Raw genomic sequence first — 57349 nt, 5'->3', positions numbered from 1 at the left:
TTAAGGTGAATGACCCCATCACTGATGAGGAAATGGATCCCGATGAAAGGTTGATGCGTTCCATCGAGGAACAGATCGGAATTTCTGAAAATGCTAAAAAGACATTTCGGGAAGAAATTCTCATCCGCTTGTCTGCCTATGCCCGCAAAGACAAAAAATTTGAATACAGTTCCCATGAGCGCCTTCGGGAAGCCATTGAAAAGAAAATGTTTGCCGACCTGAAGGATGTGGTAAAAATTACTACCTCTGCAAAGAATCCTGATCCGGAACAGCTGAAAAGGATTAACGATGTTGTCGCCCGTTTGATCAGTCATCATGGTTATTGCCCGGTCTGTGCCAATGAAACTCTGAAATACATCGGCAGCCTATTAAATCGCTAAGTGTGGTGAGCAAAATGAAAGATCAATCGATTATTTCCCGAGATAATTGGTCCCTGCACAGAAAGGGGGAATTGGATCAGCAGCGCCATAATGAAAAAGTCAAGGAAGCAATCAAAAATAATCTTTCAGAGATTATCAGTGAAGAAAGCGTGATTATGTCCGACGGGAAAAAAATCACCAAGCTGCCTATTCGCACTTTGGATGAATACCGATTTCGTTTTAATTACAATAAACAAAAGCATGCCGGTCAGGGAAGCGGCGGCAGTCAACCGGGAGATGTGATTGGAACGGAACCTGGCGATGGCAGCGGCAGGGGGCCGGGGGCAGGGGATGAGCCGGGTACTGACTACTACGAGGCAGACGTGAGCTTTGAGGAATTGTCAGAGATGGTTTTTGCTGATTTGGTACTGCCGCGTCTAAAGGAAAAACAAAAGGAGAATTTGAAGGCCGTTTCTACCCGTTTTAACGATGTGCGTAAAGCAGGAATTTTTAGTAATATTGACAAGAAACGTACGATTATCGAAGCCATCAAGCGCAATGCCCGTCAAGACTCGGGAAAACATAATATCATTCGGGATGATCTGCGCTTTAAAACCTGGGAAAAGGTTTACAGTGCAGAATCCAATGCCGTAGTTTTAGCAATGATGGATACATCCGGTTCCATGGGGAATTTTGAAAAGTATATCGCCAGAACCTTTTTCTTCTGGATGGTGCGGTTTTTGCGTACCAAATATCAAAATGTGGAAATCGTCTTTTTAGCCCACCATACCCAAGCCAAAGAGGTTTCAGAAACAGAATTTTTTAATAAAGGGGAAAGCGGCGGCACAAAATGCTCCTCCGTATACCGGCTGGCCCTGGAACTGATTCATGAAAGATATTCCCCGGATCGGTATAATATCTATCCTTTTCATTTTTCCGATGGGGATAATCTTCCCTCGGATAACGAAACTTGTGCTGCTCTGATTAAAGAAATATTGCCCTTGTGCAATCTTTTTGGCTACGGAGAGATTACCAGCCCATATTATCGGAACAGCACCTTGATTTCCGTATTTCAAGGTATTAATGAGGATAATTTGACCGTAGTAACGATAAAAAATAAGAAGGAGATTTATCCTGCCTTAAAAAAATTCTTTTCTGAGAAAGGAGAATCCGGTGGACACTGAGCTGTATCAATTGGAATTGGCGATTGATCAAATTGGAAATAAAGCGGCAGAGTTTGGTCTGGACTTCTTTCCCATGCGCTTTGAGCTTTGCCCTGCGGATGTTCTCTATACCATTGGAGCATATGGCATGCCTACCCGATTTACCCATTGGAGTTTCGGGAAAAATTACTTTCGTTTGAAAACTATGTATGATTATAATTTAAGCCGGATCTATGAATTGGTGGTAAATTCCAACCCCTGTTATGCTTTTCTTTTAGAGGGAAACACCTTGATCCAGAACAAGCTGGTCATCGCCCATGTTTTTGCTCATTGTGATTTTTTTAAAAATAATGCCTGGTTTGCCAAAACGAATCGGGATATGATTGAAACCATGTCTGTCAATGCTGAGCAGATCAGGGAATATGAGTTTTTGCATGGTCAGAGGGAGGTAGAAAAAATCCTGGACAGTGCTTTGGCGATTCAGGAGCATATCGATTTTTATCAAATAGTAAAAGAAAAGGAGGAGCCGGAGTATCAAAAAAAATGTCAACGGGAAAATCCTTATGAGGATATCTGGTCCATCGGGGAAGGAGAAAAAGAGGAGGTATCCCCGGAAGAAAAAAGGTTTCCCCTTGCACCGGAAAAGGATATCATGGGCTTTGTCATGACCAATAGCCATAGTTTAAAAGATTGGCAGAGGGATCTCCTGGCCATGTTACGGGAGGAAATGTTTTACTTCTGGCCTCAGGTAGAAACAAAGATCATGAATGAAGGCTGGGCGGCCTATTGGCATGCGCGCATTTTACGAGCTATGGATTTAAGTGATGAGGAAACCCTGGAATTTGCCCGTCTCCATGCCAGTGTGCTGCAAACCAGCCGTAGTCAGCTTAATCCTTATTTTCTGGGCATGAAAATATTTGAAGATATCGAAAAACGTTGGGATAAACCTTCTCCAGAGGATCAGTTGAAATATGACCGCCGGGGGGGAGAGGGTCGGGATAAGATTTTTGAAGTACGGCAGATGGAAAATGATCAATCCTTCCTACGTAATTATCTTACCCAGGATTTGGTACGGGATTTGGATCTCTATCTTTTCAAAAAACAGGGTTCCCAGTGGAAAGTAAGTGATACGGAATGGGAAGCAGTGCGTGATGGAATTGTGGGCAATTTGGTCAATGGGGGCCATCCTTATTTGACGGTGGAGGATGGAAACTTTCGGGGGAACGGCAATCTTTACATTTTGCATCACCATGAAGGGGTGGATTTAGATACTTATTATCTAGAAAGGACCCTGCCTTACGTTTATGATCTCTGGGGAAAGACCGTACATTTGGAAACGATCCTGGAGGAGCGGTCCGTGCTTTTCAGCTTTGATGGGAAAAAGCATACCAGAACCAGTAGCTAAAAGTAAGAGCCTGATCAATGAAATTAGGAGCTCACAGTGTTGAAACTGTGAGCTTTACTTTGTACATAAAAAACACTTTTTATTGAACTGGGTTACATATTTATGCTATTATGCAGGAAGGACAAACAATTTAACCTTAAGGAGAAGTTATTTACAAGGGAGGTATTATTAATATAGTGAAAAAAGGTTTTTTTATTGAGTTGTTTTGTATTTTTAATGGTGGCTTCAATTAGTAGCATGGTTGTTGGGGCAGATAAGCAAAAGATTAATCTGAATATTCACTACCTGCTCTGAAGGGGACAAAGGAACTGAACTGGGCTTCTTCTCAACTTGCTAAGTTATCATTATTTATGATAAAATAAACTTAGCTATAAATGAATATATAAGTAATGATAGAGATAAGTAGGTTAATGATACTTTTTCAGGGAGGAAATGCCGGAGACTGAGAGCATTTCAAAGTTTAGTTAACTGAAATTCACTCTGGAACTGCGTGGTGAACCTTGGGGCGTTATTCCGAGCTGTAGCCATCGCCGGGCATTCCCGTTAGCGAAGACAGGTATCGGATTTATTTCCTTGTATTTTTCCTTTAAGGTGGTAGAGCTTTTGTCCTTAGTCAAAAAGCTTTTTTATTCCTTTTCTTAAGGAGAGGGCATCTATTCCGGACTTAGATAAGTGGGTTTTTACCTATTTGGGTGGTACCGCGGTGCACTTTCCGTCCCATAAGACGAGAAGTGCTTTTTTATTTTGGAAAATGGATATATGAGGTGATGAGATGTATTGGAACGAGATTTATGAGTGTATGCCCCGAGAGGGATTAGAGCAGCTGCAGCTGGAGCGCTTGCAGCAAACTGTAACCAGGGTCTATCATAATGTACCCCATTATCGCAGAGCTTTTCAGGAGAAAGGGTTGGAACCCGGGGATATTAAGTCTTTAAAGGATCTTCAAAAACTTCCCTTTACCGTAAAAACTGATTTGAGGGATAATTATCCCTATGATCTTTTTGCCGTGCCCTTAAGTGAAATTGTACGTATTCATTCTTCATCCGGTACCACCGGCAAACCTATTGTTGTTGGATATACCCGGCAAGACCTGAATAGCTGGTCGGAAATTGCTGCCCGCTCATTACATTTTGCCGGGGTGTCGAAACAAGATGTAATCCAGATATCCTTTGGTTATGGTTTATTTACCGGCGGCTTAGGGATCCATGACGGAGCGGAAAGAGTAGGAGCTTCCGTGATTCCTACTTCCGGGGGAAATACGCAAAAACAAATTATGATCATGAAGGATTTCGGCAGTACGGCGTTGGCTTGTACTCCTTCCTATGCCCTGGTTTTGGCAGAAGCCATGGAGGAAATGGGCATTGACAAAGAGGAAATGAAACTTCGCGTAGGGATTTTTGGGGCGGAACCATGGACCCAGGGTATGCGTAGAGAAATTGAAAATAGATTGGGTATCGTAGCCTATGATATTTACGGCCTCAGCGAAGTGATGGGGCCTGGTGTTGCCATGGAATGTTCAGAAAAAATAGGTTTGCATATTTTTGAAGATCATTTTATCCCCGAGATTATTAATCCGGAAACAGAAGAAACCCTCCCCTATGGTGAGCCGGGAGAATTGGTTTTTACCAGCATCACCAAAGAAGGATTTCCTGTACTGCGTTACCGAACCCGGGATCTGTCTTGTCTCCATTTGGAGGAATGTCCCTGTGGCCGTACTCATGTGAGAATGGATCGAATTATGGGCCGTTGTGATGATATGTTAATTATTCGAGGTGTAAATGTTTTTCCTTCTCAGGTGGAAAGTGTGCTTATGGAAAATGGAAATGCCAGCCCTCATTACCATTTAGTTGTGGATCGGGTGAACAACTTGGATGTCTTGGAGGTACAAATTGAGGTTTCCGAGGACATGTTTTCCGACCAAGTACGCCGCTTGGAGGAATTGGAAAGGATCATTAAGCAAAAATTAGACAGTGTACTAGGTATTTCGGTCATGGTAACTTTAGTTGAACCAAAAAAACTAGCCAGAAGTGAAGGGAAAGCAAAAAGGGTGACAGATAAACGTCAGCTAAAAGATTGACATATTCAGGATAGAAAGTAATATGAAAAGTAAGAGAAAATCATTCTGTAAGGAGGTTATACCATGAGGGTTAAGCAGATTTCAATTTTTCTGGAAAATAAGCGCGGACGTTTGGCTGCTGTGACGCGATTATTGGCGGATACCAAGATTAATATCCGCGCCCTATCCATTGCCGATACCACGGATTTTGGCGTTCTGAGGCTAATTGTAGATCAACCTGATCTTGCTTATCAAGTATTAAAGAAAAATGATTTTACCGTCAGCGAAACAGAGGTGATTGCTGTGGAGATGCCGGATAAGCCTGGAGGACTGGCCAAAGTGTTGGAAATTCTGGATCAGCATAATATTAATTTAGAATATCTTTATGCTTTTTACGGTCAATCAGGTCATGAAGCTTTAAATATTTTCCGGGTGGAGCAAATCGATGAGGCCATACAGGTGTTGGGTGAACATCATATCAAATTATTACCTGGTGATGCAGTATATGCTCTGTAAATTCATCTAAAAAACTTGTACTAAAATTCTCCCCTTCTTTATACATATTAGTAATCCCATTTAATAAATTAAGGAAATAGTATGAGGAGGGGAAAGGAAAATGAAACGTTGGCAGGGTAATGGAGGTATTTTGCTTATTGGATTCCTGGTCTTGTTGCTTCTTTTGGGAACAGCAGTCAGCGGATGTGCCTTGGTGGACCGCCTCCAGGCATGGAAAACGGTGGAGGAGGAAGTGCCTTTATCAGACAACCATGCAGGAACGGAAGATCTTGAGTTAACGAATCAAGCATTAATTGGTGAAACGAAGGAAATTGCCTTATTCTTTAGTGATGCAGCGGGAGAAAATCTTGCATTGGAAATGAGAGATATTCCTAAGACAGAAGGAGTTGCCCGAGCGGTGATGCAGGAATTGATTGCAGGTCCAAGTGTGGAATCAGGCTTATTGCCTACGATTCCTGTGGGAACAGAATTGCTGGATATTAATGTTCGGCCGGATGGTGTCTGCATTGTAGACCTGAGCGGAGAATTGATTGTGAATCATCCGGGAGGTTCTTTGAATGAAGAAATGACCGTCTATTCCGTAGTCAATACCCTAACCCAATTTCCTTCCATTCGGGAAGTGCAAATCCTGGTGGATGGGCAAAATGTTGAGACTATTGCCGGCCATATGGACATATCAACAACCATGGCCCGTAATGAAGAGATGATAGGAGAACGATAAAGAAAAGGCGCTCGGCGCTTTTTCTTTTTCTTGACCCAGGACAGAGACTTTACCGGAAAATTTTTAGATGATATACTAAAATCCGTAAAAGCTTTATCGAGATGGAAGGAGACAAATGAATGCGGTTTGATGGAAGAAAGGCGGAAGAATTACGACCGGTGAAGATTAGCCGAGGATATATAAAGAATGCAGAAGGTTCTGTCTTTATCGAGATGGGGGATACCAAGGTAATTTGTACGGCAACAGTAGAAGAGAAAGTGCCTCCCTTTCTGAAAGGGAGTTCCCAGGGTTGGATCACGGCAGAGTATGCTATGCTGCCCAGAGCAACCCAAGTCAGAACGATTCGGGAATCGGCGAAAGGGAGAATCACCGGGCGTACCCACGAAATTCAAAGATTGATCGGTCGCTCATTACGCTCGGTGGTGGATTTATCCAAGATGGGGGAAAGAACGATTTATATCGACTGTGACGTCATTCAAGCCGATGGGGGAACCAGAACCACCTCCATTACAGGGAGTTTTATTGCTTTGGTTGATGCTTTAACCAAATTAAAGAAAGATCATAAGTGGAAGGAACTGCCCATTCTTGATTGGCTGGCCGCTACCAGTGTTGGCAAGGTGAATGGTGAATTGCTCCTGGATCTTTGCTATCAGGAAGATTCCCAGGCAGAGGTAGATATGAACGTTGTCATGACCGGATCAGGTAAATTTGTTGAGATTCAAGGCACAGCGGAGTCCGAGCCTTTTTCCCGGGAAGAGATGGCACAGATGCTGAAATTAGCCGAAAAAGGGATTGGCCAATTAGTCCGGACACAAAGGAAAATATTACTTTCAGATTTATGTTTGTCCGATAGCTAACTGCTAATAATACTAAGAACGCTGTTAATAAGGGGATCAGGAATGAAAAAAATAATCTTAGCTACGGGAAATCAAGGGAAATTACTGGAGTTTCGCAATTTAATCAGCGGATATCCCTGGTCGGTACTTTCTTTAAAAGATTTTCCTGAGTTGCCGGCGGTAGAAGAGACAGGTACTACCTTTCGGGAGAATGCCCGCCTAAAGGCAGTTGCAACTGCAGAAAAAACAGGATTCATTGTTTTGGCAGATGATTCCGGGCTGGAGGTGGATTATTTGAATGGCATGCCTGGTGTTTACTCTGCCCGCTTTGCCGGCGAGCCGGGAAATGACCTGAAAAATAATCAGAAACTGTTGAGCATGATGGAAGGGGTACCGGATCCCTTAAGAAGCGCAAGGTTTTGTTGTACCATTGCGGTGGCAACACCAGGGGGTCGGGTTGAATATTTTGAAGGGTTCTGTGAGGGACAGATTTTGAAGGAGCCTCGCGGCTGCAATGGTTTTGGCTATGATCCCCTGTTTTACTTGCCGGAAATGGGTAAAACAATGGCCCAGCTTACGGGAATGGAAAAGAACCGCATCAGTCATCGGGGTAAAGCTCTCCGAGGGATTCTTCCTGTGCTGGAAAAAATATTATCCCAGGATGGATAATTTTCTTAAAATGGGAAATAATCAAATAGGGTGATCAAAGAAAAAAGTTCGAAATATCGCGGAAGGAAGAGATATACAGAGTATTATTGATTATATTAAACAAGATGACTTAAAATAACCTCCCGTGCCTGGAAAATCGTTTTTGACCAATGGTGCTGTATAGGTTATACTAATCTTTGTCAGTTCGAAGGACTAACTGATTATGATGCGGGTGTAGCTCAATGGTAGAGCTCCAGCCTTCCAAGCTGGTCACGTGGGTTCGATTCCCATCACCCGCTCCAATTTATTTTAGGCTGACTTTTACGTGCGCCTGTAGCTCAGGTGGATAGAGCAACGGACTTCTAATCCGTGTGCCGGGAGTTCGAGTCTCTCCAGGCGCGCCAATAAACGAAAAAGCGCTGAAAAGCGCTTAACTTGACATCTCGGCCTACTTTTGATAATATTGTCTGTGCTAAAAGTAATATATGGTGGATGTGGCGAAGTGGTTAACGCACCGGATTGTGGCTCCGGCACTCGAGGGTTCAAGTCCCTTCATCCACCCCAAAATTATTGGGGCGTAGCCAAGCGGTAAGGCACCGGTCTTTGGATCCGGCATTTCGTAGGTTCAAATCCTGCCGCCCCAGCCATATTGGACCATTAGCTCAGTTGGTAGAGCACCTGACTCTTAATCAGGGTGTCCACGGTTCGAGCCCGTGATGGTCCACCAAGTACACGAAAATCCTGTATTTCAGGATTTTTTATTTATAATAATACTATGACAGACACTTGATGAATCATCAATTTAATGTGTGGTCGGCGGAGGTAATCTGATGAGAAAATTACATGAAAAACTATCTGAGATGAGCTGCGTTAAAATCCTTGATATTGCAACGCGGGACGGAGCATTTATCCATAGATTAAGCCAAGGTTTAAAAGGGTATGATGAGATGATTGGTATCGATATTTCAGAAAAAGGATTTGCCAAGGCAAAGGCGAAATTTGGAGAAAATGACCGGATAAGATTTCAGGTCATGGATGGCTGTCATACTGACTTTGAGGATCAGAGTTTTGATTTGGTCTGTTTATCAAATTCCTTGCATCACATCGAAGATATGACCGCTCTTTTCAATGAAATGCGCAGGCTCAAGAAAGATGACGGATGTATTTTAATTAGTGAAATGCCCGCCGACGGACAGACAGGGGCTTCATTAACTCATGCCCTGATTCACCGTTTGGATTGCTTAATAGATACCTATCAAGGAAACTATCACCACCTGACCTATACCCATGAGGAAATAAACGATATGGTTTCTAAGGCCGGGTTAGAAATAATTGATGCTTTTGATGATGCTGAGATAGATCTTCTCAATGACTCCCTAAAAAAACGGGCGGAAAAGGCCCTGGACAAAGCCAATGAATGCAGCAAAGCTGAAAATTTCACTGAGATGCATGATTTGGCACTAAAGATACAAGAAAATTTTCAATCGTTTGGAGTAAATTCGGCAGTGCAATATGTTATATTTGCCAGATAGAATTATTTTGATGACTGACTACGCGATAAAAATATAAATAAAAGGAGAGAATATGAAAATCACCATATGGCCGACAAGCGGTATGGGCTTCTGGTCCGCTTTTCTGAGTGTCATATTTTTTATTTTGTTTTATTTAGAGACCAGGAATATTATACTCATTCCCAGTATCGGCATCGCAGCTATAGGATTGGTGGGTTTTTTCAGGGGCACGATGTCAATCATTCAAGACAAGGAAAGATCAATTCTGGCATTTCTTTCAATTCCGGCTGGGGTCATTGTCATTTTTAGAATCTTGTCTGAAATTATTAACTCACAGTAAGAATCCTCACTATCATTCATTTGAACACTTCAGAAAAATCGTTTATTTTTATAAAGGCATTTTAAGCAAAACTTTTGGGGTTTTTATCTCAAGGGTTTTTTTATTGTTTGTGGTCAAGGAGAATCCTCCACTTGAGAGGCTTGGGATTATTAAATATTAATAAGAGGATTATTATCAATAACAAATAAAAACAATAGTTTACTTATCACCCTGGTGCTGGTAGAATGGAAAAAAAAGAAAGGTGATGAGTTCCCTATGATCAATCAAAAAATCATCCCGGGATTATTATTCTCTTCTTTATTGGCTTTCCTATCTATACTGGTACCTAAAATGAGTATCTTCAGCCAACTCCATGTTAATTCATTGATAATTGCCATTGTGATTGGAATGATTATAAAGAACTTTTTACATGTCCCAGCTTCTTTTGAACCAGGAATTCAATATGCCTTTAAGAGAGTTTTGCGTTTTGCCGTGATTTTATTAGGCTTTAAATTAAGCATTGGTGATATCGGTCAAATTGGCGGGAGGGGACTCCTGTTAGTGGCTTTGGTTACGGGAGGAACTTTATTATTTGCCGGTTGGCTGGGCAAAAGAATGGATATCGATCGGGGCTTGACTCTGCTTATTGGTGCAGGATCCTCCATCTGTGGAGCTTCTGCCATTGCTGCAGTGGCGCCGGTTATTGAAGCAAAAGATCAGGATATTACCTTTTCCGTCGCTACTGTGACTATATTTGGTACCTTGGCCATGTTTTTATATCCTGTGATTTATAACGTATTACAACTACCGGATATTTTCTACGCTGTCTGGGCGGGTTCTTCCATTCATGAGGTGGCTCAGGTGGTAGCGGCAGGTTTTGCTGCCGGGGATCAAGTTGGGGAATATGCGACGGTGGTAAAACTATCTCGGGTACTCTTAGTGATTCCAACGATTTTTATATTGGGGTTTCAGGACATGAAAAGAAAAAGTGACGGCAGCTTCTTTCATAAAGGAACCTTCCCTTGGTTTGTCTTCGGTTTTTGCGGTGTTGTGCTCATCAATTCTTTTTCTTTGATTCCTCAGGAAACGGTTGCATCCCTAATCTCCTTTGATAATTTTCTTTTAACCATTGCCATGGTAGGCTTAGGCTTAGGTTCTGATTTTAGTAAATTGAAAGATACAGGATTAAAACCTATTTTTGCCGGATTGTTCATTTCGATATTCATCTCCGTATTTAGTTTTGTATTAACCGGTATCTTATATTATGCTTAACGATCATATCTCATCCTTGCAGATTTCATAAAAAGCCTAGTCGTCAAACATAGTTTGATGGCCAGGCTTTTTATATTATTATTTTTTTGACATTTACCCTTGATAAATTCTCAAAAAAACCATTTATTTTCTTGACGAAGATAATGACTTATGTTATTATACACCTTGCGACAGTTGATTTTATGCGGGAGTGGCGGAATTGGCAGACGCACCAGACTTAGGATCTGGCGGGCAACCGTGGGGGTTCAAGTCCCTTCTCCCGCACCATTCAAACTTGTGCTTTCAGAATTTATAAGTATTGTTATGCGGGCGTAACTCAGTGGTAGAGTGCAACCTTGCCAAGGTTGAAGTCGAGGGTTCGAATCCCTTCGCCCGCTCCAAATATTTTGAAGACCCCCAAAATGGGGGCTTTTTACTATCCGTATTCATCTCTTTTATTACAATAAAAATTATTATTCTTATTGTATTTTAGGAGGAAAATAGTTGTAACTTGCAAATTGAAGAAGTAAAATAAGAAAAAGAAGATCTTTGTTTAAAATTAATAACCGATGGGAAATATTAAATGAAGATAGGTAGATAATAAGGAGGATCATATATGAAGGTTAATCAATCTGAGAAAATAGAAAAAAATACAATGAGCTTGGAAATTGAGGTCGATCAAGAAGAAGTGGCGAAAGCAATTCAGCAAGCTCATAAAAAATTAGTAAAAAAGGTTAATATTCCTGGATTTAGAAAAGGTAAAGCACCCCTATCTGTTTTAGAAAGATATGTTGGAAAAGGTGCTTTGCTGGAAGAAGCTGCAGAAATTATGATTTTCCCCAATTATGCTGCCGCCGTGCAGGAAACCGGGATTGAACCTATTGACAGGCCTAATGTTGAGATTGTAGAATTAGACGATAATAAGCCTTTTACCTTTAAGGTTAAGGTTGATGTTAAGCCGGAAGTGGAGTTAGGGGAATATAAAGGCATTAAAGTAGAAAAAGCCAGCTATCCCGTTACTGAGGATGATGTTAATAAAGAGCTGGAAAGATTGCAGCAAAGATATGCTAAACTATCGGAACTTGGGGAAGAAGATACAATCCAAAATGACGATATGGCCACTATTTCTTACCAGGGTTTTGTGGATGGCGTTCAATTTGAAGGGGGCACCTCAGAAAACCATAACTTGGGGATTGGGTCAGGTTCTTTTATTCCCGGCTTTGAGGAACAGTTGATTGGTGCTAAAATTAATGAAAGCCGTGATGTGAACGTAACCTTCCCGGAAGAGTATCATAGTGAAGAGTTGGCTGGTAAAGAAGCATTATTTAAAGTAGAGATTAAAGGTATTAAACGAAAAGAAGTAGCACCGATTGATGATGAATTCGCCAAAGATGTCAGCGAATTTGAAACCTTAGATGAACTTAAAAAAGACATTCAAACAAAAATGGAAGAAAGTGCAGCAAAGAGAGCAGAAGATGAGGCTAAGAATGAAATTTTAAACAAAGTTGTTGAAGCAGCCAGCGTAGAAATTCCCCCGGTGATGATTGATCAAAAGATTCAAAGCATGCTGAATGAATTAAATGAAAATCTTGGCAGACAAGGTTTGCAGCTAGAACAATATTGCCAGTTTACCAATACCAGCATTGAGCAATTGGGCGAACAATATCGTCCCCAGGCGGAAAGGGCGGTAAAGACCGATCTGGTTTTAGAACAAATTGCGAAACAGGATAACATTGAGGTTCTTGAAGAAGAATTGAATCAGGAATTGGATAAGTTTTCCAAACAGTATAATCAGCCCATTGATGCGATAAAATCAACCTTGGTTGCTACCGGACAAATGGATATGCTGAAGCTAGGTATGACCATGACGAAGACAGCTAATTATTTGGTTGAGCAGAATGAGATTGCATAAATTACTTTTATTGTGGGTATAAAAATCTATAAAAATCATATTGTTTAAAAGCAAGGAGAGGTGGAAAAAATGAGTACATTGGTGCCAATGGTTGTTGAACAGACCAATCGGGGAGAGCGAGCTTATGATATTTATTCCCGATTACTAAAAGACCGCATCATATTTTTAGGGAGTCAGGTCGATGATTATGTTGCAAACTTAATCATTGCCCAAATGTTATTTTTAGAAGCGGAAGATCCGGATAAAGACATTCATCTCTATATTAATAGCCCGGGTGGATCTATTACTGCCGGGATGGCTATCTATGATACCATGCATTTGGTGCGACCGGATGTTTCCACTATTTGCATCGGGATGGCAGCCAGTATGGGAGCTTTTCTCTTAGCCGCCGGTGCCAAGGGGAAGAGATTTGCCCTTCCTAACAGCGAAATTATGATCCATCAGCCCTTAGGAGGTACCCAAGGGCAGGCAGTTGATATTGAAATTCATGCCAAGAGGATCTTGCGCATTCGCGACGAATTAAATAAGATATTAGCAGAGAGAACCGGACAGCCTTTGGAAAAGATAACTAAGGATACAGACCGGGATTTCTTTATGAATCCCATCGAGGCCAAAGAGTATGGGCTGATTGATGAAGTGATTTCAAAAAGAGAGCCTGTAGGTAAGAAATAGGCATAGCGAGGTGGATTATGTATAAATATACGGATGAACGTGGACAACTGAAATGTTCTTTTTGTGGGAAGCTTCAGGACCAGGTTAAGAAATTAGTCGCAGGACCCGGCGTATACATCTGTGATGAATGTATCGAGTTATGTAATGAAATCATTGAAGAAGAACTGGGTGAAGATCTCAACATTGACATGGGGGAAATCCCCAAACCCCATGAAATTATGAATATTTTGGATCAATATGTTATTGGTCAGGAGAAGGCAAAGAAATCTTTATCTGTTGCTGTATATAATCATTATAAGCGCATCAATTTGGGCAATAAGATTGATGATGTGGAATTGCAGAAGAGTAATATCGTGATGTTGGGACCAACGGGAAGCGGAAAAACTCTATTGGCTCAAACCTTGGCACGGGTGCTTAATGTACCTTTTGCCATTGCTGATGCCACCTCTCTTACAGAAGCTGGATATGTAGGAGAAGATGTGGAAAATATCCTGTTAAAATTGATCCAGGCTGCTGACTACGATGTGGAAAAAGCTGAGAAGGGTATTGTCTATATTGATGAAATTGACAAGATTGCCCGCAAGTCAGAAAATCCTTCCATAACGCGAGACGTATCCGGGGAAGGGGTACAACAGGCTCTGCTGAAAATACTGGAAGGCACTGTTGCCAGTGTCCCCCCTCAAGGCGGGCGAAAGCATCCTCATCAGGAATTTATTCAATTGGATACCACAAATATTTTGTTTATTTGTGGAGGTGCTTTTGATGGCATTGATAAGATTATCCAGAACAGATCCGGTTCGAAAACCTTAGGTTTTGGTGCGGAAATCGAAGGCAAACAGGATAAAAAGATTGGTGAGATTCTGGCACAAATTTTACCTGAGGATCTTTTAAGATATGGCCTAATTCCCGAGTTCGTAGGGAGGATGCCTATTATCGTGACCTTGGATGCTTTGGATGAAACTGCTTTAATACGCATTTTGACCGAGCCGAAGAATGCTCTGGTCAAGCAATATCAAAAGCTTTTCGAGATGGATGGAGTTGAATTAGAGTTTAAGGAAGAAGCACTTAGTTTTATTGCCCAGGAAGCCATCAAGAGAAATACCGGTGCCCGGGGATTGCGCTCCATTATCGAGGATATGATGCTGGAAGTTATGTATGATATCCCTTCCAGAAAAGACGTGGTTAGATGCTTGATTACCAAAGAAGTGGCAGAGAAAAAAGAAAAACCACTTTTATTAACCAAAGAGGACGTGAAGCAAAAGGAAGCTTCTGCATAATAACAGAAATTAGTTAAAAAATACCCATGATCATGGGTATTTTTTCTTTCCCATGTCAATAATAAGCTAAGACATGGAAAAGGGGTGTTAATCTTGAATCAAATTCTGGGATTTGTGCAGATTTTTTTCATTATTGTAATCGGACTTTACTTTTGGAATCTGCTTAAAGGTCAGCAAGGAAACAAAGTGGCTCTGGAACAGGAATCAAGGAAGGAAATGGAGAAATTAAAAAAACTGCGGGGCATTTCTTTAACGATGCCCTTGACAGAAAAGACCCGACCGGCACACTTTACAGAAATCGTCGGTCAGGAGAATGGATTAAAAGCTCTGCGTGCTGCTTTATGCGGGCCTAATCCCCAACATATTATCATTTACGGACCCCCTGGGATTGGGAAAACAGCGGCTGCCCGGTTGGTTCTGGACGAAGCAAAAAAATGTGCCGATTCACCCTTTGCAGAGGATGCCAAGTTCGTGGAATTGGATGGGGCGACAGCTCGGTTTGATGAAAGAGGCATTGCTGATCCTTTAATCGGTTCCGTGCATGACCCTATTTATCAAGGGGCAGGAGCCATGGGCATGGCAGGGATTCCTCAGCCAAAACAAGGTGCGGTGACCAAAGCCCACGGGGGAATTCTATTTATTGATGAAATCGGGGAACTTCACTCCATGCAGATTAATAAACTATTAAAGGTACTTGAAGATCGTAAGGTGATGTTAGAGAGTGCTTATTATAGTTCGGAAGATAACCATATCCCATCTCACATTCATGATATCTTTCAAAATGGCTTACCGGCAGATTTTCGTCTGGTAGCTGCGACTACACGCATGCCTGAGGAAATCCCTCCTGCGATTCGCTCCCGATGTTTGGAAATTTTTTTTCGCCCGCTATTACCGGATGAGATTAGGATCATTACGGAAAATGCTGTGGGGAAAATTGGTTTGCAGATGGATGCATCAGCCGTCAGTGTGGTTGCCAAATATGCCGCTAATGGACGGGAGGCGGTGAATATTGTGCAGATTGCCGCAGGTTTTGCCCTTACCGAAGGGAGAAAAGATGTTACCAAGCAAGATATTGAATGGGTGGTCTATAACGGCCAGCATACGCCCCGACCGGAAACTAAAATACCCTTTAAACCTCTGGTAGGCTGTGTCAATGGTTTAGCTGTAGCCGGACCTAATCTGGGGATGCTCTTGGAGCTGGAAGCAACCGTTCATCCGGCGGAGCAAGGCCAAGGTCAAATTATCGTTACGGGGGTAGTAGATGAAGAAGAAGTAGGAAGCGGCGGCGGCAAGAAAATGCGCCGGAAAAGTTTAGTAAAAGGGTCAGTGGAAAATGTCCTGACCGTATTAAAAAACAACCTGCAAGTAGAACCGAAGAATTTTGACATTCATGTTAATTTCCCCGGGGGCATACCCATTGATGGGCCATCAGCAGGTGTTGCTATTGGAACGGCCATATACTCTGCTATCACAGGGATCCCGGTAAATAATGAAGTGGCCATGACAGGTGAGGTCTCTATTCGGGGATTCGTTAAACCCGTAGGAGGAGTTGTGGCCAAGGTGGAAGCTGCTCGCCAGGCGGGGGTCAAAAAAGTTTTGATCCCGAAAGATAACTGGCAGCAATCCTTTCAAAATGGGGGTAATTTTCAAGTCATTGCAGTGGAAAATATTGCTGAGATTTTAACTTTGGCTTTGGTGAAAAATAAAGGAGATAAAAAACGAGTTTCTTCGCCTGGAATAGAAGATTTAAATTCCGGGACTTTCAAACAATATTTGCAGGAAATCAGTTTATAGAGTAGAATATGGTAAATATTCTTTATGACTAATCATACGGGGGTGAACTTTTTTGGGAAATGAAACAGGATTAATTAGTGAAATGCCGATGCTGCCCTTACGGGGCGTCCTGGTTTTTCCATATATGATTGTTCATTTGGATGTGGGACGGGAGAAATCCATCAATGCCATCGATGAGGCAATGCTGGATAAAAGAGAAATATTTCTGGCGATGCAAAAAGAAGCCCATACAGATGAACCTGAAGAAAATGATATTCATGAGATCGGAACGGTAGCTGAAATTAAACAGCTGCTCAAACTACCCGGGGGGACAGTCCGTGTTTTGGTGGAAGGCCTTTACCGGGGAAAGGTGGAGAAATATCTTTCCCATGATCCTTATCTGAAGGTAGCGGTGAAAAAGGAAGAGGACGAATTGCTAAAAGGTGATCCGGAAGCGGAAGCCTTAATGCGCAATTTAGTGAATCAATTTGAACAATATGTGAAAATGAGCAAAAAGGTGACACCGGAAACGGTCATATCCGTGATCACTATTGAAGAACCGGGTCGATTGGCTGATGTTGTAGCCTCCCACTTAAATCTCAAGCTTTCCGATCGGCAAAGCATTTTAGAGGCAATTTCCGTTAAAAAAAGGTTGGAGGATTTAGGCACTATTTTGGCCAAAGAAATGGAAATCCTGGAACTGGAACGGAAGATCAATTTACGGGTTCGTAAACAGATGGAAAAGACCCAAAAAGAATATTATCTTCGTGAACAGCTTAAGGCAATTCAGAAGGAATTGGGCGAAAAAGAAGACCGGGTTGCCGAAGTAGATGAATTAAGAGAGCGCATCAAGAAGGCCAAATTCCCTAAGGAAATCAATGAAAGAGCCTTGCGTGAATTGGATCGGCTGGAGAAAATGCCGCCTATGGTTGCTGAAGCCATGGTGGTGCGCAACTACCTAGACTGGCTTTTAGACCTTCCCTGGAATAAAGAGACGAAGGATCGTTTGGATATTAATGTGGCAGAAGAAATCCTTAATGAAGATCATTATGGCTTGACGAAGGTAAAGGAAAGAATTATCGAATACCTTTCTATCCGTCAATTAGCCAAAAAAATGAAGGGACCTATTCTTTGCTTTGTAGGCCCTCCCGGCACAGGAAAAACATCCTTGGCCAAATCTATTGCCCGGGCATTGGAGCGAAAGTTTACCCGGATGTCTTTAGGAGGCGTACGGGACGAAGCGGAAATTCGCGGTCATCGCCGTACCTATGTGGGGTCCATGCCGGGCCGTATTATCCAGAATATAAAAATTGCCGGTTCCAACAACCCGGTTTTTTTGCTGGACGAAATTGATAAGATGGGCGCGGACTTTCGAGGTGATCCAACATCTGCCCTTCTGGAAGTATTGGATCCGGAGCAGAATGCCACCTTCAGTGATCACTATATCGAGGCTCCCTTTGATCTTTCCAAGGTGATGTTTATTACCACAGCCAACGTAGAATACAATATTCCCCGTCCTTTGCTGGACCGGATGGAAATTATCCGCATTTCCGGTTATACGGAAGAAGAAAAATTAAATATTGCGACAAAATATCTCTTGCCGAAGCAGATTAAAGAGCATGGTTTAAATGATAAACAAATCTCCGTTTCAGAAAATGCCATCCGCTCTATTATCCGGGAATATACCCGGGAGGCCGGCGTACGCAGCTTAGAGCGAACCGTTGCTACCCTATGCCGTAAGGTTGCTCGGGATATTGTGGCTAAAAAGACTGAGGAAGCGAAAATTACCGCCCAAAACATCAGTCAATATTTGGGCAGTCCTAAATACCGTTTTGGTTTGGCGGAAAAAGAAGATCAGATTGGCGTGGTCACCGGGCTTGCTTGGACAGAAGTCGGCGGTGAGGTCTTAACGGTGGAAGTGCAGTCTCATCCGGGGAAAGGCCGCCTTGCTCTGACGGGACAATTGGGGGATGTGATGAAGGAGTCGGCTCAAGCCGGGTATACCTATATTCGCTCCATTGCTAAGGAACTGGGTATTCCGGACGATTTTTATGAAAACACTGATGTTCATGTCCATGTTCCGGAAGGAGCGATCCCCAAGGATGGCCCTTCCGCAGGTGTGACCATGGCGACTGCCATCGCTTCGGAATTAAGCAAGCGTAAGGTTCGCCAGGACATTGCCATGACCGGAGAAATCACGTTGCGCGGACGCGTATTGCCTGTAGGAGGTATTAAAGAAAAGGTGCTGGCTGCCCATCGGGCCGGCTGCAAAACCATCATCTTGCCCCAAGATAATAAAAAGGATTTGGAAGATATCCCGGCCAATGTCAGCCGCAAGCTGAAATTTGTGCTGGTGGAAACGATGGAAGAGGTGCTGCCCATTGCCTTACTGGAACGGGAGGCTCCCTTGGCATCAAATCAAGAACAGGAAAATGATCCCGATGCTTAAGATCAAAAAATCTGAATATGTATTAAGTGCAGTGAAACCGGATCAATATCCTGAGGCAAACGTGCCGGAAATCGCCTTGGCAGGGAGGTCCAATGTGGGTAAATCCTCTCTGATTAATACTTTGATCAACCGGCGAAGTCTGGCACGAACCAGTTCCCAACCGGGAAAGACACAAACCATTAATTTTTATAAAATTAATGATGCTTGGTATTTTGTGGATTTGCCCGGTTATGGGTTTGCTCGGGTTTCCCATGATGCCCGAGAAGAGTGGGGCCGGATGATTAACACCTATTTGGAACAAAGAACCGTCTTGAAAGAAATCTGGCAGCTGGTGGATCTTAGGCATCCACCTTCGGAGCAGGATCAGCAGATGATGCAGTGGTTGAATTATAAAAATTATCCCTGCATTGTGGTGGCGACAAAAGCTGATAAGATCAGCAAAAATCAAAGGTCTAAAAATGTAAAGGTGATCAAGGAGACATTAGGTGTTACCGAGGAGGAGATCGTTATTTTTTCTGCTCAAACTGGGGAAGGAAAAGAAAAACTGCTCCAGAGAATTGAGCAATTACTTTAGAGGGACAAGGGGACAGGGGGGAAAGGCAAAATAGAGATTGTATACTATTGCTCAAAACCTGATTAGTATTCATTTTAAGCTGATTTCGCCGGACTAAAAAACTTGCTTCAAAGAGAAAATTAACGAAAATGTTGACAGTTGGTTTTTAATTAGGTAGTATAGTAACAAGTAAATATGGCAATCAGTTAAGAAGGGAAGGAGTACCGGTGTTCCTTTATTACCAGAGAGAAGAGTCCTTGGCTGCAAGACTTTTATTAAAGGGTTCCGGGAAGGTCGTCCCAGAATTGATAGATTGAATGGAATTTATTTTAGATCTGTCCGGGTGTGCCCGTTAAAGCAATGGAGAAGTAAACCGTCAAAATTCGGTTGACAAATTAAGGTGGTACCACGAAAGCAGCCCTTTCGTCCTTATGGATGAGAGGGTTTTTCTAATTAAAGGAGGCGGAAACTTAGTGCCGGAAATGAAAAATATTTCGACAACTTATGATCCCAAGCTGGTGGAAGATAAATGGTACCGGTTTTGGGAGGAAAATCATTTTTTTCATGATGAGGTAGATCATACCAAAAAGCCTTTTTCCATCGTGATGCCCCCGCCCAATGTGACCGGGCAGCTGCATATGGGTCATGCTTTGGATAATACCCTCCAGGATATTCTAACCCGTTGGAGGCGCATGCAAGGTTTTAGTACCTTGTGGCTTCCCGGTACCGATCATGCCGGAATTGCTACTCAGGCCAAGGTGGAGGAAAACCTGGCCAAAGATGGTGTGAGCAAATATGATTTGGGACGTGAAGCCTTTTTAGAAAAGGTTTGGGAGTGGAAAGACGAATACCATGATCGGATTACGAAACAATTACGCTTATTAGGATCTTCCTGTGATTGGGAACGGGAAAGGTTCACGATGGATGAAGGCTGCTCCCGGGCCGTCCAGGAGGTATTTGTTAAATTATACGAAAAAGGATTGATCTATCGGGGTAGTTATATCATTAATTGGTGTCCCAAGTGCCAGACCACAATTTCTGATATTGAGGTTGAGCACCGGGAAAAGGAAGGAAAACTCTATTATATCAATTATCCTATTAAGGATAGTGACTCTTTTATTCCTATCGCCACCACCCGGCCGGAAACCATGTTAGGGGATACGGCTGTAGCTGTCAATCCTGAGGATGAAAGATACCGGGACTTAGTGGGTCGCACAGTGATTCTGCCCCTTGTCAATCGGGAAATCCCCATCATTGCCGATGAGTATGTAGATCTTTCTTTTGGCACCGGGGCTGTTAAAATTACTCCCGCCCATGATCCCAATGACTTTGATATGGGCTTGCGTCATCATCTGCCTCAAATCACGGTCATTGACAAAGAAGCGAAAATGAGTATGGAAGCCGGCAGGTATCAAGGGATGGATCGTTATCAATGCCGAGAGGAGATTGTGGCAGACCTTGAGGAAGCCGGATTTCTTACAAAAATCGAGGAACACCCCCATGCTGTGGGCGAGTGTTATCGTTGTGATACGGTAATTGAACCTTTAATATCACCCCAATGGTTTGTAAAAATGAAACCTCTTGCGGAACCGGCCATTCAAGCAGTTATTGATGGAAAGATTCGCTTTGTTCCCGAAAGATTTACTAAAATCTATCTGGGCTGGTTGGAAAATATTCGGGATTGGTGTATTTCCCGCCAGCTTTGGTGGGGACATCGCATCCCTGTTTGGTATTGTCAGGATTGCGGCAAGGAAATCTGCGGGAAAGATCATCCTTCCTCTTGCCCCAAGTGTGGCAGCAGCAAATTGGAGCAGGATCCGGATGTGTTGGATACCTGGTTTAGTTCCGCTCTTTGGCCGTTCTCGACCTTGGGCTGGCCGGAAAAAACCGAGGATTTATCTTATTTTTACCCCACCAGTGTTTTGGTTACAGGCAGAGATATTATCTTTTTCTGGGTAGCGCGCATGATTTTTATGGGCTTGGAATTTATGAAAGAGGAGCCTTTTAAGGAGGTCTTTATCCATGGCTTGGTTCTTGATTCCTTAGGGCGCAAGATGAGTAAATCTCTGGGTAACGGGATCGATCCCTTGGGAATTATTGATCAATATGGGGCGGATACTTTGAGATTTATGTTGATTACCGGGAATACACCGGGTAACGATTTGCGTTTTCAAGAAGAGAGATTGGAAGCAGCGCGCAATTTTGCCAATAAGATTTGGAACGCCTCCCGTTTTGTTTTAATGAATTTGACGGATTATCAACCGGGAGCGGCAGCGGTTAATCTTAATCTGGCCGATAAATGGATTTTGGAACGATACCGCAGCACATCATTGGAGGTAACTCGCTATTTAGAAAAATATGAATTAGGTGAAGCTGCACGTACCTTGTATGATTTCATCTGGAATGAGTTTTGTGATTGGTATATTGAATTAGCTAAGTTGAGACTTTATAAAGAAATCGGTACGGAAAAGCATACTGCCCAGTCTGTTTTAACCCAGGTTTTGGGTGGCATCATGCAGCTCCTGCATCCCTTTATGCCCTTTATCACAGAAGAAATTTATCATCATCTTCCCGAAGGGGAAGGTTCTGTGATGCGATCATCTTGGCCCCAGGGGGATCAGATGGTTTCTTTCCCTGAAGAACGGGAAGAGATGGACCTGATTATGGATGTAGTCCGCTCCATTCGTAATATCAGGGCCGAGATGAATGTTCCTTTAGGCAAGAAAATTAATATGATCCTGCTGGCAGGAAAAAAGAGCGAGGACATTTTAAGAACCGGCCAGGATTATATTTTGGGCCTGTGTCAGGGGGAAAAGATCGAGTTTTTTGATCTGGATACAGAAAAACCGGAACAAGCTGCCACCTCTGTGGTGCAGGATGTCCAGATATTCCTTCCTCTTAAAGACTTAATTGATTTTGATAAAGAAATTGCCCGACTGGAGAAGGAAACAGCTAATATGGAAAAAGAGCTGGCCCGTTTGAACGGCAAGCTGAACAATCAAGGCTTTTTATCCAAGGCACCTGCTGAAGTGGTGGCTAAGGAAAAGGCAAAGGCAGATCAGTATCAATCAAAAAAACAAGCCCTGCTAGAGCGCTTAGCCCAGTTAAGGCGGTAAGCAACAGGATTGTTAGCAGCAGCTGCTTAAGGGGCAAAAAGGAAGGGAGCAAAGTATGGAATATCTGGAAGCAATGGATTACCTAAAGAATCTGACGACCTTTGGCATTAATTTGGGATTAGGCCGTATTCAGAATTTGCTCACGCGTTTAGGCAATCCGGAAAAAAAGGTAAGTTTTATTCATGTGGGAGGCACCAATGGAAAAGGGTCCACCTGCGCCATGTTAGCTTCTGTTTTACAGCAATCAGGGATGCGTGTGGGGTTATTTACCTCTCCCCACATCCATTCATATACAGAGAGAATCAGAATTAACGGAGTGGAAATCGGGGAAAAAGATATTGCCCGACTGATCACGGAATTGCGGGTTCATCTAGATCAGATGGTTCAGGAGGGATTGGAGCATCCGACAGAATTTGAAGTAAGTACGGCCTTGGCTCTGCTCCATTTTGCCCAAGAAGAAGTGGATATGGCGATTATGGAGGTGGGCTTAGGCGGCACGATCGATTCCACAAATGTGATTATGCCCAGCATCTCCATCATTACCAATGTAGCGATGGATCATATGGACTACTTGGGTAATACACTAGAAGAAATTTCCGCTGTAAAAGCCGGTATTATTAAGAAAGGTCGGGACGTAATTACAGCGGCGGATCACCCCGCTGTGCTCAGAATTATAAGAGAAAAGGCAGAGCTGGAACAAGCGCCCCTTTGGGAATATGGACAGGATTTTTCAGTGGAAGCCCTTTCCCATTCCGAAGAAGGTCAAGGCTTTCATTGTATGGTCCAAGGAAAAACTTACAGCAATTTGAAAATTACCCTGCGGGGAGTGCATCAGCTGAAAAATGCCTCCTTGGCGGTGGCGGCGGCAGTAAAGTTAGGAGTCGGTGAGCCTGCCATCCGAGAAGGCTTGGCTCGGGCAAGTTGGCCTTGCCGTTTGGAAACAGTACGGCAAAAACCATTGGTGGTTATTGATGCTGCCCATAATCATCATGGCATCAAAGTATTGGTTCAAGCGTTAAAAGAATATTGGCCGGAGAAAAAGAAGGTGTTGTTATTAGGAATGCTGGCAGATAAGGAAAGAGAAAAGGTGGTCTCGGAAATTGCTCCTCTGGCAGATAAAGTCGTCGTCACTAAACCTAATAATCCTCGGGCAGGATCTTGGAGGCAGGTAGCTGAATTCCTGAAGGATTATGTGGACAAGATAGAAGTGGAAGAAAATATCGGCCAAGCTGTGGATAAAGCTTTAGCTTTAACGGGTGAGGAGGAAATGCTTGTCATCACCGGATCGATTTATATGGTGTCGGAAGCCAGAGCGCATTTGCTTTTGCCAGATTTGGAAGTAAATTAAATTAGCATCTGAACAAATAAAATAGAGGAATTTTTCATTTCCTGTAGAAAAAAACATAGTTAGGCGAGTTTGGAATCAATATTTGAAAAATAAAGATCAATTTTTTATGAAGCCAGGAGGGTAACCTATTGAAAATTCAAAAGATTCCTGAAGCTTCGATTATGAGGTTATCTGTTTATTCCCGTCATTTAGCTCACTTGGATCAGATGGGCATTGTGACCACTTCTTCCGGGGAAATTGCGGAGGGAGTAGGCGTAAGTTCTGCGCAAGTCCGTAAGGATTTAGCTTACTTTGGGGAATTCGGTACCAGGGGAGTAGGCTATAATGTCAAGGATTTACATCATCATATCCTGAAGATCTTAGGATTGAATAATGAGTGGCCCATCATTTTAATTGGAGCGGGTAACTTAGGGACAGCCCTGTGTTTATATCGGGGCTTTAACGAACGGGGTTTCAGAATCGCAGGTGTTTTTGATAACGATATCAAGAAACAGGGGCAAATGGTGGGTGAAATTACCATCCTGCCCATGGAAAAATTAGAACAGGTAATCGAAGAATACGAAGTTAAAATGGGTATTGTTGCCGTTCCGAGCAGCTTTGCTCAAGAAATTGTCAACCTCATGGTTAAATACGGAATCAAAGCGATCCTTAATTTTGCGCCCCGGGCGCTCAGCGTGCCCGATGATGTGGAGTTAAGGAATGTTGATTTAGCCGTCAATCTGGAGGTTCTTACCTTTAAGTTGAGTATATAAGGTTGCCTGAGGAAAACGTCTTTGATTAATCGCAAAGGCGTTTTTCTATATAATTGTCAGTTTTATTGGAATATAAAAATATTCCCTAAAATAGGAGGATGATATGATATTCAGGAAAGATATTTTTCTCGCTTCTGCTTCCCCCCGACGTCTTCAGCTACTGGAACAGGTGGGGATTCATCCGAAAATTATTTTTAGTGAAATTGATGAAAGCCAAGAGGGAAATTTGTCGGCTAAAGCATTGGCTCAGCATTTGGCCCTAAGAAAAACACAGGCGGCGGCGAATAAAGTGTTAGATGGGGTTATTATTGGTGCTGATACCGTGGTAGCCCTGAACGAAAGAATTTATGGGAAACCGAAAGATTTTAACCAGGCTGTGGAGATGATTTCCTCTTTAAGCGGGCACACCCATCGTGTTATTACAGGCTTTGCTGTGCTGGAGCAGCCGGAGGGAATCTGGATTGCGGATGCTGAAGAAACCCATGTTACTTTTAGGGTTTTATCAAAGAATGAAGTGCGGTCTTATGTCAAATGGGGCGAATCCTTTGATAAAGCCGCAGGATATGGAATTCAAGGGAAGGGTGCCTTGCTGGTGGAAAAAATTGAAGGAGATTATTTTAATGTTGTCGGTTTGCCCTTACAAAGATTAAGCAAAGTTCTGGCGAAGTTTCAGATTAATTTATTATAATATCATTAAATAAGCATAATAGGATGTGAGATGAATGCTTTTTGCAAGAGATGTAGGAATAGATTTGGGAACTGCGAATACCTTAGTTCATGTAAAAGGTAAAGGGGTTATTCTAAATGAGCCATCTGTGGTAGCGATTCAAAGAGACAGTGGACAGGTATTGGCTGTAGGTGAGGAAGCAAAAAAGATGATTGGACGTACACCGGGAAATATCATTGCGATCCGTCCCATGCGGGATGGTGTCATTGCAAATTTTGATGTTACCCAGAGTATGCTGAAATATTTTATTTTAAAAGCATTGAAATCGAAAAGCCCGTTAATCCGCCCCCGGGTTGTCATATCTGTGCCTTCCGGCGTTACTGCAGTGGAAGAAAGAGCCGTGCGGGAAGCAGCCCTATCTGCCGGGGCCAAGGAGGCCTATTTAATTGAAGAACCGATGGCAGCGGCCATCGGCGCCGGTCTGCCTGTGTCTGAACCAACGGGAAGTATGATTGTAGATATTGGCGGGGGGACGACAGAGATTGCCATTATCTCTTTGGGCGGCATCGTCGCTGTTAAATCCATTCGGGTGGCAGGAGATGAAATGGATGAGGCGATCGTCCATCACGTTAAACGCAATTATAATTTAGCGATCGGCGAACGTACGGCCGAAGAAATAAAGATGGAAATTGGTTCTGCCTACTTGGAAGATGATCTCACCCGTGGTAAAATATTTGATGTGCGGGGCAGAGATTTAGTGAGCGGACTACCAAAGACAATCACGATTTCTGCCGGAGAGGTGCACAGTGCTTTGGCAGAACCGGTAGCCAGTATTCTTGATGCCATTAAAGTCTGTTTGGAACAGGCTCCTCCGGAATTAGCCGCAGACATTATGGATCGGGGCATTATGCTGGCTGGCGGAGGTTCTTTGCTCCATGGCCTGGATCGTTTGGTATCTTTGGAAACAGGGATGCCGGTGCATATCGCAGAAGAACCTCATTGGGCGGTTGTAATGGGCAGCGGCAAGGTTCTGGAAAATATTAACGTATTGCGCCGGGTATTGATTTCACCGAAGAATCGGAGATAAAGGACGTGATGGTTTTGCCCAAGATCTGGAAAAAGGGCAAATGGCTGGTTCTAATAATTGTGATAGCGATCCTATTGAGCTTTGCATATCATACGGGATTGGAGAGAGATAACCTAACTTTCGTGGAAGTTTGGCTGCGCGACATTTTAGCCCCGTTGGAAAGCGGGGCTACAACGGTTTTTAATAAGATTGGGGGGATAACCGGATATTTTACCGGATATGGTGCTTTGGTAAAGGAACGGGATGGTCTTCAAGAAGAAGTAGCTGCTTTAAGGCAGGAAAATGATCTCCTAAAAGATGAACAATTAGAGAATGTGCGCCTAAAGAAGCTTTTGGTAATGAAGGAAGGCATGGCACAGCAATGGCAGATGATTGCGGCTAATGTGATTGGACGTGATCTGAATAATTGGTATCATTCCATCCTTATTGATCGGGGAAGCGGCGATGGTTTGAAAAAAGATATGGTTGTCATTAATTATGATGGCTTGGTAGGGAGAATCATTGCTCTATCTCAAAATTCAGCAGAGGTACTGCTCCTGCCGGATCGAGAGGGTGCGGTAGGGGCCTTGGTGCAAATATCCAGGACCTCGGGCATTATTGAAGGAACGGGCTCAGAAGGATACTTGAGAATGGTTCATCTTCCCCATGATGCAGAGGTGCGGGAAAATCAGATTGTATTGACTTCCGGCTTGGGCGGGGTTTTCCCGGCCGGATTACGTATCGGGTTTATTACGGAAATCATGGTGGAGCCTAATGGCCTGATGAAGCAAGCTCAGGTCAAGCCCTTTGTTGATTTTGAGCATTTGGAGGAGGTTCTGGTTTTAACAAAACCGATAAATGGGGTAGATATACCGTGAGGGTTTTCGTTTTTATTATTGCGATTCTGGTGAGTATTGTGCTTCAAACTAGTTTAAACCTTTTTACCGGAGGAATCAAACCGGATCTGCTGTTAATCTTAGTACTGTTTGTGGCTTTGATGGAAGGGCCTAAGGCAGGGTTAAAGGCCGGCTTTGCGGTAGGTTTGGTAGAAGATCTGGTGACAGGAAAATATCTTGGTCTCTCTATCATTGTCAAAATGATCACGGGATTTTTGGTTGGTTTGCTGGAACCGAAGATTTTTAAGGAAAACTATTTGATTCCGGTGGTTACTTTGATTGTCGGGACCATCCTCCATGAACTTTTGTTTATTTTTTTTGGCAATATCATCGGCATGAATATTCCATGGGGAGAAAATATCTGGCATCGGATTTTCCCCTTGGCCGTATATCAGGGTATTATAGCCTTATTTGCCTATGTGCCTTTTTATAAGATTTATACAAGTAAACGGTTTAAGCAGAATCGTTCAAAGATCTGAGTGACTGTTTATTGGGTAAGGGAGGCAATCTTTTGAAGGATAGGGAAAACGTTAAAAAATTAAATATTTTCTTTGGTGTGATCGTGGTTATCTTCATTGTTTTAGGACTAAGACTTTTTCAATTACAAGTTGTCCAGGCCGATGCCTACGCTCATTTATCCGATAAAAATAAATTTCGTATTACCTCGATCGCGGCGCGGCGCGGCAATATATATGATCGTAATAAAGAGGTCCTGGCCACCAGTAAACCGGTATTTACCATTTCATTAACCGGTGGAGAAATTGAGGAGAAGGAATCTGTGGCAGCTTTGATGGCGGAAATTTTACAAGATCCGGAAATAACCCAGGAATCTATTCTCCAGTCCTTGGAAGATCAAAGCAGGCGGTATGAACCGGTGGTTATTAAACGGCTGCCATACGATGAAGGGATTCAAATGGTGTCCAGAATTGAAGAAAAACGGGAAGATCTGCCGGGAGTGGTCATCAGAGAAGAGCCCATGCGCTATTATCCTCAAGGTGAATTAGCAGGTCATATTATCGGAACGGTAGGTTTGATCAATCAGGAAGAATTAGAAACCCTGGAGGAATATAACTATGGCAGGAATGACTGGATAGGTAAGACCGGTCTGGAGAAAACATTTGAACGTTTTGAGCAAGGAAATAAAGAAATCGGTTTAAGGGGGAAGCATGGAGCGGATCAGGTGGAAGTGAATGCCAAACACCAGCCTGTGAGTACCTGGTCTCATAAGGACCCGATACCGGGAAATTCATTGATGCTCACCATCGATGCCAAGCTCCAGTCAGTGATGGAAACCTCAATAGAAGAAACCCTGCTTAGACTTCAGAAACAAAGGCCAAAAGCGAAAGCCGGGGCTGGGGTTTTAATCGATGTAAAAACCGGTGCCATCTTAGCCATGGCCAGTGCTCCTTATTTGAATCCTAATGATTTTGCCAATGGCTTATCTCCGGACAAGGTTTCCTATTATTGGGATGAAAAATTGAAGCCTACTTTTAACCGGGCCATCGCCGGCACCTATCCTCCGGGATCCACTTTTAAGCCGATGACCGGACTGGCTGCTTTAGCTTCCGGTAAGATTTCCCCTTTGGATACTGTCTATTGCGGACCATCCAACTGGGCAAAGCCTCGGGCCAGGTGCACGGGAACCCATGGGAATGTGAACCTTTACCGAGCCATGGCCGTATCCTGTAATACTTATTTTCAGGAGATGGGTCAACGTATTGGCATTGATCAGCTGCACAAAACAGGACAAGAATTAGGGTTGGGCCAATTAACGGGTATTGAACTCCCGGGAGAGGCAACAGGATTGTTGCCCAGTAAGGAATGGAAAGAAGCATCCTTCACGGGATGGGAATCTACCTGGCGGATATATGATACCTATTTTATGTCCATGGGACAGGGCTACAATTTGTACACGCCTTTGCAATTAGCAAATTACGTGGCTACCATTGCCAATGGGGGGACCAGGATGAAGCCTTATTTGGTAGATAAGATTATTTCATCTGATGGTGAAACCGTGTTGACAGAATTTCAACCTACAGTGGCAGGCAAGGTTGATGCCACAGATCAAATGATTGATGAAATTAAAAAGGCCATGCGTGCTGTTACGGAACCGGGAGGTACTGCTTACTCCCTTTTTAAGGATTTTCCTTCTTCCATTGGGGTAGCGGCAAAAACAGGCACTGCCCAGACAGGACTGCCGGGAGATGATAATAGTAAGGATTATCATGGTGTTTTTGTTGCCTTTGCCCCTTACGATGATCCTGAGGTTGCCTTTGCTGGATTGATGGAATATGGATACCATGGCGGATCCTCTGCCGGTTTAGTCGCGAAGGCAGTCTTTGAAGAATATTTTAAACTAAAAAGACAACCGATTCCCGATACCCTTCCCTCAAGTATGGAGTAGAGGCGAAAACGCAGCTTTTTTTACCATGGGGGAGGATTGTATGGGATAGTGTAGAAATTAGATTATGTTAGAGAAGGAGCGTTATGGCGGCAGGAGGAATGACATGGAACAAGAAGTGTTTGATGGAGTAGTGGGAGAAGATACGCTGTTAGTCCAAAAAACATTGAGATCCGGCCAAAGCATTAGGCACTCCGGTAATGTGGTGGTTTTAGGAGATATCAACCCCGGAGCAGAAATTATTGCCGGAGGGCATGTCATGGTTGCTGGAACGGTGCGTGGTGTAGTCCATGCCGGAGCTTCCGGTAATCAGGCAGCAACAATTACTGCCTTCCACATCAATCCCATCCAGCTAAGAATCGGGAGCATTATTTTTCAGAGAACTGATGAGAACAGGCTTGATTCGGAGCATCTGGTGACAGCCAGGATTGATAAAGGAAGAATCATTATTGATAAAATTTAACCTGGATAATAGAAGTGCAGTTAAACATCGGAGAGGAGTATATTTATGGGAGAAGTATTGGTCATAACTTCCGGTAAAGGTGGTGTTGGCAAAACCACAGCCACTGCCAATATCGGAACAGGCTTGGCGTTATTAGGGAAAAAGGTAGTAATGGTGGATACCGATATCGGATTAAGAAATTTAGATGTAGTTTTGGGTTTGGAAAATCGGATTGTTTATGATATCGTGGATGTGGTGCGGGGAAATTGTCGTTTAAAACAGGCTTTAATTAAAGATAAAAGATTCGAAGGTCTCTTTTTACTGCCGGCTGCGCAAACGAAAGATAAAACGGCAGTTTCGGAAGAGCAAATGATTAAGCTAAGCGCTGATCTGAAGCAAGAATTTGATTTTGTAGTGATAGATTGTCCTGCCGGTATAGAACAAGGTTTTAAAAATGCCATTGCCGGGGCAGATAAAGCAATTGTGGTTACCACCCCTGAGATATCTGCTGTTCGGGATGCAGACCGGATTATCGGTCTATTAGAGGCAGCAGGTCTGAACGACCCGAAGTTGGTGGTGAATCGGATCAGACCCCAGATGGTAAAAAAAGGCGATATGATGAGCATTGAGGATATGATCGACATTTTGGCCGTAGATATTTTAGGGATTGTACCGGACGATGAGGCTATTGTCGTTTCCACGAATCGGGGAGAGCCTGTTGTTTTGGATAATACCTCTCTCTCCGGCGAAGCTTTTCGTAACATTACCAAACGCATCCTGGGAGAGGAAGTTCCTTTGCTCAATTTAGAGCCGAATGTGGGTTGGTTTGAAAAATTAAAAAGATTTGTGACCAGATCTTAAAGGGGGTATAGATGATGAGTTTTGGTGATTTTCTTGGCCGGTTCTTTAGTAAAGAAAACGGAAACAGTAAGAATATAGCAAAAGATCGTTTGCGTTTGGTCTTAGTGCATGATCGGTCGAATGTTTCTCCTGAGATCATGGAACAATTGAAAGAAGATTTGATCGATGTGATCAATAAATATTTGGAGATAGACCAGACTGCCTTGGATGTTTCCTTAAGTACCACAGATGATGATTCCATCGCGTTAGTGGCTAATATACCTATTTTAGGCATGAGGCGGCAAATATCATAATAGTTTCCGGGTTCGAGGATTCGAACCCTATTTTTTTTACGCTGTCTCTTGTGGCGAATTCATAAGGGGCTTATAATAAAATAAAGAGATACTTTAGGGGATATTGAATATTTATGTTTAACACGCGATTTCTTAAGAACATTGACTGGATTTTTATGGGGAGTCTTTTAGCTATCATCTTGGTTAGTTTAGTGATTTTGCGCAGTGCATCTGCCAACGTATTCGACGATCCTTACTATTTTGTTAAAAGACAGGTTTTATGGGCTGTGGTGGGATTGCTTCTGATGTTTTTTGTCGCGTCCTTTGATTATTCTTATTTGGCACGCTTTGGCAATTATATTTATCTGGTCAATATCGCCTTGTTACTTGCCGTTTTTGTCTTAGGTTATGAGTCCAAGGGTGCTCAAAGATGGATTGATTTAGGGTTTTTTGACCTGCAGCCATCAGAACTGGCCAAAGTTGCGATTATTATCAGTTTTGCTGCTTTTCTTGTCAAAAGACAGGGCGGTTTGGAAACTATCTGGGATCTGATACCTTGCTTAGTTTACGTTGGGATTCCCTTACTATTAATCCTGAAACAGCCAGATTTGGGGACCTCCCTGGTGTTTCTGGCTATTCTTTTGGGCATGCTTTGGGTTGGAGGAGCTAACCCCAGAATTATCATGATTATTTTGCTGGTTATTCTCCTTTTCGTTCTGATTATTTTTGGTATCTTATTTATTTCTACGGATGGCTTTCAAAAGGTACCGGAGGATCTGCCGATACCCTTGCCCTTTAAGCCCTACCAGCTTTTACGGCTTGTAATTTTTATTAATCCGGATATGGATCCTTTAGGAGCCGGATACCATGTGATTCAATCCAAAGTTGCCATTGGCTCCGGAGGCTTTTGGGGAAAAGGGTATCAGCAGGGATCCCAGGTGCAAGGAGATTTTTTGCCGGAACATCATACGGATTTCGTTTTTTCCACCATTGGTGAGGAGTTGGGGTTTTTAGGGGGTATCGGTGTTTTAGGTTTATATTTAATACTTTTATGGCGCATGATTTATATTGCCAAAGATGCCAGGGATTTATTTGGCTCTCTGATTGTCACCGGGGTGGCTTCTATGCTGGTCTTTCAGATCCTGATCAATACAGGGATGACCATGGGTATTATGCCTGTAACAGGAATTCCTCTGCCCTTTTTAACATACGGTGGAAGCGGTATGTTAAGCAATATGATCGCCATGGGTCTGGTTTTAAGCGTTAATCTCCATAAGCAGAATCTTCTCTTTTGATGATCAGATTATGATACCAGGATGCTGGATAACAGGTTTTTGCTTGATATTTAATCATCCGCAAAGCCTGTTATTTTTTTAATTTTTAGGAGTGATATTGAAATCAATTTGTAACAGTGAGATTTACATGGAATTTAAATTCATATCTTTCTTCCCGGAGCAATATATATAAATAAGACTTGCATGCCCAGGAGGAGAAAAGAATGTCTTTAAAAATAAAAGAGGATTCCAAGTCACAGAGGATTTTTGTCTGGGGGAGAAAGATCAGAAAAAAGTGGATCTGGCAGCTGGTGGTTTCCTTGTGGGTTGTTATATTAATTTGGGTGTTAATAGGTTCAGAAAGTTCCTTGGGCGGAATGGCAAAAAATATCATCACTTCTTCCCTATCCTCTGAAAATGATTGGACACCGGCGATTCAAGAGGTGATCAGCCTTAGCACGGGGGATGCTGATTTACTTGAGCCTATGGTTTTGCCCGTTTCCGGAATTGTGACACAAAACTTTGGCTGGAGTGCTGATAATGGTAATCAAGAAAACGGCTGGCATGGAGGTATCGATATCAAAAGTCAAAAGATCCAGCCTGTGAAGGCCGGGGCGGCCGGAATTGTCGAAGAGATCTCCGGTGATATTCACCAGGGGTATCAAGTGACGATCAAGCATAATGCCGAGCTAACCAGTATTTATGGCAACTTAGCCCGAGTCAAGGTCAGTCCGAATCAACAAATCAGACAAGGAGACTCCATTGGAGAAACAGGTAAGGGTGAGATTCATTTTGAGATTCGTCTCAAAGGAACTTCGGTAGATCCCTTGGATTATTTGCGCAGCAGCCGAGCTGACGTTTGATTGTAGGAAATGATGAAAATAGGTCAGTTGTACGGCATTCAGATTAGGGCATCGATGCTCCTGCCCCTTCTTTTGATAGTGTGTTTTTTACTGGGGATTGGAGCGCAGGCGGTGATGGTTTTTGGCATTTTGATGGCCCATGAGCTGGGACATGTAATGGTTGCCAGGTATTGGGGGATTCAGGTAAAAACCATTGACTTGCTTCCCCTGGGAGGGGTAGCTCGCATGGAAAATATCTACGCCGGAGGTCTAAAAAAAGAGCTGACCCTGGCTTTAGCCGGTCCTGGTGTGAACTTTTTACTGGCCTGTGTTTTTGGACTATTCCTCTATTTTGATTTTAGGCCGGAAGAGACTTGGGTATTTCTTTGGCAGGCAACCCTGGCCATCGGTTGTTTTAATTTAATCCCCATGTGGCCTTTTGATGGCGGCCGGATTTTGCGCGGGATTTTGTCCCGTTTCATCGGTTATTTTTATACAGCCAAGCTGGTGTTTATGCTGGGACAAATCGGAGCCGCATTTTTTTTTATTTATGGGGCATGGGCCTTGCATCAGAGTTGGGCAAACTTTCATTGGTGGGTGATCGCTGCTTATTTATTTTATATCAATGAGCAAGAGCAGAAGATGGCTTTTATTAGTTTCATGAGCTATCTGACTCAAAAGGAAAAAGAAATAAAAGAGGATGGTTTTTTGCCGGCCAGCATTCTGATAGCTTGCCCCCAGGTTACTTTGGAAAAGATCATGATCAGGTTAGTCCCATTTCGATATCATCTCGTTTTTGTATTAAATCATCAGGGGCAATTATTAGGTGTCATCACGGAGAAAACCATGATCAATATGATTTTTCAAGGTTACCGTGACATTACCCTAGAGGAAGTTTTAGTGCTAACGGGTAAATAGCAGGAAATTTTTCTTCATTTGTTGAATGCCTATGGTGTATAATATACTTTTTAGAATTGCTTAACCAAATAAAAGCTGGTCATACTATTAATATAATCAGTGTTCTTAGAAGTATTAGTTGCACTTATATTTTCTGAAAGTAGAAACAAGAATTACGGAGGGAAAAATGCAGGAATTTATTGCACAACATATTTTGCCCAAGGTCACCAAGCCCAGTCAATACATTGGTGATGAATGGAATATCATTAAAAAGGATTGGGATCAATGCCGGATTAAATCAGCTTTTCTTTTTCCTGATGTATATGAAATCGGGATGTCCCATTTGGGATTACGAATTTTGTACCATGTAGTAAATCAACGGGATGAATACTTAATGGAACGCTCCTTTGCTCCGATGGTGGATATGGAGGAATTAATGCGCGCCCGGCAGATACCTTTGTTCAGCTGGGAATCTTATCGTCCCTTAAAGGAATTTGATCTTTTAGGATTTACCCTTCAATATGAAATGAGCTATACCAATATTCTCAATATGATAGACTTATCAGGGATTCCTCTTCGCTCAAAAGAGCGGGATCACCGTTTTCCTTTAATTATTGCCGGAGGACCTTGTGCCTACAATCCGGAACCCTTAGCGGATTTCATCGATTTATTTGTTTTGGGCGAAGGAGAAGAAGTACTGCTGGAAATAATGGACCTGTTAAATGATGAGAAAAGCAAAGACGGGGCTTTTGATAAGTACCAATTTCTAAAAAAAGCGGCACAAATTCGGGGCATTTATGTTCCCCAGTTTTATCAGCCGGTTTATCTGGAAAATGGGCTTCTTCAGGAGGTTAAGGTGCTGGAGGCAGATGTTCCGGAAATTGTCTATAAAAGAGTAATCACTAATTTTTCGGAAGCGGACTTCCCCGAAAAGACCATGGTGCCACATACTGAAGCCATCCATGATCGGGTGATGTTGGAAATTCTGCGGGGATGCTCCCGGGGCTGCCGCTTTTGTCAAGCAGGCATAATTTATCGTCCGGTGCGGGAACGCGACGTAGAGAAATTGCTGGATCAGGCAGAAACCCTGATCGAAAGTACCGGGTATGACGAAATCGCCCTGACCTCTTTAAGCTCCCTGGATTATACTTGTATTGATCCCTTGATCAAAGAATTATTAAAGCGTTTCCAGGAACAAAAGGTTGGCATTTCCTTACCTTCTCTCAGGGTGGATGCTTTTTCTGTGGATCTGGCCCGAAAAGTGCAACAGGTACGAAAAAGCGGCCTGACCTTTGCGCCGGAAGCAGGTTCTCAGCGCCTTAGAGATGTAATCAATAAAGGTGTTAGAGAAGAGGATATCCTGGAGACGGTGACCGCAGCTTTTTCCCAGGGATGGACTTCCATTAAACTTTATTTTATGATCGGGTTGCCTACGGAAACCTATGAGGATTTAGATGGTATTGCGGATTTGGCTGCTAAAATCTTAGGCCTTGGGCGGAGGGTCAAGCCTAAGGGCATCAAGAAGCCTATTTCTATTACGGTCAGTGCCTCATCCTTTGTACCCAAAGCCCATACTCCTTTTCAATGGGCAGGCCAGGAAGGGGCAAATTCACTGCGGGAGAAACAGCACTACTTAAAAGACAAGTTTCATTCCATGAAAAATGTGACCTTCAACTACCATGATGTGGAAGTTAGTTTTTTGGAAGCAGCCTTTGCCCGGGGTGATCGAAGATTAGGGGATGTTTTGGAGCAAGCCTGGCAATCAGGATGTAAATTTGACGGGTGGTCGGAACATTTTAAATATCATCTTTGGATGGAAGCCTTTACTGCTTGCGGTTTAGATCCTGTCTTTTTTGCCAATCGCAACTTTGGGGAGGATGAGGTTTTACCTTGGGATCATCTTTCCAGCGGTGTCTCCAAAAGTTGGCTCTTAAAGGAATACCACAAGGCCATTGAAGAAAAACCCACTCCGGACTGCCGGGAAAATCCCTGCCATGGATGCGGTGTGTGCCCCCAGATGGATCTTTGGCCGGAGCTGCTGGAGGGAAGAAAATAATGCGCATTCGATCATGCTTTGCGATCACAGGGAAGATCAGATTTCTCTCCCATCTGGATTTATTAAAAGTAATGGAACGTGCCTTGAAACGGGCTCAGTTGCCTGTAACCTTTTCCCAGGGCTTTAATCCTCATCCCCAAATTGCTTTTGCCACGGCCAAGTCGGTGGGGTTAGCCAGTACCTGCGAATATTTTGATGTAGAATTGGATCAAACCATGGATCCCTCAGAATTTCAGAGAAGGTTGCAGGAAAAGTGTCCTCATGGCATTGAGATTTTACAGAGCCGGGAAATTCCTTCGGATGCCCGGGCTTTAATGGCGTTGATTAATAGTGCTTCTTATCAAGTGCTGGTGCAAACGAAAGATGCCCTGACGGGGGAAGAACTGGACAAAAAAATTGCAGAACTTTTTGCCCGGACGGAAATCAAAGTAGAAAGAATCTCTCCTAAAAAGAGAAAGGAATTTGATATTAGACCGGGGATTTTTAGTTTGACTTACTCCATGGATGCACCCCAAAGAGTTTTATTGGAAATGGATCTAAGTATGGGCAACCTAGGAAATGTCAGACCTCATGAAGTTGTGGTTGCTTTGGGCCTGGATGATTATGAAATCCTGGATATTACCAGGGTGGAAATGTTTATCGGAAGTGCAAACGGTGCGAAAATAACCGACCTTTGGCAGACGAAATAAGCTTTGTAGGATGTGTTTCTTGTGTATAAAGAGATATTAATTAAGATTGAGCCGGAAGAAACCGCCGTTGCCGTGGTTGAAGACCATCAATTGGCAGAGATTTACATTGAACGAACGAATAATCAAAGAATTGCCGGGAATATCTATAAGGGTTTAGTGGAAAATGTCTTGCCTGGGATGCAGGCAGCCTTTGTGGACATTGGCTTGGAGAAAAATAGTTTTCTTTACGTGGAAGATGCCGTGCCGCAGCATAACGGCGATGATGAAGGGGATGAAAAACACAGCCAATATTCCATTGGCGAAGTAGTGAAGGGCGGACAGGAGATTCTTGTCCAAATTGTCAAGGAACCGGTAGGCACCAAAGGTGCCCGGGTGACAACTCATTTAACCTTGCCCGGCCGATATTTGGTGTTAATGCCTACTGTAGATTATATCGGGATTTCCCGCCGTATCGTCTCCGAAGGGGAAAGGAAACGATTAAAAGCATTGGCCGAAGAGGTAAAACCCGAAGGCATGGGATTAATTGTGCGTACCGTCGCTGAGGGGATGTCCCAGGATGAGTTGAACTCTGATGTGACCATGCTTGTGAATCTATGGGAAAAGATTCAAAATAAAGCTTTGAGAAGCAATGCACCTCAATTAATTCATAAGGATTTGGAACTGCTCCAGCGCATTGTACGGGACACTTTGACAGATGACGTAGACCGGGTCTTAGTAAATTCCCAGGAAGATTATGAGAAAATACTGGAGATTCTGGACCTAACTGTGCCGATGATGAAGAATCGGGTAATGATCAAAGGTGAGAAGGATATTTATTCTACCTACGATATTCCTGCTCAAATGGCAAAGGCAATGAAACGAAAGGTATGGTTAAAATCCGGTGGGTATTTGGTTGTGGATCAGATGGAGGCATTAACCGCCATTGATGTGAATACAGGAAAATACGTTGGTACCACGAATCTTTCTGATACGGTGCTGAAGACTAATTTGGAAGCTACCATCGAGATCGTGCGTCAGCTGCGGGTAAGAAATATTGGCGGAATTATAATAATTGACTTTATTGATATGGAAATTCCCCAGCATAAGGCATTGGTGATTGAGGCCTTGGAAAATGAGATAAAAAAGGATAAAACAAAAACCAATATTTTAGGTTTTACCCAATTGGGCCTGTTGGAAATGACACGCAAAAAGTCGGGACAAGGTTTGATCCATGTTTTGCAGAAGGATTGCCCTTTTTGTGAAGGCAAAGGAAAGGTGCTTTCGGAAGAAAGCGTCTCCCTGGACGCAAAAAGGGAGATTATTGCTTTGTGTGAAAATAGCGGAGCTCCGGCCATATTGGTGGAGGCGAATCCCTCTGTGGCCGCATGTCTCATTGGCACCGGAGGCCATAATCTGAAAATTTTAGAGCAACGGGCGGGGAAATCCGTTGTGATTAAAGGTGTACCGGGCATGCGCATGGAAGAAACCATGATCCGGCCTGCCTATGATCCGGATGAGGCTGCAAAGAAAGTGATCCCGGTCCAAGTAGGTCAAAGGCTCTTTTTAAAGGTGGAAGAACCCCATGCCGGTCATCAGGGAGACGGAATTGCCCGGATTGAAGGCTTCGTGATTGATATTGAAGAAGGTGGCGCTTTGTTGGGGCAGGAGGTTTTGGTGGAAATATCAAAAATTCACCGGACTTTTGCCAATGCTTTTATTGTTTCCGCACCTTGACATCAATGGGGGGTTATGCTAAAATCATTCTGTTACGTTTTGAAACCGCATCTGTGAGGTATAAGTGTCTGAGACCACCGAAATGGGGCGAGTATTTGACGTGAGGAGGTGCAAGATGTACGCAATCATTGAAACCGGCGGCAAACAGTATAAGGTAGCCGAAGGCGATGTAGTCAGGGTGGAAAAACTTCCTGTGGAAGAAGAACAAACTGTAGAAATCGATAAGGTTTTAGCTGTAAGTAAGGACGGTGCTCTAACCGTGGGCTCTCCGACAGTAAACGGAGCCAAAGTTATTTTCAAGGTATTGGGACAGGGCAAAGGTAAAAAAGTCATTGTCTTTAAATACAAACCAAAGAAAAATATTCGAAAAAAACAGGGCCATCGTCAGCCCTTCACAAAACTATTAGTTGAAAAAATTGAAGCTTAAGGAGGTGGGATCTAATGGCACATAAGAAGGCCGGAGGTAGTTCAAGGAATGGTCGTGACAGTGCAGCGCAGCGTTTGGGCTTAAAACGTTCAGACGGGCAGTTTGTTACCGCAGGCAGCATTATCGTTCGCCAAAGGGGTACCAAATTCCACCCAGGGGTCAATGTTGGCTTGGGTAAGGATGATACCTTATTTGCTAAGATGGACGGGTATGTGAAGTTTGAGCGGAAAAGTCAAACGAAAAAACAAGTTAGTGTTTATGGCGAAACTGCTGCTATCTAATTAACTTATAATTGTTTACTGAAAGGTTGTTGATACATATCAACAACCTTTTTTAAATAGGTGAAAACCTTAGGAGTTGGCTGAACACTTGCGGTGAGCGGGTGAGTAGAACCTTTTTAGTGCTTAAAAAAGGGAGTGAAAATAGGAGCTCCCACTTATAGAAGTGGGAGTCTTGGAATTTGATAAAGGGAGGCGCCATGGGCTTATGGATCAATATTCGCTATGCAATGGAATGGTGGGTCTCTTTCGAGAAGAAAGGCACGACTTTTTAAATCATTTACAGATTGTCCTGGGTTATTTGCAAATAAATAAAGAAGAGAGTGCCATCGCCTATATTAAACAGGTCCATCAGGAGATGCAGGAAATCAGCGCATTAACAAGATTAGAAAATCCATTTTTGGTTGTGGCACTACTCTTGGCGACGCAAAAGAGCAAACATTTTGACATCAAGCTATCCTTTCATATGGAACAAAGTTTGACTTCACTTCAAGAGTATCAGGAAAGTGTCATAAATAAACTAATGATCATCATGGATCAGATCCTGGAGTTTCTTGATTTGAATTCCACAGGATATGAGCGCCAGGTGGAGATCGCCTTTCAGGAAAACGATCATCATATCATTTGGGTGATTACCTGCTCCCCGGATGTATCCTTGGAGTCCGTGGCTTGGGAATGGCAAAATCAACGGGAACAAGCATGGTTGAGCGGTAATAGCTGTCAAGTCGAAAAATCCGAGCATGAGACCAGGTTAACTGTTTATATTGCCAAGAATAATTAAGGAACATAGGTTTAACAATAAAGATAAAATAAAAAAGGATTGAGGAATTCTATATGTTTTATGATCGAGCAAAGATCTATGTGAAAGGCGGAGATGGCGGAAACGGCATTGTTGCCTTTCGAAGAGAAAAATACATTCCTGAAGGAGGTCCCTGCGGCGGAGACGGGGGCAAAGGCGGCAATGTCATTATTGAAGCTGATGAAGGCTTGCGTACCCTGATTGATTTTAAATATCGGCAGCATTATAAAGGAGAGAGGGGTCAGCACGGCCAGGGTAAAGGGATGCATGGGAAAAAAGGCACAGATCTGACCATGCGCGTGCCTTTAGGTACAGTAGTGCGTGATGCGGAAACAGGGGAGCTTGTGGCCGATATCGTTTCCCAAGGTCAAAAGGTAATTGTCGCCAAAGGCGGTCGCGGAGGGCGGGGCAATACTCGCTTTGTGTCATCCAATAACCGGGTGCCGGATTTTGCCGAGAACGGGGAGCCTGGAAGAGAAAGATGGCTTATTTTGGAGTTAAAGTTGTTAGCTGATGTGGGGTTAGTTGGATTTCCCAATGCCGGCAAATCAACGCTGATATCTCGTGTCTCTGCTGCTAAACCGAAAATTGCTGATTATCCTTTTACAACATTATCCCCTAACTTAGGCATGGTACGGGTGGGGGAAGGGGAAAGTTTCGTTTGGGCAGATATTCCCGGGTTGATTGAAGGGGCCCATACCGGAGCGGGCCTGGGGCATCATTTCTTGCGCCATTTGGAACGAACTAAGGTATTGATCCATGTGGTGGATATCTCCGAGCAGCCTGATCGTACCCCGTGGGAGGATTTTGCCATTATTAATCAGGAGTTAAAGGCCTATAAAGAAGATTTGTCCCATCGTCCTCAAATTGTTGCGGCCAATAAAATGGATCTTCCCGGCGGGGAAGAACGTTTATTGGAATTTAAGGATAAAATTGGACCAGGTTATGAGGTCTTCCCCATATCTGCCGTTACGGGAAAAGGGTTAGAGCCCTTAATTCAACGTGCTTTGGAGCTAGTGCGCACCGCAGAAAAAGAAATCCCAGCACCGGTGGAAACGGAAATCAGACAGGTAAAAGTAATTCCCCAAGAGAGATTTAAAATCTCTCGAAATGATGCAGGATTTTTTGTCGTCTCCGGTGAAGAAGTGGAGAAGCATGTAGCCATGACCGATTTTAATAATGATGCGGCAGTGCGCAGGCTGCAACGTATTTTTAAGGTTATGGGTTTGGATCAAGCATTAAGAGAAAAAGGGGCAAAGGCAGGAGATGTAATCCAGATCAGTTCTTTGGAATTCGATTTTGCGGACTAATTATGGCAGGTCTTTTCAGACCTGCTTTTTGAACATCCGGACGTAAGGTTGAAAGGATCGGAGAAAGATATTAAATGATTGGGTAAATAAGAAAAATGTGATATAATAGCCTAAATTAATGTGAGGGGGAGGTGTGGTTCCGGCTAAGTGTCGGTAAACTATGCTGACTGGAAAACAACGCAGGTATTTACGTGCTTTAGGCACAGGGATTGATCCTATTTTTCAAATCGGTAAGGGTGGTTTAAACGAAAACCTGATCAAACAACTGAGTGATGCTTTGGAAGCCCGGGAACTGATTAAGGTTAAGGTGCTGTCCAACAGCGATGAGGATCCCAGAGAAGCAGGGAATGAAATCGTTTCCGCCATCAATGCCGAATTGGTTCAGGTTATTGGGAGGAATATCCTTCTTTTTCGCAGGTCGGAAAAGAAGCCTCAAATTGAACTGCCTTGAGTATTCATTCTTTATTTAAAACAAGGATTTTGTTATCGTGATGACAAAATCGGGAATAAGGCGGAGCTATGAATAAAGCAATCGGTATTATGGGAGGTACCTTTGACCCTATCCATTACGGTCATTTGGTAACTGCAGAGGCTGCCCGCTACGGGTACAAACTGGACAAGGTTATCTTTGTTCCCTCGGGACGTCCGCCTCATAAAAAAGAACGGCAAATCACGGCGGCGGAACATCGATATAACATGACTGAATTGGCAGTGAAAAGCAATCCTTATTTTCAAATTTCCCGAGTGGAATTGGATCGGCCGGGATATTCTTATGCCATTGATACCATGTCCCAATTTGTGGAACAATATGGTTCGGATGCGGAGCTCTATTTCATTACCGGTGCCGATGCAATTTTAGAAATTATTACATGGAAGAATGTAGATAAGTTGATGGAATATTGTCAGTTTATTGCGGCAACCAGACCAGGATTCCATTTAGATGATCTGCACCAACTGCCGGATAAATTCATCCGGAAGATAATTTTTATGGAAGTTCCTGCATTGGCGATTTCCTCCTCGGATATTCGCAGGCGGGTGGCCGAACACCGTCCTATTAAATATTTGTTGCCGGAACCGGTGGAGAATTATATTTATCAACATGATTTATATCGGGAAGTATATTCTTCATCTCCGGGTAAATAATAGTTATAAATGTTACTTGTGAGGTGAAGAATAATGCGGACACTATATGTAGGGAATTTGCCCTGGTCGACTAAATCAGAAGAATTAACAACAGCCTTTGGCGCACATGGTGAGGTTATGAACAGTCGAATTATTACGGATCGGGAAACCGGGCGCAGCAAGGGCTTTGGTTTTGTTGAGGTCAATGATGAAGATGTAGAGAAAATGATTGAAGCGATGAACGGACGGGAGTTTTCCGGACGAGTTCTTACTGTGAGTGAGGCAAAACCCCGAGAATGATCAACAGAGTTCTTGGCATCAACCTTTTTAATTTATACTTTTTGAAAGTATAAAAAATTCTTAACCTCCTTTAGTAAAAGAAAAAAGGAGGTTTACTTATCTTTTGGGAGGAAAAATCCGGGTTAATATGGAATTAGTTGATAGGGTATTTAATAAAGGGAAATAACAGGATGGGGCAAAAATTTATGACAGATAGGGCAGATAAGACACATATGGCATATCAGAGGGTGATTAAAGAAAAGTTATCCACTCCTCGTTATCGTCATGCCTTAGGGGTGGCAGAAACTGCTCAGAAATTGGCAGAATTTTGGGGTGCTGATCCGGAAAAAGCCTGGCTGGCCGGTATGCTTCATGATTATGCCCGGGAATATCCTCCGGAAGAGCTATTAGAGATGGCAACAAATTATGGTTTAACCATATTAAGGGAAGAGCGGATTCATCCCGTGGTGCTTCATGCTCCCGTTGGTGCTTTGCTGGTAAAGAAGGAACTGGGCATACAGGATCAGGAAGTCTTAGATGCCATCGCTAAACATACAGTGGGGGGTGAGCATCTCTCTTTATTGGATAAGATTATATATTTGGCGGATTTAATCGAACCCAACCGCCGCTGGCCGGGAGTTGAAGAGCTGCGTCGGGAGGTTTATTATGACCTTGATCTGGCATTGAAGCACGCGCTGGAAGGCACCCTTAATCTGCTTCGAAAAAAAGGTCAGGTCATTCATCCCAATTCTACACTCATGTATCAACAATTATCTTTAATCAGGAAATAAAACAGGTGCATCTGAAAGGAGAAAAAAATTTGACTTCTTATGAATTATCAAGGATTGCGGCACAAGCTGCAGTAAAAAAGAAAGGCATGAATGTTGTTATTATGGATTTGCAGGAGATTTCTCTTATTGCCGACTATTTTGTAATTTGCTCCGGGAATAATATCAATCAGGTACAGGCCATTTGTGAATTTATCAATGAAGAGGTAAAATTGGCCGGAGGACAGCCGGCTCTACGTATAGAGGGGTTAAAGGAAGGCCGTTGGATTCTGATGGATTTTGGCGGTGTGGTCGTCCATGTCTTCCAGGAAGAAGAGCGCTTATACTATAATCTGGAACGTCTGTGGGGCGATGCAAAATTTACTTACCTTCGAGAGCAGGAATAGCCATGATCTATCAATCTATGGCAGCTGTATATGATCGTCTGATGGGACATGTTAATTATCAAGACTGGGTGCGGGGTTTGGAACATCAGTGGCAAAAGCTGAATATTGTCCCCCATCAGGTATTGGATGTGGGCTGCGGCACCGGCAACCTGCTGCTACCCTTGGTTCAAGGCGGGTATCAGGTTATTGGCATTGATAATTCCCCGGAGATGCTGTCTGTCTGTCAGGATCGGTTATTTGAAAAAAACCTTTCCTCTTTATTGCTGGAAATGGATATTGAAGAGATTCAGCTGCCGAAGCCGGTGGATAGTGCGATCTGCCTTTGTGATACTTTAAATTATCTCACGGATGAAAGCGCTTTGGAACGGGGTTTGAAAAATATTTATCATGTCCTTAAGCCTGGGGGGAGTTTTATTTTTGACTTGCGCACACCCCATTATTATGAAGATATTCTGGCTGACGCTGAGTGGATGCAGAAAGAGGAAGGCCTTTATCTGTTTTGGGAAAATGATTTTTCTCAAAATCCTTTGATGAATATGGAACTTACCTTTTTTATTGAAGAAAAAAATGGACTTTTCCGAAAATATGTGGAGGAACACCAGCAAAGATGCTATCCCATGGAAATGATGAAGGAACTAATGGAAAAGATGGGCTTTAAATTAGAAGCAGTGGTCTCGAATCTTTGGGACCGACCATTGAACCTTGAGCAGGATGAACGGATGTATTTTATTTGCCTTAAAGCATAGGTTTAGCATAGGTTTTTGGAGAGAAATTATTTTTGAGTATTGACAAGCATTAATCAATTTTATATAATGAGTTTTGTAACTTAGCAAAACATCCTGGGGATATGGCGAAGTTGGGATCGCGCCTGAATGGCATTCAGGAGGCCAGGGGTTCGAATCCCCTTATCTCCACCAAAAACAAAAGGCAAAAAAGATTTATTGCTTACAAAGCCAGTAAATCCAAGCCTTTCGAGGGCTTCCACGATGAAAAGTGGAAGCCCTTTTCTCGTAGATTTATTAGGGTAAAAGCTTCACTCAGACAGGACTCAAACCTACAAGTAAGAACATTCATGAGTGGCGCCCTTTTTCGCACAGAGAAAATGAAAAAGGGCGCCACTCAAAATACAATCAAAGGAATGAGCTGAAACCAAAAAGGGCGCTGATTTTTAAGGCTGATTGAAAGCCGATAAAGTTAGCGCCCTTTTTATATATACACCAAAATCACATTAAAAATGAAAGCATCGGAAAGCCGGAGAATTGGAGTGCGGAAACGCACTTTATTTTCCGGCTTTTTTTGTTTTCTGGAAAGGAGTAGCCATGTTGGTACGCTATAAAAGAAATAAACAAACCGCCTGCTACGATTCAAACAATCTCGTCACCGTAGGCAAAATACCATCGGCTGAACGGCCACGCGGCCCATTCCAAAGCTGCGGCAGCTGCCCGTACCCATCCCATGGATTTATCTGCTATAGCTCGGAGGGCGATTGTCTCAGAAGCGATATGCAGAAAATTGCAAAACGCAGGAAAAACGAGGTGAATGATGGAAACCGAATTAACAAAACGGATTAAGGCACTGACTCATCACTATCGCCCAAAGCTGCATACCGAAAAGCGAACCGTCCGGTGGGCGGATGAGGTATGGACGCCGTCAGGGATCGTAGACAGTATTCGGTTTGAGGACTATTACGAGAATGAGGAATATCTCTGCAGGCTTTTGGATGCGGAGCGGTTTTCCGAAAAGGAACCGTGCCTGACGGGGTATAGGCATGAACCCGGAAAATGCTTTCGGGACGGCAGCACAGAGCAAAATGCACAGAAATGCCATGGCTGCGTCCTGCGGTGCCATAACTGGCATATCGGCATGATGGTCACCTGTTTTGAAGTCAAAATCACCTATCAGGATTTCAAAAGCAGAAACGGCCATAACTTTCATGGAAACGAAAATTACTACTGCGTGCCGACAGCCCTTACCGCCAGAATCGCCGAGGAGATCCCCTGCCACATCGGCATTCTTGCATATTTTGAAGGGGAACGCCAATACGGGCTTCGGCAGTTCAAACCGGCCACATGGCAGGAGGTATCGGATCAAACCAAGGTACTGTTGCTGTACAACGCCATGAAAAAGTGGTGCGACGGAGCGGTTTTCGTGTAACCGACGGATGTGCATTGCAGTGATCAATCAAACGGAGGTATCAATATGAGCGTTAACGCCAGAGAAGAAAAAATTTTTTCAGTAGAACTCAGCCGGTGGAACCCTTCCGGTATAAATCCGTCGGCAGAAATCGCACTCCCCGCCACACCCTATGAGCTGGCGGATGCGTTGGAAAGAGCGGGAACCGCCGGGGACACCGTTTATTCTGCGGAGGTTTTAAGCTGCCAGCTGGACTATCTGCCGCAATTTATCCAGCCCGATATCAATCTTCATGAGCTGAACCACCTCGCCCAGCGGCTGTCTTCCTTGAGTGCATGGGAACTGGACTGCTTTGAGGGCATGGTGATGATGGATGCCGTTCAGACTCAGTACGCTCCCATTCCGGTGGATCGGCTCATCAATATGACACACAGCATGGCGCATTGCCAAGTTGCCTACGAAGCTCATGACGATGCTTCCCTCGGCAAATTTTACGCGGATAATGACTTTGTACCGGCGCTGGAAAATGTATCGGATGAAGTCTACGCATATTTGGACTTTGGTAAAATTGGCAGAGAGATGCGTGAGGGCGAGGGTGGCGTATTCACGCCTCATGGCTATGTGGTGCAGAACGGTGAGATTGCAGCGGACTACCACAGCGGCGATGCGGTTTCCCTTGAAAAGCCGGATTACACCGTGCTTCTCCGTGTAACCAAGGGATATTTTAACGGCCTTGCACAGGACAGTGAACCGTCTGTCTACCTGAAGCTCCCTGCCGGGGATGCGACGCTTTTGCAGGCGGTCGATGCTGTCGGAGCGGCTTCCCCGGAGGAATGTGCATTTTCGGCGGAGGACTGCATGGCGCCAAGCCTCACCGAAAAAATAAATGACGCCCTGTATGCCTCGGAGGGCGACTGCTATGGTCTGGTCAATGAGCTGGCGGAACAGCTCCGGCGCATGGCAGATAAGCGCAGTATTCCAACCTACAAGGCGATGCTGGAAGCCGTGCCGGGGGAATTTTCCTTGGAGGATGCACTGGAGCTTTCACAGCAGATAAAGAATTTTTCAGTCATCCGTGAGGCGACTACCCCTGCGGATTACGCCAAATTTATGCTGACTAAATACTGCATTGAATGTGAAAGCGAGTTGTTTTCCTGTGCGAATCTCCATAGATACGGCGAAAAGCTGATGGAGGAAAAAGGTGTCACTCTTACCGAATACGGCGTCCTATGGTCACTGACCGGGCAAACGGTAGAGCAATGCCTGAACCATCCCAACCAGAGTTTCGGCATGGAAATGAAATAGCAAATCTTTGTTGGGTTTTGGTATAGCTATTCTCATGAAGCTGTGGCATTGTGTTGCGCTGAAGGGAGGCGAAGAAGATGGACGAGAAGCTCATGGACTTGCTGGATATGGCTCTGGCGGAACGGTTTCAGCTTGCGTATGCTGCCCTGCGTGAATCAGACCCTCAGTCGGAGAAACTGGCGCAGGAATTAATGTCACTCAGTGACAGCATCCGGAACAACTTTGAAATCAGTCAAGGTATAAAAGACAGAATTGAGTATTATCTGAGTCAAAATTCGGATTTGGAGGTAACGTTTCAGAAGCATCTGTACATTCAGGGCGCCAAGGACTGCGTAGCAGTGTTAAGAGAGCTTGGCGTAATCCAGTAGCGCAAGCAGAGATGCCTGTGCTTTTTTAGACCCAACATCAACACAGGGCCGTTTCCCCAACAGGAGGCGGCCCTGTTTTTTTGCGCCCTTTTTGCCTTTCTTTCCGGGGAAACGGCCGGAAAGGAGGACCCATGCAGAAAGAACAGCTTGCAGAGCATCTGCGCCGGTATCACCACGGCGCAGAAAACGCCGTCATAAGCAAAGAGCTGGAACGCAGCTTCGGCGTTTCAGGCAAGGAGCTGCGGGATCAGGTCAATGCCCTGCGCCGGGAGGGAGTTCCCATTGCCAGCGACCAGAACGGGTACTTTTATGCGAAAACCGAAGCCGAGGTGCGCATGACCATCCGGCATATGAGAAACCGCATCAGCGGAATCAGCGCCGCCATTACCGGCCTGCGCCGCTCCCTTGCGGCCTTTGACGATACCCAACTGCGCCTGCCGCTGGAGGGAGGTGATGACTTCTGAACAGCTTCATGTCCTGGATCGGCGGGAAGAAATCCCTGCGGGAGCTGATCGTCACCCTGTTTCCCCTCTATTATGAGCGGTACATTGAGGTGTTCGGCGGAGGTGGCTGGGTGCTGTTTCACAAGCTGCCCGGCAACGATTTTGAGGTCTACAACGATTTCAACGGCCTGCTGGTGAACCTCTACCGCTGTGTGCGGGAGAAGCCGCAGGAGCTGATGGCGGCACTTGCCTACTGCCTTAATTCCCGCGCGGATTTTGAGCTTGTGAAAAACGCCCTTGCCCGTGACAGCCCCGCATCAGACGTGCAAAGGGCGGCGTGGTTTTACCAGCTCATCCGCTACAGCTACGCTTCGGGGCTGACCAGCTACGGCAGCCAGCCCCACGACATCCGCAGCAACTTTCCCCTCATTGAGCAGGCTCACCGGCGGCTTGCCAAGGTGGTCATCGAAAACAAGGATTTCGAGAAGCTCATCGGGCAGTATGACCGCCCCGTCAGCTTTTTCTACTGTGACCCTCCGTATTTTGAAACCGAAAGCTATTACAAAAACGTGGGCGAGGACGGCTTCACGGAAAAAGACCATATCCGTCTGCGGGATGCACTGCTGGGGATTGAGGGGAAATTCCTGCTGTCCTACAACGACTGTGAATTTATCCGCAGCCTCTATGAAGCACCGGGCATCCAGACGGAAGCCTTTACCCGCATTAACAATATCAAGCAGCGGTACGACAACGGAGCGCAGTTCCCCGAAATCCTCATTGCCAACTATGATCTGCATGAGCGCGAGAAAAACGCTCCGTCACAGCTGAATCTGTTTGGAGAAGGAGGCTTCATGGAATAGGCAAAACGCCCTTAGCACAGCATTGCATAAATCTCAAACCCAATCTTTTATAGGAGGAACTCATTCATGAAAAAGAATCAAATGCCCCAAATCGGTCTCCCTGCCGACGCCTGTGAGCAATCCGGCTTTACCGACAAGGATACGCTGGAGCTTCATGCCGGACAGAACGCCCTTGTGTTTCTGAAGGACAAAATGACGGCCTTGGAGGTGGCGAACGCCATCCATAGTCTCAGCGCCCTCGCCTCGGATTTGACCGTCGTTCTCGCCTCCGCCTGCGGCCTTTGCAGCAACTGCGGCGATGAATGCGGGGAGGGCTGCCCCGCCGAATGGGTGGCAGGGTGCTCTCTCTGCCATGATCTGCTGGATGAAAGCCAAAGCATCCGCATCCCCGGCTATCTACTGGAGGAATCGGGCATCCCCGCGGACGCCAAGCTGGAAGCCTATACGGACGAGGACAGCGGCGAAATCACGGTGGTAGAGGCGGATGTCCAGCAGGACATTACCGATGTGCCGGCAGGTATTCTTACGGTGCTGGCCCAAAGCGGCGTGTGCCTCGCGGAGCTGGATGAGCTGATTATGCTGGAGGAAATCGTCTACGGCAAATAATCGGTCTTGGATTCCCAACACACGATCCGGGAGGTGAGCATATGCCGGGAATCACCCTGAAAAACGGCCTCATTTCCTACTACGGAAACCCGGCCGGATATACAGAAAAAGAAAAGGCGGTGGTGGACAGCATCTTCCGAAACGACGAGCTGACCACATGGCTCAAAAGCCGCAGCCTGACCCCGCAGTGGACGGACGGCGTGATGGAGCGCCTTGCCGCGGGGGAACGGATGGGCGGCATGGCTGAAGCCGCCGCTCCGCTCAAAAATGTCCGCATCTGGCAATTGAAGCCGGATACGGACGTGTATATGAAGTTTATCTCCTATGAGGAAACGGTGCGGCAGTTCGGGGAGCCGTCCCCGGAGCATTACCGCGTTGCCTATGACGGCCAGCTGGATACCAACGATCTCGAAGCCATCTACACAAGATGCAATGTGAATCATCCGCCCGGTTATGACGGACACTCCCTGTCCATGTCCGATGTGGTGGAGCTGTATGACGCAGAGGGCAGCGAATTTCACTACTGCGACCGCTTTGGATTTCAGAAAATCAGCTTCGGGGAACCGGAGCAAACCCAAACCATGGGTATGCGTATGTAGGCAGCCGTCGGCTGTCTTTTTTCATGCCCTCATCATTAGAACGGAGGAAAAAAATGAAGAACCTATTTTGCAAGCTTAAGAAAAAAATCGGCACGGCAGCTGCCAAAAGTCGCTCCATCCTCACGGGGAACGCCGGGGAGGGCTACATTGACACCGCGATCAAAATTCTGATTGCCGTTGTTTTGGGCGCTTTGCTCCTTGCGGGGCTGTATGCCCTGTTCGGGGAAACGGTGCTGCCAACCCTTGTGCAGCGCATTAAAGAGATGTTCAATTACGCCGGTTAAAGATGCCGGACATTTTGAGAAGGAGGAAAGATCATGCCTAACAATACGACACCATCCGCCCCCAAGTACGATGTGAAAATCCACTCCATCCGTCCGGAGGGCAACTGCAAGGCCACCGCCTCGGTCAATGTCTACGGCGATTTCGCCGTGCGGGGCATCAAAATCATGGAGGGCTCCAAGGGGCTGTTTATCTCCATGCCAAGCTACAGAGCCGGAAACGGCGAGTACAAGGATATCTGCTTTCCCTGCACCAAAGAGGCCAAAGCGGAATTCGACAAGGCTGTCCTCGGCGCTTACCAGCAGGCGCTGACTCAGGGACAGACCGCCGCGCAGAAACAGGAATCCCCCGCCCAGCAGGAGCAAGGCCAGCCTGTCATGGGCGGAATATAGGAGGTGCCTATGAAGAAGAAAATGAAAAAGCCGCTGGGTCTCGTCCTCGCCGTTTGCCTTGTGCTTTCCCTGCTGGCAGGCAGCGCTTATGCGGTAAACCGGTATTTTGAGGATGCCAAGGGGCATTGGGCGGAGGAAGCCATTCAGATTCTCACGGAAAAAGGCGTCATCAGCGGTTATCCAGACGGGCTGGCGCACCCGGATGACATCATCACCAGAGGGGAATTTGCCGCGCTGGTTTCCAGAACCATGGAGCTGCCGGAACCGGAGGAAAGCGAGGTTACCATTCGCTTCACCGACATTGCCGGACACTGGTCGGAGCAGGATATTGAAGCGCTCATCATCGCTGGAATCATCCAAAAGGACGATTTCGGCATAGAATTTCAACCGGATCAGCCCATTTCCCGTATGGAAATGATCCGTATGCTGGTGCGGGCCATCGGTAAGGGGGAACATGACGCCTCCTGCCCCTGCGTCACCGGCTTTTCCGATGACGGCACACTCTCCGAGGCGGATAAATCCAGTATCTGCACCGGCAAGGAATACGGCATTGTAGACGGCTACCCGGACGGTACGGTCAAACCGGACGGCGAGGCCACCCGCGCCGAAGCCTTTGAAATGCTGGTGGATACAGAAAAGGCCAAAGAGCAGATCAAGAAGGAAGAACCGCCCAAGCCGACGACTCCTGCCAAGCCGGAGGATAAGCCCTCTGGCGGAGGCAGCTCCAGCGGCGGTTCCGGTGGCGGCAGCTCTTATGTTCCCGCCCCGCAGTTCAGCTTCACCTTGCCGAAAACTGCCTATACCGCCGATGAAATTGAGATCAAGCCGGAAAGCCGTTCTGTGAGCGGTGTGACATGGTCCGCCCTGAAAAACGGCCTGCCCGTGGAGCTTTCCGGGCTGACAGACGGTACCCTTGATAAAAACGGCGGCAAAGTGAAATTCACACAGACCGGCAGTATTACCCTGATTGCCACGGCAAAAAACAGCCGGGGCGTCACGGTGACCCATGAGCAGACCATCAGCATCTACCCAGTGGTGACGGCGGCGTTCACGCTGCCGGAAACCACCCATACCGACAAATCCGTAGCGGTGGAGCTGACGACCGAAAATCTCGGTTCCAATGCGGTGGTGTGGTCCCTTGAAAAGGACGGCACGGCTGTGGATATGGAAACGGCCCTCTCCGGAGAGCTGACCGCTACCGGCGGCACGGTGCTGTTCAAGGAAAAGGGCAGTTATACGCTGACAGCCTCTATTACAGATGAGCTGGGTAAGGTTATCACCGCACAGGATAACATCACCGTCTACCCGGTGGCGGAGGTCAAGCTCACCCTCCCGGCCGTTTCTCATACGGACAAAACCATCACTCTACAGACAGAAACAAAAGAAGCGGACGGCCTTACAGTAATCTACACCCTGACCCGCAACGGCGAGCCTGCCGAAACCGACGCCTTTATTGAGGGGACGCTCTCTGACGGCAGCATCCGTTTTAAGGAAAAAGGCGTGTATGCCCTGACTGCCTCTGTCACCGACGCCACCGGCCGAGTGTTTACCGGTACCGCCAATATTACCGTCTACCCGGTAGGCTCCGCGGGCTTTTATCTGCCGGAAATCTTCCACACCGACAACACCGTGATGGTAGAGGCAGTGTTCGGGGAAATCGGCAGCCATACGGCAAAATGGACGCTGCTCCGTGATGGCAAGGAAGTATCCCTCACCGATGCAGCCGAGGGTACGCTGGGCAACAGCGGCGGTGAGCTGAAGGTCCGCACCAAGGGCAGCTATGTTCTGAAAGCGGAATTCACCGACGACGGCGGCAGAACCTACCGCTATGAGCAGGGCTTCAAGGTGTATCCCGTGCCTGCCGTCCGCTACAGTCTGCCTGAATATGTCCACACCGATACGGATATTACGGTCAAAACCGAAACAGCCGATCTGGACGGTCTGACAATCGAATGGCTGGTGGACAACACCTACGGGTTTCAGGACTGGCCGACCTATGTGGACGGAACACTTACAAACGACGGCGGCACAATTCGTTTCAAACGAGCCGGTGTCTATGAGCTGACAGCCAGAGTTACCGATGAAACCGGCCGTGTATTTCTGTACGAAAGTAAGGAAAAGTGCGAGGTTATGCCGGTGCTGACCCTCGGCTTTGAACTCCCCGAATTTGCCTACACCGACACCGCCCTCAACCTTAGAACCCACGGCAACAATCAGGTTCTGCCGGTGGAGTGGTCTGTGACAAAGGACGGCAAGAGCCTTCCGCTCTCCGAGGCGTTCAGTGGCGGGCTCAACGCACAGGGCGGCAAAATCACCTTCAAGGATAATGGCGAGTATGTTCTCACCGCCACCATGACCGATTATTTGAAGCGCAGCTATTCCCACAGCGAGAGCATTCGCATCCTGCCGGTGGTGCAGTACGCATTTACCATGCCACAGACTGTTCACTACGGCACGGAGTTTGAGGTTGCCGCAAAGGATGTGCAGCACCTCGGCAGCTATGCCGTAGCTTGGGCACTGCAAAAGGACGGCAATCCCGCACAGTATCAGGGAACCCTCGGCAATGACGGCGGGAAAATCGCCATCCGTGATACCGGCACATTTACCCTGACTGCCTCCGTGACCGACAGCGAAGGACGAGTCACCATCTATTCGGAACACATCACGGTCACCAACATCGCGCCGAATGCCCCCGTGGTAGAGGCCGTTCCCACCCGCACCGCCAAGGACGGCAAGTTTCTTGTGAACATTACCGCCAGTGCCACAGACCCCGATGGGGATGCGGTAACCTTGGAGTATGCGGATACTGCGGCGGACAGCTATTATGCGCCGGGAACCCACACCATCCGTGTCCGGGCAAAGGATATCGCCGGGGCGTATTCCTCATGGACAGAAAAGACCTTTACCGTGACCAATGCCGTGCCCACCGTAACCCTGACCGCCGAGCCGACCCGCACGGTGAAGGACGGCAAATTTCTTGTCAATATCAGTGCGACAGCTACCGATGCGGATGGCGACGCCACCACGCTGGAGTGGGATAACAAGGCAGCGGACAGCTACTATGCGCCGGGAACCCACACCATCCATGTCCGCGCAAAGGATATCGCCGGAGCATATTCCCCATGGACAGAAAAGACCTTTACCATCACCAGCTCTGCGCCTACTGTTACCTTGACTGCATCCCCCACCCGCACAGCGAATAACGGCAAATTCCTTGTCAATATAAGCGCCACAGCCGCTGATGCGGACGGCGACGCCACCACGCTGGAATGGGATAACAAAGCGGCGGACGGTTACTATGCGCCCGGCACGCATACCGTAAAGGTTCGCGCCAAGGATGCAACGGGACTGTACTCGCAGTGGGTATCCAAGACCTTTACCGTGGCAAATTCCGCGCCGACAGCGCCGGTGATTACCCGAACCCCGAACGGCAACAGCGTAGCGCCGGGAACGCCGGTCACCATCACGGCCGCCAGCTCCGACCCGGACGGCGATTCCGTCACCCTGATTTGGGAGGGCAGAAGTTCCGAAACACAGACCTATCCCCGTGGAAAGAATGTGGTCCGTGTCAAAGCCGTGGATTCCGCAGGGGCTGAATCCCCCTGGGCCGCCATCGTGTTCTTTGTGGCGGACTCCAACGGCGGCGGTGGCATGACGCTCACCGGCCCCGATTCCGTGATCATGGAAAACGGCATCGAGGGCGCCACCATCACGGAATATACCTTTACGGTACCGCCTGTCAGCGGGCACAGCGGCTCGGATTTCGGCAGAGTGCGCGGCTACAACAGGCTGACCGGGCAGTGGGATCAGCTGGACTACGGCACCACCTCCAACGGCATCACCTTTACCCGCACCCTCGGTGCTGGCGTGTATACGCAGCTGGAGTTCTATTATTACACCAATCACTCGTGCATGTACAACAAATCCAACATCACCTACTCGGTGACGTACCATTTTGAATAAGGGGGAACATCCATGAAGCATCTCATTTGTAAGCTGAAATGCAAGGCGGTCATGACCGCCGCCAGAACCCGCCGCATCCTTTCCGGTAGCCGCGGGGACGGCTACATTGACACCGCCATCAAAATCCTGATTGCCGTGGTCTTGGGCGCTCTGCTCCTTGCGGGGCTGTATGCTCTGTTCGGGGAAACGGTGCTGCCTACCCTTGTGCAGCGCATTAAGGAAATGTTCAACTATGCAGGCTGATAGCACCTTTCAGGCGGTGCTTTTTTTCTGTCTGCTGCTGGCGGCTTCTGTATGGGATCTCCGCAAGCGGATTATCCCGGACAGCATCTGCCTCCTGATTGCACTGACGGGGCTGATGGATTTCAGCCCCGTCAGGTTTTGGGGTATCTTTGCGGCACTGCCTATGTTTCTTGTTGCTTTATATAAGCCGGAGGGCATCGGCGGCGGGGATATCAAGCTCACCGCCGCCGCAGGCATGGTGCTGGGCTTTGTGGGATGCACGGCCGGGCTGCTGCTCGGCCTGACGGCATCCCTCTTTTTTTATCTCATCAACCAACTGATCAGACGGCTCCGCAAGCTGGAGCCGCGGAAGGCGTCACAGGCATCTCTGCCTATGGCGCCGTTTTTGTCCCTCGGCTTTCTTGCCATAACCATTCTAAGAATTGGAGGAAACATCCTATGAAAAAAATCCATATCAGCAGAAAAAAGACCCTCATTGTTGCCGGTATTGCCGCCGTTGCGCTGGCAGCCGCCACCCTGATCCCCAAGGCTGTGAAAGCAGTGAAACACCGCAGATACAGCTCCAGCTTCTAAAATCACCATGAAATCAAGGAGGAAAAATCTATGAGCCTTTTCAAAAACCGCACGGTGGTCGGCGTGATCTGCATCCTTTTGTCCCTGCTCATCTGCTTCGGCGTGACGCCGCTGTTTAACCAGTCCGTTAGTCAGAAAACCGAAATTGTCCGTGTCGTAAAGGAAATCAAGGCAGGCGAGGAAGTCACCAGAGAGATGGTGCAGACCGTGGAGGTGGGCGGCTTTGGTCTGCCCGACAATGTTCTTCGCCAGAGTGAAACTGTCGTGGGCAAATATGCCACCGCCGATCTTTCCGTCGGGGACTATATCTTAAACACCAAGCTGTCTGATACTCCCGCTGCAGAAAATACCTATCTTTACAGTCTGGACGGTACCAAGCAGGCCATGTCGGTGACCATCAAGAGCTTTGCAAACGGACTGTCCGGCAAGCTCCAGAGCGGCGATATCGTGTCGGTGATTGCCCCGGATTACAAAAAGCAGGGCTCCACCGTGATCCCCGCCGAGCTGAAATATGTGGAGGTTATCGCCGTCACCGCAGGCAGCGGCTATGACGCCAACACCGGAGCGCAGACGGAAACAGAAACCGGGGACGAAAAGGAGCTGCCCTCCACGGTGACCCTGCTGGTGTCCCCGGAGCAGAGCAAGACGCTGGCGGAGCTGGAGTCTGACGGCAAACTCCACCTGTCCCTCGTTTACCGCGGCACGCCTGCCAACACCGCCAAATTTATCGAGGCACAGGACAAGGTCGTTGCGGCGCTGTATCCCGTGGAGCCGGTGCAGGACAGCACTTCCGAATCTCAGGAACCGGAGGAAAGCACTGCATCCGAAGCAACTGCGGAAAGCGGGGTGGAATGATGCTGAATTTCAAGAAAAAGGGCATCTTCACCCGCCAAGCCCCAAAGGAGGATGCCTCGCCGCAGCAGGAGCCGCAGGACGGCATCCTTGCGGTTTGGGGTTCCCCCGGCAGCGGCAAGACCGTCACTGCCGTAAAGATTGCAAAGCATCTTGCTGACCAGAAGAAAAACGTGGTGCTGCTGCTCTGCGATATGACCGCGCCCATGCTGCCCTGCATCTGCCCGCCCTCGGAGCTGGAGGGTGAGCATTCGCTGGGCAGTATTCTAGCCGCCGCCCATGTGACGGAGCCGCTCATCAAGCACAATCTGGTGACGCTGAAAAAGCACAAACACCTCACCATCCTCGGCATGAAAAAGGGTGAGAACGAGTACACCTACCCGCCTTATGAGCAGACTCAGGCACAAGAACTTCTGGATAATCTGCGAAAAATCGCCCCTTTCGTGGTGGCGGACTGCGGCAGCTATATCGCCAATGACATTCTCTCCGCCGTGGCGCTCATGGAGGCCGACAGTGTTCTGCGCCTTGCGAACGCCGATCTGAAATCCGTGAGCTATCTCTCCAGCCAGCTCCCATTGCTCCGGGATTCCAAGTGGGATGCGGAGAAGCAGTACAAGGTTGCCGGGAA

The 57349-nt window shown here is 45.7% G+C and carries 59 protein-coding genes, 8 tRNA genes and 2 other annotated features (2 of these 69 cut by a window edge); all 67 genes read left to right on the top strand.

Features of this window, described 5'->3' with window-relative positions; translation table 11 throughout:
• A protein-coding gene (locus tag CEQ75_RS01185; RefSeq protein ID WP_089608715.1) for a PrkA family serine protein kinase crosses the window boundary here: on the top strand, nt 1-380 show its end. It extends 1516 nt beyond the left edge of the window; only the last 380 of its 1896 coding nucleotides appear in the window; its start codon lies off the left edge, out of view; its stop codon occupies nt 378-380.
• A gap of 14 nt (nt 381-394) precedes the next feature.
• A complete protein-coding gene (gene yhbH / locus CEQ75_RS01180; protein WP_089608714.1) occupies nt 395-1543 on the top strand; it encodes a sporulation protein YhbH in 1149 nt (382 codons plus the stop codon).
• On the top strand, nt 1533-2927 hold the full coding sequence (locus tag CEQ75_RS01175; RefSeq protein ID WP_089608713.1) for a SpoVR family protein: 1395 nt from the start codon (nt 1533-1535) through the stop codon (nt 2925-2927). Before yhbH ends, CEQ75_RS01175 begins: the two co-directional genes overlap by 11 nt.
• Before the next feature lie 380 nt (nt 2928-3307).
• Nucleotides 3308-3650 (top strand) — a binding site (T-box leader).
• A 49-nt stretch (nt 3651-3699) separates the two neighbouring features.
• Nucleotides 3700-5004, top strand: coding sequence for a phenylacetate--CoA ligase family protein (locus tag CEQ75_RS01170; RefSeq protein ID WP_089608712.1), 1305 nt, complete (start codon nt 3700-3702; stop codon nt 5002-5004).
• A gap of 63 nt (nt 5005-5067) precedes the next feature.
• Nucleotides 5068-5499 (top strand): ACT domain-containing protein, encoded by a 432-nt coding sequence (locus CEQ75_RS01165; protein ID WP_089608711.1) that lies wholly within the window; start codon nt 5068-5070, stop codon nt 5497-5499.
• Between the two features lie 100 nt (nt 5500-5599).
• Complete coding sequence (locus tag CEQ75_RS01160; protein ID WP_089608710.1) at nt 5600-6220, top strand: GerMN domain-containing protein; 621 nt, start codon at nt 5600-5602, stop codon at nt 6218-6220.
• 119 nt (nt 6221-6339) lie between these two features.
• The gene (rph, locus tag CEQ75_RS01155) at nt 6340-7077 is read left to right on the top strand and encodes a ribonuclease PH (RefSeq protein WP_089608709.1); all 738 of its coding nucleotides are present in this window, start codon (nt 6340-6342) and stop codon (nt 7075-7077) included.
• A 42-nt stretch (nt 7078-7119) separates the two neighbouring features.
• Nucleotides 7120-7725, top strand: a complete 606-nt coding sequence (locus tag CEQ75_RS01150; RefSeq protein WP_089608708.1) for an XTP/dITP diphosphatase — start codon at nt 7120-7122, stop codon at nt 7723-7725.
• A 207-nt stretch (nt 7726-7932) separates the two neighbouring features.
• Nucleotides 7933-8006, top strand: a tRNA-Gly gene (locus CEQ75_RS01145).
• A 25-nt stretch (nt 8007-8031) separates the two neighbouring features.
• Nucleotides 8032-8108 (top strand) — tRNA-Arg (locus tag CEQ75_RS01140).
• Nucleotides 8109-8192: 84 nt separating this feature from the next.
• Nucleotides 8193-8268 (top strand) — tRNA-His (locus CEQ75_RS01135).
• A 7-nt stretch (nt 8269-8275) separates the two neighbouring features.
• Nucleotides 8276-8351, top strand: a tRNA-Gln gene (locus CEQ75_RS01130).
• A gap of 4 nt (nt 8352-8355) precedes the next feature.
• A tRNA-Lys gene (locus CEQ75_RS01125) sits at nt 8356-8431 on the top strand.
• A 103-nt stretch (nt 8432-8534) separates the two neighbouring features.
• Nucleotides 8535-9236, top strand: coding sequence for a class I SAM-dependent methyltransferase (locus CEQ75_RS01120; protein ID WP_089608707.1), 702 nt, complete (start codon nt 8535-8537; stop codon nt 9234-9236).
• Between the two features lie 52 nt (nt 9237-9288).
• Entirely contained in the window at nt 9289-9555 is a 267-nt protein-coding gene (locus CEQ75_RS01115; protein ID WP_089608706.1) for a hypothetical protein, read from the top strand.
• 255 nt (nt 9556-9810) lie between these two features.
• On the top strand, nt 9811-10806 hold the full coding sequence (locus CEQ75_RS01110) for a YeiH family protein (RefSeq protein ID WP_089608705.1): 996 nt from the start codon (nt 9811-9813) through the stop codon (nt 10804-10806).
• 184 nt (nt 10807-10990) lie between these two features.
• Nucleotides 10991-11073 (top strand) — tRNA-Leu (locus CEQ75_RS01105).
• A 38-nt stretch (nt 11074-11111) separates the two neighbouring features.
• A tRNA-Gly gene (locus CEQ75_RS01100) sits at nt 11112-11186 on the top strand.
• 215 nt (nt 11187-11401) lie between these two features.
• Entirely contained in the window at nt 11402-12697 is a 1296-nt protein-coding gene (tig, locus tag CEQ75_RS01095; RefSeq protein ID WP_089608704.1) for a trigger factor, read from the top strand.
• Between the two features lie 69 nt (nt 12698-12766).
• Nucleotides 12767-13369, top strand: coding sequence for an ATP-dependent Clp endopeptidase proteolytic subunit ClpP (gene clpP / locus CEQ75_RS01090; protein WP_089608703.1), 603 nt, complete (start codon nt 12767-12769; stop codon nt 13367-13369).
• Nucleotides 13370-13386: 17 nt separating this feature from the next.
• Nucleotides 13387-14646 (top strand): ATP-dependent Clp protease ATP-binding subunit ClpX, encoded by a 1260-nt coding sequence (gene clpX, locus CEQ75_RS01085; protein ID WP_089608702.1) that lies wholly within the window; start codon nt 13387-13389, stop codon nt 14644-14646.
• Nucleotides 14647-14730: 84 nt separating this feature from the next.
• Nucleotides 14731-16440, top strand: coding sequence for an ATP-dependent protease LonB (gene lonB, locus CEQ75_RS01080; RefSeq protein ID WP_089608701.1), 1710 nt, complete (start codon nt 14731-14733; stop codon nt 16438-16440).
• Nucleotides 16441-16522: 82 nt separating this feature from the next.
• Nucleotides 16523-18868, top strand: a complete 2346-nt coding sequence (lon, locus tag CEQ75_RS01075) for an endopeptidase La (RefSeq protein ID WP_089612458.1) — start codon at nt 16523-16525, stop codon at nt 18866-18868.
• The gene (gene yihA, locus CEQ75_RS01070; RefSeq protein WP_089612457.1) at nt 18861-19442 is read left to right on the top strand and encodes a ribosome biogenesis GTP-binding protein YihA/YsxC; all 582 of its coding nucleotides are present in this window, start codon (nt 18861-18863) and stop codon (nt 19440-19442) included. Before lon ends, yihA begins: the two co-directional genes overlap by 8 nt.
• A gap of 178 nt (nt 19443-19620) precedes the next feature.
• Nucleotides 19621-19855 (top strand) — a binding site (T-box leader).
• Nucleotides 19856-19894: 39 nt separating this feature from the next.
• Nucleotides 19895-22537, top strand: a complete 2643-nt coding sequence (locus CEQ75_RS01065; RefSeq protein WP_420838519.1) for a valine--tRNA ligase — start codon at nt 19895-19897, stop codon at nt 22535-22537.
• Between the two features lie 55 nt (nt 22538-22592).
• On the top strand, nt 22593-23885 hold the full coding sequence (locus CEQ75_RS01060) for a bifunctional folylpolyglutamate synthase/dihydrofolate synthase (protein ID WP_089608700.1): 1293 nt from the start codon (nt 22593-22595) through the stop codon (nt 23883-23885).
• Between the two features lie 128 nt (nt 23886-24013).
• Nucleotides 24014-24637 carry a redox-sensing transcriptional repressor Rex gene (locus tag CEQ75_RS01055; protein WP_089608699.1) on the top strand — a complete coding sequence of 208 codons (624 nt, stop codon included), beginning with the start codon at nt 24014-24016 and terminating at the stop codon, nt 24635-24637.
• A gap of 103 nt (nt 24638-24740) precedes the next feature.
• Nucleotides 24741-25325, top strand: a complete 585-nt coding sequence (locus tag CEQ75_RS01050; RefSeq protein WP_089608698.1) for a Maf family protein — start codon at nt 24741-24743, stop codon at nt 25323-25325.
• Between the two features lie 34 nt (nt 25326-25359).
• On the top strand, nt 25360-26391 hold the full coding sequence (locus CEQ75_RS01045; RefSeq protein ID WP_089608697.1) for a rod shape-determining protein: 1032 nt from the start codon (nt 25360-25362) through the stop codon (nt 26389-26391).
• Nucleotides 26392-26399: 8 nt separating this feature from the next.
• Nucleotides 26400-27248, top strand: coding sequence for a rod shape-determining protein MreC (gene mreC, locus CEQ75_RS01040; protein WP_242965435.1), 849 nt, complete (start codon nt 26400-26402; stop codon nt 27246-27248).
• On the top strand, nt 27245-27745 hold the full coding sequence (gene mreD / locus CEQ75_RS01035; RefSeq protein WP_089608695.1) for a rod shape-determining protein MreD: 501 nt from the start codon (nt 27245-27247) through the stop codon (nt 27743-27745). The genes mreC and mreD overlap by 4 nt, the downstream gene beginning before the upstream one ends.
• A 32-nt stretch (nt 27746-27777) precedes the next feature.
• The gene (mrdA, locus tag CEQ75_RS01030) at nt 27778-29670 is read left to right on the top strand and encodes a penicillin-binding protein 2 (RefSeq protein ID WP_242965345.1); all 1893 of its coding nucleotides are present in this window, start codon (nt 27778-27780) and stop codon (nt 29668-29670) included.
• 103 nt (nt 29671-29773) lie between these two features.
• Nucleotides 29774-30130, top strand: a complete 357-nt coding sequence (locus tag CEQ75_RS01025) for a septum site-determining protein MinC (RefSeq protein WP_157677245.1) — start codon at nt 29774-29776, stop codon at nt 30128-30130.
• Between the two features lie 45 nt (nt 30131-30175).
• Entirely contained in the window at nt 30176-30970 is a 795-nt protein-coding gene (gene minD / locus CEQ75_RS01020; protein ID WP_089608693.1) for a septum site-determining protein MinD, read from the top strand.
• An 11-nt stretch (nt 30971-30981) separates the two neighbouring features.
• Nucleotides 30982-31263 (top strand): cell division topological specificity factor MinE, encoded by a 282-nt coding sequence (gene minE, locus CEQ75_RS01015; protein WP_242965344.1) that lies wholly within the window; start codon nt 30982-30984, stop codon nt 31261-31263.
• A 113-nt stretch (nt 31264-31376) separates the two neighbouring features.
• Complete coding sequence (rodA, locus tag CEQ75_RS01010) at nt 31377-32537, top strand: rod shape-determining protein RodA (protein ID WP_089608691.1); 1161 nt, start codon at nt 31377-31379, stop codon at nt 32535-32537.
• A 203-nt stretch (nt 32538-32740) separates the two neighbouring features.
• Nucleotides 32741-33379, top strand: coding sequence for a M23 family metallopeptidase (locus CEQ75_RS01005; protein WP_089608690.1), 639 nt, complete (start codon nt 32741-32743; stop codon nt 33377-33379).
• Nucleotides 33380-33388: 9 nt separating this feature from the next.
• Nucleotides 33389-34276 carry a site-2 protease family protein gene (locus CEQ75_RS01000; protein ID WP_157677243.1) on the top strand — a complete coding sequence of 296 codons (888 nt, stop codon included), beginning with the start codon at nt 33389-33391 and terminating at the stop codon, nt 34274-34276.
• A gap of 166 nt (nt 34277-34442) precedes the next feature.
• Nucleotides 34443-36311 carry a TIGR03960 family B12-binding radical SAM protein gene (locus tag CEQ75_RS00995; protein WP_089608688.1) on the top strand — a complete coding sequence of 623 codons (1869 nt, stop codon included), beginning with the start codon at nt 34443-34445 and terminating at the stop codon, nt 36309-36311.
• Nucleotides 36311-37000 carry a TIGR03936 family radical SAM-associated protein gene (locus tag CEQ75_RS00990; protein ID WP_157677242.1) on the top strand — a complete coding sequence of 230 codons (690 nt, stop codon included), beginning with the start codon at nt 36311-36313 and terminating at the stop codon, nt 36998-37000. Before CEQ75_RS00995 ends, CEQ75_RS00990 begins: the two co-directional genes overlap by 1 nt.
• A gap of 21 nt (nt 37001-37021) precedes the next feature.
• Complete coding sequence (locus CEQ75_RS00985; RefSeq protein WP_089608686.1) at nt 37022-38713, top strand: Rne/Rng family ribonuclease; 1692 nt, start codon at nt 37022-37024, stop codon at nt 38711-38713.
• Nucleotides 38714-38828: 115 nt separating this feature from the next.
• On the top strand, nt 38829-39140 hold the full coding sequence (rplU, locus tag CEQ75_RS00980; protein WP_089608685.1) for a 50S ribosomal protein L21: 312 nt from the start codon (nt 38829-38831) through the stop codon (nt 39138-39140).
• 14 nt (nt 39141-39154) lie between these two features.
• Entirely contained in the window at nt 39155-39421 is a 267-nt protein-coding gene (gene rpmA, locus CEQ75_RS00975; protein ID WP_089608684.1) for a 50S ribosomal protein L27, read from the top strand.
• Between the two features lie 205 nt (nt 39422-39626).
• Nucleotides 39627-40199: a Spo0B domain-containing protein gene (locus CEQ75_RS00970; RefSeq protein WP_089608683.1), complete on the top strand. Its 573-nt coding sequence runs from the start codon at nt 39627-39629 to the stop codon at nt 40197-40199.
• 53 nt (nt 40200-40252) lie between these two features.
• Nucleotides 40253-41527: a GTPase ObgE gene (obgE, locus tag CEQ75_RS00965; RefSeq protein ID WP_089608682.1), complete on the top strand. Its 1275-nt coding sequence runs from the start codon at nt 40253-40255 to the stop codon at nt 41525-41527.
• A gap of 160 nt (nt 41528-41687) precedes the next feature.
• A complete protein-coding gene (yhbY, locus tag CEQ75_RS00960) occupies nt 41688-41978 on the top strand; it encodes a ribosome assembly RNA-binding protein YhbY (protein ID WP_089608681.1) in 291 nt (96 codons plus the stop codon).
• A 68-nt stretch (nt 41979-42046) separates the two neighbouring features.
• On the top strand, nt 42047-42670 hold the full coding sequence (gene nadD, locus CEQ75_RS00955; RefSeq protein WP_089608680.1) for a nicotinate-nucleotide adenylyltransferase: 624 nt from the start codon (nt 42047-42049) through the stop codon (nt 42668-42670).
• Nucleotides 42671-42703: 33 nt separating this feature from the next.
• Nucleotides 42704-42949: an RNA recognition motif domain-containing protein gene (locus CEQ75_RS00950; protein WP_089608679.1), complete on the top strand. Its 246-nt coding sequence runs from the start codon at nt 42704-42706 to the stop codon at nt 42947-42949.
• 185 nt (nt 42950-43134) lie between these two features.
• A complete protein-coding gene (gene yqeK, locus CEQ75_RS00945; RefSeq protein WP_198306599.1) occupies nt 43135-43719 on the top strand; it encodes a bis(5'-nucleosyl)-tetraphosphatase (symmetrical) YqeK in 585 nt (194 codons plus the stop codon).
• Nucleotides 43720-43748: 29 nt separating this feature from the next.
• Nucleotides 43749-44102, top strand: coding sequence for a ribosome silencing factor (gene rsfS / locus CEQ75_RS00940; protein ID WP_089612453.1), 354 nt, complete (start codon nt 43749-43751; stop codon nt 44100-44102).
• A 2-nt stretch (nt 44103-44104) separates the two neighbouring features.
• Nucleotides 44105-44848 (top strand): class I SAM-dependent DNA methyltransferase, encoded by a 744-nt coding sequence (locus CEQ75_RS00935; protein ID WP_089608678.1) that lies wholly within the window; start codon nt 44105-44107, stop codon nt 44846-44848.
• 95 nt (nt 44849-44943) lie between these two features.
• Nucleotides 44944-45019, top strand: a tRNA-Ala gene (locus CEQ75_RS00930).
• Nucleotides 45020-45641: 622 nt separating this feature from the next.
• Nucleotides 45642-46256, top strand: coding sequence for a hypothetical protein (locus CEQ75_RS00915; RefSeq protein ID WP_242965343.1), 615 nt, complete (start codon nt 45642-45644; stop codon nt 46254-46256).
• A 45-nt stretch (nt 46257-46301) separates the two neighbouring features.
• Entirely contained in the window at nt 46302-47540 is a 1239-nt protein-coding gene (locus tag CEQ75_RS00910; RefSeq protein WP_089608675.1) for an antirestriction protein ArdA, read from the top strand.
• A gap of 77 nt (nt 47541-47617) precedes the next feature.
• On the top strand, nt 47618-47908 hold the full coding sequence (locus CEQ75_RS00905) for a hypothetical protein (protein ID WP_089608674.1): 291 nt from the start codon (nt 47618-47620) through the stop codon (nt 47906-47908).
• 131 nt (nt 47909-48039) lie between these two features.
• The gene (locus CEQ75_RS00900; RefSeq protein WP_089612452.1) at nt 48040-48372 is read left to right on the top strand and encodes a hypothetical protein; all 333 of its coding nucleotides are present in this window, start codon (nt 48040-48042) and stop codon (nt 48370-48372) included.
• 8 nt (nt 48373-48380) lie between these two features.
• Nucleotides 48381-49211 (top strand): DNA adenine methylase, encoded by an 831-nt coding sequence (locus CEQ75_RS00895; RefSeq protein WP_089608673.1) that lies wholly within the window; start codon nt 48381-48383, stop codon nt 49209-49211.
• Between the two features lie 66 nt (nt 49212-49277).
• Nucleotides 49278-49817: a hypothetical protein gene (locus CEQ75_RS00890; RefSeq protein WP_089608672.1), complete on the top strand. Its 540-nt coding sequence runs from the start codon at nt 49278-49280 to the stop codon at nt 49815-49817.
• 41 nt (nt 49818-49858) lie between these two features.
• Nucleotides 49859-50416, top strand: coding sequence for a YodL domain-containing protein (locus CEQ75_RS00885; RefSeq protein WP_089608671.1), 558 nt, complete (start codon nt 49859-49861; stop codon nt 50414-50416).
• A gap of 53 nt (nt 50417-50469) precedes the next feature.
• Nucleotides 50470-50700 (top strand): DUF6133 family protein, encoded by a 231-nt coding sequence (locus CEQ75_RS00880; protein ID WP_089608670.1) that lies wholly within the window; start codon nt 50470-50472, stop codon nt 50698-50700.
• A gap of 33 nt (nt 50701-50733) precedes the next feature.
• A complete protein-coding gene (locus CEQ75_RS00875) occupies nt 50734-51090 on the top strand; it encodes a SpoVG family protein (RefSeq protein ID WP_089608669.1) in 357 nt (118 codons plus the stop codon).
• A gap of 9 nt (nt 51091-51099) precedes the next feature.
• On the top strand, nt 51100-55053 hold the full coding sequence (locus CEQ75_RS00870) for an S-layer homology domain-containing protein (RefSeq protein WP_089608668.1): 3954 nt from the start codon (nt 51100-51102) through the stop codon (nt 55051-55053).
• Between the two features lie 51 nt (nt 55054-55104).
• Nucleotides 55105-55296 carry a DUF6133 family protein gene (locus tag CEQ75_RS00865; protein ID WP_449314347.1) on the top strand — a complete coding sequence of 64 codons (192 nt, stop codon included), beginning with the start codon at nt 55105-55107 and terminating at the stop codon, nt 55294-55296.
• The gene (locus CEQ75_RS00860) at nt 55286-55738 is read left to right on the top strand and encodes a prepilin peptidase (RefSeq protein ID WP_089608666.1); all 453 of its coding nucleotides are present in this window, start codon (nt 55286-55288) and stop codon (nt 55736-55738) included. The genes CEQ75_RS00865 and CEQ75_RS00860 overlap by 11 nt, the downstream gene beginning before the upstream one ends.
• Nucleotides 55735-55869 (top strand): hypothetical protein, encoded by a 135-nt coding sequence (locus CEQ75_RS19145; protein WP_276327716.1) that lies wholly within the window; start codon nt 55735-55737, stop codon nt 55867-55869. Before CEQ75_RS00860 ends, CEQ75_RS19145 begins: the two co-directional genes overlap by 4 nt.
• Nucleotides 55870-55899: 30 nt before the next feature.
• On the top strand, nt 55900-56724 hold the full coding sequence (gene cpaB / locus CEQ75_RS00855) for a Flp pilus assembly protein CpaB (RefSeq protein ID WP_089608665.1): 825 nt from the start codon (nt 55900-55902) through the stop codon (nt 56722-56724).
• Nucleotides 56724-57349 carry the 5' portion of a CpaE/TadZ family protein gene (locus tag CEQ75_RS00850; RefSeq protein ID WP_089608664.1) on the top strand. 190 nt of this gene lie beyond the right edge of the window, so 626 of the gene's 816 nt are visible here — the first part of the coding sequence; it begins with the start codon at nt 56724-56726; its stop codon lies off the right edge, out of view. Before cpaB ends, CEQ75_RS00850 begins: the two co-directional genes overlap by 1 nt.

This window comes from Dehalobacterium formicoaceticum (assembly GCF_002224645.1).
GTDB lineage: Bacteria > Bacillota > Dehalobacteriia > Dehalobacteriales > Dehalobacteriaceae > Dehalobacterium > Dehalobacterium formicoaceticum.
This window is presented reverse-complemented; position numbering and strand designations above follow the sequence as displayed.

What these genes read in the sequence shown, in the direction of transcription:
- yhbH (WP_089608714.1), top strand. Translation starts at nt 395, where the DNA reads ATGAAAGATCAATCGATTATTTCCCGAGATAATTGGTCCCTGCACAGA.
- CEQ75_RS01170 (WP_089608712.1), top strand. Translation starts at nt 3,700, where the DNA reads ATGTATTGGAACGAGATTTATGAGTGTATGCCCCGAGAGGGATTAGAG.
- CEQ75_RS01165 (WP_089608711.1), top strand. Translation starts at nt 5,068, where the DNA reads ATGAGGGTTAAGCAGATTTCAATTTTTCTGGAAAATAAGCGCGGACGT.
- CEQ75_RS01160 (WP_089608710.1), top strand. Translation starts at nt 5,600, where the DNA reads ATGAAACGTTGGCAGGGTAATGGAGGTATTTTGCTTATTGGATTCCTG.
- rph (WP_089608709.1), top strand. Translation starts at nt 6,340, where the DNA reads ATGCGGTTTGATGGAAGAAAGGCGGAAGAATTACGACCGGTGAAGATT.
- CEQ75_RS01150 (WP_089608708.1), top strand. Translation starts at nt 7,120, where the DNA reads ATGAAAAAAATAATCTTAGCTACGGGAAATCAAGGGAAATTACTGGAG.
- CEQ75_RS01120 (WP_089608707.1), top strand. Translation starts at nt 8,535, where the DNA reads ATGAGAAAATTACATGAAAAACTATCTGAGATGAGCTGCGTTAAAATC.
- CEQ75_RS01115 (WP_089608706.1), top strand. Translation starts at nt 9,289, where the DNA reads ATGAAAATCACCATATGGCCGACAAGCGGTATGGGCTTCTGGTCCGCT.
- CEQ75_RS01110 (WP_089608705.1), top strand. Translation starts at nt 9,811, where the DNA reads ATGATCAATCAAAAAATCATCCCGGGATTATTATTCTCTTCTTTATTG.
- tig (WP_089608704.1), top strand. Translation starts at nt 11,402, where the DNA reads ATGAAGGTTAATCAATCTGAGAAAATAGAAAAAAATACAATGAGCTTG.
- clpP (WP_089608703.1), top strand. Translation starts at nt 12,767, where the DNA reads ATGAGTACATTGGTGCCAATGGTTGTTGAACAGACCAATCGGGGAGAG.
- clpX (WP_089608702.1), top strand. Translation starts at nt 13,387, where the DNA reads ATGTATAAATATACGGATGAACGTGGACAACTGAAATGTTCTTTTTGT.
- lon (WP_089612458.1), top strand. Translation starts at nt 16,523, where the DNA reads ATGCCGATGCTGCCCTTACGGGGCGTCCTGGTTTTTCCATATATGATT.
- yihA (WP_089612457.1), top strand. Translation starts at nt 18,861, where the DNA reads ATGCTTAAGATCAAAAAATCTGAATATGTATTAAGTGCAGTGAAACCG.
- CEQ75_RS01060 (WP_089608700.1), top strand. Translation starts at nt 22,593, where the DNA reads ATGGAATATCTGGAAGCAATGGATTACCTAAAGAATCTGACGACCTTT.
- CEQ75_RS01050 (WP_089608698.1), top strand. Translation starts at nt 24,741, where the DNA reads ATGATATTCAGGAAAGATATTTTTCTCGCTTCTGCTTCCCCCCGACGT.
- CEQ75_RS01045 (WP_089608697.1), top strand. Translation starts at nt 25,360, where the DNA reads ATGCTTTTTGCAAGAGATGTAGGAATAGATTTGGGAACTGCGAATACC.
- mreC (WP_242965435.1), top strand. Translation starts at nt 26,400, where the DNA reads ATGGTTTTGCCCAAGATCTGGAAAAAGGGCAAATGGCTGGTTCTAATA.
- CEQ75_RS01025 (WP_157677245.1), top strand. Translation starts at nt 29,774, where the DNA reads ATGGAACAAGAAGTGTTTGATGGAGTAGTGGGAGAAGATACGCTGTTA.
- minD (WP_089608693.1), top strand. Translation starts at nt 30,176, where the DNA reads ATGGGAGAAGTATTGGTCATAACTTCCGGTAAAGGTGGTGTTGGCAAA.
- minE (WP_242965344.1), top strand. Translation starts at nt 30,982, where the DNA reads ATGATGAGTTTTGGTGATTTTCTTGGCCGGTTCTTTAGTAAAGAAAAC.
- rodA (WP_089608691.1), top strand. Translation starts at nt 31,377, where the DNA reads ATGTTTAACACGCGATTTCTTAAGAACATTGACTGGATTTTTATGGGG.
- CEQ75_RS01005 (WP_089608690.1), top strand. Translation starts at nt 32,741, where the DNA reads ATGTCTTTAAAAATAAAAGAGGATTCCAAGTCACAGAGGATTTTTGTC.
- CEQ75_RS01000 (WP_157677243.1), top strand. Translation starts at nt 33,389, where the DNA reads ATGATGAAAATAGGTCAGTTGTACGGCATTCAGATTAGGGCATCGATG.
- CEQ75_RS00995 (WP_089608688.1), top strand. Translation starts at nt 34,443, where the DNA reads ATGCAGGAATTTATTGCACAACATATTTTGCCCAAGGTCACCAAGCCC.
- CEQ75_RS00990 (WP_157677242.1), top strand. Translation starts at nt 36,311, where the DNA reads ATGCGCATTCGATCATGCTTTGCGATCACAGGGAAGATCAGATTTCTC.
- rplU (WP_089608685.1), top strand. Translation starts at nt 38,829, where the DNA reads ATGTACGCAATCATTGAAACCGGCGGCAAACAGTATAAGGTAGCCGAA.
- rpmA (WP_089608684.1), top strand. Translation starts at nt 39,155, where the DNA reads ATGGCACATAAGAAGGCCGGAGGTAGTTCAAGGAATGGTCGTGACAGT.
- CEQ75_RS00970 (WP_089608683.1), top strand. Translation starts at nt 39,627, where the DNA reads ATGGATCAATATTCGCTATGCAATGGAATGGTGGGTCTCTTTCGAGAA.
- obgE (WP_089608682.1), top strand. Translation starts at nt 40,253, where the DNA reads ATGTTTTATGATCGAGCAAAGATCTATGTGAAAGGCGGAGATGGCGGA.
- yhbY (WP_089608681.1), top strand. Translation starts at nt 41,688, where the DNA reads ATGCTGACTGGAAAACAACGCAGGTATTTACGTGCTTTAGGCACAGGG.
- nadD (WP_089608680.1), top strand. Translation starts at nt 42,047, where the DNA reads ATGAATAAAGCAATCGGTATTATGGGAGGTACCTTTGACCCTATCCAT.
- CEQ75_RS00950 (WP_089608679.1), top strand. Translation starts at nt 42,704, where the DNA reads ATGCGGACACTATATGTAGGGAATTTGCCCTGGTCGACTAAATCAGAA.
- yqeK (WP_198306599.1), top strand. Translation starts at nt 43,135, where the DNA reads ATGACAGATAGGGCAGATAAGACACATATGGCATATCAGAGGGTGATT.
- CEQ75_RS00935 (WP_089608678.1), top strand. Translation starts at nt 44,105, where the DNA reads ATGATCTATCAATCTATGGCAGCTGTATATGATCGTCTGATGGGACAT.
- CEQ75_RS00915 (WP_242965343.1), top strand. Translation starts at nt 45,642, where the DNA reads ATGATGGAAACCGAATTAACAAAACGGATTAAGGCACTGACTCATCAC.
- CEQ75_RS00910 (WP_089608675.1), top strand. Translation starts at nt 46,302, where the DNA reads ATGAGCGTTAACGCCAGAGAAGAAAAAATTTTTTCAGTAGAACTCAGC.
- CEQ75_RS00905 (WP_089608674.1), top strand. Translation starts at nt 47,618, where the DNA reads ATGGACGAGAAGCTCATGGACTTGCTGGATATGGCTCTGGCGGAACGG.
- CEQ75_RS00900 (WP_089612452.1), top strand. Translation starts at nt 48,040, where the DNA reads ATGCAGAAAGAACAGCTTGCAGAGCATCTGCGCCGGTATCACCACGGC.
- CEQ75_RS00895 (WP_089608673.1), top strand. Translation starts at nt 48,381, where the DNA reads ATGTCCTGGATCGGCGGGAAGAAATCCCTGCGGGAGCTGATCGTCACC.
- CEQ75_RS00890 (WP_089608672.1), top strand. Translation starts at nt 49,278, where the DNA reads ATGAAAAAGAATCAAATGCCCCAAATCGGTCTCCCTGCCGACGCCTGT.
- CEQ75_RS00885 (WP_089608671.1), top strand. Translation starts at nt 49,859, where the DNA reads ATGCCGGGAATCACCCTGAAAAACGGCCTCATTTCCTACTACGGAAAC.
- CEQ75_RS00880 (WP_089608670.1), top strand. Translation starts at nt 50,470, where the DNA reads ATGAAGAACCTATTTTGCAAGCTTAAGAAAAAAATCGGCACGGCAGCT.
- CEQ75_RS00875 (WP_089608669.1), top strand. Translation starts at nt 50,734, where the DNA reads ATGCCTAACAATACGACACCATCCGCCCCCAAGTACGATGTGAAAATC.
- CEQ75_RS00870 (WP_089608668.1), top strand. Translation starts at nt 51,100, where the DNA reads ATGAAGAAGAAAATGAAAAAGCCGCTGGGTCTCGTCCTCGCCGTTTGC.
- CEQ75_RS00865 (WP_449314347.1), top strand. Translation starts at nt 55,105, where the DNA reads ATGACCGCCGCCAGAACCCGCCGCATCCTTTCCGGTAGCCGCGGGGAC.
- CEQ75_RS00860 (WP_089608666.1), top strand. Translation starts at nt 55,286, where the DNA reads ATGCAGGCTGATAGCACCTTTCAGGCGGTGCTTTTTTTCTGTCTGCTG.
- CEQ75_RS19145 (WP_276327716.1), top strand. Translation starts at nt 55,735, where the DNA reads ATGAAAAAAATCCATATCAGCAGAAAAAAGACCCTCATTGTTGCCGGT.
- cpaB (WP_089608665.1), top strand. Translation starts at nt 55,900, where the DNA reads ATGAGCCTTTTCAAAAACCGCACGGTGGTCGGCGTGATCTGCATCCTT.